Here is a 52,910-nt window from a genome sequence, read left to right as displayed (position 1 = left end):
TTGGCCACGAACCGCTGCTGCCCGTCGAAGGAACGGTCGAGCTGCTCGACCATCGCGTCGAACGCCTCGGCCAGGTCCTTGACCTCGTCGTTGGGCCCCTGAAGCGCGATGCGCTCGTGCAGGCTCCTGTCGGCCGCGGTGGCGATGCGCCGCGCGGTGTCGGTGACCCGGTGCAGCGGCGCCAGGACCCGCCCGGCCACCAGCCAGCCGAACCCGGCCGCGGCCCCGCCCACCACTGCCAGCGCGACACCGCCCTGGGTGAACAGCGAGGTCATCGCGGCTTCGCGCATGCGCGCCTGCTCGTCGCGCATCATCTTCTCGGCCGTGTCGCCGTTGAGCGCGCCGGCATTCGCCGGGACGCCGGTGGTGGCCAGGATCTTGACCCCGCCCGTCAGCCGCTGGGTGAACAGCGCATAGGTGACGCCGAGCAGCACCAGCCCGGCCACCAGGAACAAACTCCCGTAGATCAGCGTCAGCCTGGCTTGCAGCGTGATTCTCATGGGATCCGGTACCCCACTCCCGTCACGGTCTCCACGATCGGCGGCTCCCCCAGCTTGCGCCGAAGCTTCAGTACGGCCAGCCGTACGGCGCCGGTGAAGGGGTCGGCGTACTCGTCCCAGGCCTTCTCCAGCAGCTGCTCGGCCGAGACGGCGGCGCCGTCGGCGCGCAGCAGTTCGGTCAGCACCGCGAACTCCTTCTTCGACAGCGGCACGAACCGGTTGTCGCGGAGCACCTCGCGCCGGGCGGGATCGAGCGTGATGCCCGCCCGCCGCAGCACCGGAGGCACGGCCGGGCGCGCCCTGCGGCCCAGCGCCTGGATCCTGGCGGCCAGCTCGGCGAAGGCGAACGGCTTGGTCAGGTAGTCGTCGGCGCCCATCGACAGCCCGGTGACCCGGTCGCCGATCTCGGCCGCCGCGGTCAGCATCAGCACCCGCACCTGCGAACCGGCGGCCACCAGCTCCCTGCACACCTCGTCGCCGTGCACCAGCGGCAGATCCCGGTCCAGCACGACCACGTCGTAGTCGTGGACACTCAGCCGCTCCAGCGCGGCCGCTCCGTCATGGGCGACGTCGACCGCGTGCGCCTCGTCGCGCAGCCACTCGGCGATCGCGCCGGCCAGGATCGGCTCGTCCTCGGCCACCAGCACCCGCATCCGTCAGCTCCGTTCCTCCTGATCGCTGCGCACATGGTGGCCGATCGCCCTGTTTCCTCCCCGTAAGGGCAGGCGGAAACGGCGCGGAAACGCGCTCTGGCGTTCGATCGGGCCCCATGACACGCAGAATTCTCGCGGCCCTGCCGCTGATCGTCGCTCTCGCCCTGACCGGCTGCGCCGCCGGCAACGCCGCGCCGAAGACCAGCCCCAGCGCCGAGGACAAGGGCGTCAAGTACGCCCAGTGCATGCGCGAGCACGGCGTCCAGATGGACGACCCGCAGCCCGGCAAGGGCATCCAGCTCAAGCTCGACGGCAAGACCCCGAAGGAGACCGTCGACAAGGCTATGGAGGCCTGCCGGCAGTACAGCCCGATGAACGACCAGTCGCCCGCCGACGCGGCCAAGTCGGAGGAGAAGCAGCGCAAGTTCGCCGCGTGCATGCGTCAGAACGGCGTGGAGGCCTTCCCCGACCCGCAGCCGGGCCAGAAGGGCGTCATGATCTCCGGCCAGGTCGCCGAGGACCCCGACTTCAAGACCGCTCAGGAAAAGTGCCAGAGCGTACTGACCGGGGGCAACTGATGGGCCGTGGCAAGATCGCGGCCGTCGCCCTCGTGACCCTGGCCGCCGCCGGGGCCACCGCCGCCACGCTCGGACTGCGTGGCGGCAACGCCTCCGGCGAGCAGAAGGCAGGCCACCTGCCGCCCAAGACCGCCACGGTGTCGCGCCGGACGCTGACCGACGCCAAGAGCGTCGACGGCAGGCTCGGCTACGGCGCCACCACGACCGCCACCAGCCGCCTGCCCGGCACGCTCACCAAGCTGCCCGAGACCGGCGACCGGGTCGGCCGCGGCAAGCCGCTGTACGAGGTGGACGGCAAGCCCGTCACCCTGCTGTACGGCAAGGTGCCCGCCTACCGGACGCTGCGGGTCGGCAGCCAGGGTCCGGACGTCGAGCAGCTGGAACGCAACCTGAAGGCGCTCGGCTACGACGGCTTCACCGTCGACGACGACTACACCCAGGCCACTGCCGACGCCGTCGAGCAGTGGCAGGACGACCTGGACCTGGACCAGACGGGCACGGTCGAGCTGGGCCGGGTGGTGTTCGCGCCCGGCCCGGTCCGCGTCGACAGCCTGCACACGGGCCAGGGCGACCCGACCGCGCCCGGCCAGAAGGTGCTCACCTTCACCGGCACCACCAAGGCCGTCACCGTGGAGCTGGACACCATCGACCAGCGCCTGGCCCGCAAGGGCGGCAAGGTCTCGGTCACGCTGCCCGACGACAGCGCGGTCGCCGGCCGTATCCACGACGTCACCACCCTCATCCATCCGGGCACCAACCCGGGCGACGACCCGACGACCAAGGTCGAGGTGGAGGTGGCGCTCACCGGCAGGAAGGCTCAGAAGGCGGCCGGCGCCTACGTGCTGGCCTCGGTGCAGGTCGCCTTCACCGCCGAACGCCGCAGGGGCGTGCTCACCGTGCCGGTCGCCGCGCTGGTCAGCCTGCCCGGCGGCGGGTTCGGCGTGGAAGTGGTCAGCGCCGGCACCTCGCGGTACGTGCCCGTGAAGACCGGGCTGTTCGCCTCCGGCCAGGTCGAGGTGTCCGGCGCCGGGATCAGCGAGGGCACCCAGGTGGGGGTGCCGGCATGATCTCGCTCAAGCACGTCACCAAGGTCTACCCAGGCGTCACCGCGCTGGACGGCGTCTCGCTCACCATCGACAGGGGCGAACTGGTGGCCATCGTCGGCCCCTCCGGGTCGGGCAAGTCGACCATGCTGAACGTGCTCGGCACGCTCGACCGGCCCACCTCGGGCAGCGTCCACATCGACGGCCACGACGTGGCCAGGCTGTCGGACTCGCGGCTGTCGGCGCTGCGTGCCACCCGGATCGGCTTCGTCTTCCAGCACTTCCACCTGGCCGCCGGCGTCAAGGCCCTCGACAACGTCGCCGACGGCCTCCTCTACACCGGGCTGCGCCCCAGAGAACGGCGGTGCCGCGCCGCCGACGCGCTCGAACGCGTCGGCCTGGGCCACCGCATCGACCACCGGCCGCACCAGCTGTCCGGCGGCGAACGCCAGCGGGTAGCGATCGCCCGCGCCGTCGCCGGTGACCCCCCGCTGCTGCTGGCCGACGAGCCCACCGGCGCGCTGGACTCGGCCTCGGGCGCCGGCGTGATGGACCTGCTGCGCAAGCTGCACGCCGCGGGCACCACGGTCGTGATCATCACGCACGACCGGGAGATCGCCGCGGCGCTGCCCCGCCAGGTGCGCATGCGCGACGGCCAGGTGACCGACCATGGCTGACGTGCTGCGCCCGGCCAGGCTCGGGCCCGGCGACGTGGTCAAGGTGGGCGCGACCGGGATGCGCACCCGGCCGATGCGGGCGTTCCTGTCGGCGCTGGGCATCGCGATCGGCATCGCCGCCATGGTGGCGGTCGTCGGCATCTCCTCCTCCTCGGGGGCGGAGCTGGACAGGACGCTCGCCTCGCTGGGCACCAACCTGCTGACCGTCGCGCCCGGCACGACGCTGACCGGCGAGCAGGCCCAGCTGCCGACGGAGGCCGAACCCATGATCGGGCGGATCTCCGGCGTGCGGACCGTGTCGGCGATCGGGCGCCTGCCGAAGGCCAAGGTCTACCGCAACGCCAAGATCCCGGTCATCGAGACCAACGGCATCTCCGCCTACGCCGCGCGGGTCAACCTGCCGGCCGCCACCGGGGCCCGCCTGCACGACGGCTCCTGGCTCAACGACGCCACCGGCAGCTACCCGGCGGTCGTGCTCGGGGCGGCCGCCGCCCAACGCCTGGGCATCGGTCACGCGGGACCCGACACGCAGGTGCTGGTGGGCGGCGTCTGGTTCACCGTGGTCGGCGTCCTCGAGGCCGCGCCGCTGGCGCCCGAGCTGGACAGCGCCGCCCTGATCGGCTGGCCGGCGGCGGCCTCCGTGCTCGGCTTCGACGGGCACGCGACCATGGTCTACACGCGCTCGGACGACACCCGCGTGACGGCGGTGCGCGAGGTGCTCGGCTCGACCGCCAACCCGCAGGCGCCCAACGAGGTGCAGGTCTCCAGGCCCTCCGACGCGCTGGCCGCCAAGCAGGCCGCCGGGGCCGCCTTCACCGGGCTGCTGCTCGGACTCGGCGTGGTGGCGCTGCTGGTGGGAGGGGTGGGGGTGGCCAACACGATGGTCATCTCGGTGCTCGAGCGGCGCGCGGAGATCGGACTGCGCCGCTCCCTCGGGGCCACCCGCGGCCAGATCCGCACCCAGTTCCTGGCGGAGTCGCTGCTGCTGTCGGCCCTCGGCGGCGCGGGCGGCGTGCTGCTGGGCGCCGCGGTCACCGCCGGGTATGCCTCCTACCAGGGCTGGCCCATCGTGCTGCCGGTGTGGGCCGTGGGCGGCGGGCTCGGCGCCACCCTCGCGATTGGCGCGCTGGCCGGGCTCTACCCGGCCATCCGCGCGTCTCGCCTCTCCCCCACCGAGGCTCTGCGGGGGTGACTTCTGTTGTACGGCGGGCCGCCGCCAACGGCCGCCCGCCGCACTCCGGTTGCGGGCCCGCGCGCGGCGCTTCCGGCGAGTCGGGGCCGCTTGCTCGCCGATACGGCGCTTCGTCATCCGGGCACCCCGGTCTTGGCTTGCTCGCCGTACAAGCGCCGGACGACCGCCGTACACCTTCTCGCCGACCCCGGCGCGGGAGAGTCCCCGCCGCACCGGCAGCGTGCCCGCCGTAGGAGGAGGGTGCTCGCCGTACGGGATCTTGAGGTGGGGGCGGGACTGGGGTCAAGCCGACGGTGGCCGCCCTGCGGTTCCGGTAGGGAGGCTCGGTTCTGGGCGACGGGGGGTGCCTGCTGGTCGAGGGATGGTGCTGAGCGTCACGGCGATGACGGCGGCGGCTGCCGCGAGTGCGGCGCCGAAGCCGGAGGCGAGGTAGAGGCTGCCCAGGACGGCCACCCCGAGCGTGCCGCCGAGCTGCTGCACCGCGTTGAGCAGCCCGGCGGCCGAGCCTGTCTCCTGCGGCTCGACCTGGCTCAGCGCGCCGGTGAAGAACCCGGGCGTGAACAGCCCGGCGCCGACCCCGATGACGCCCAGCCCGGCGGGCAGCCACCACGCCCCGGCCGCGATGCCCGCCAGCACGACGGCCAGCCCGCCGTACATCACCCGATGCCCGAAGCGCGGCACGAGCCGCGAGCCCGCCACCCACGAGGCCACCCCGAGCCCCACGGACCAGGGCAGCAGGCCGAGCCCGGCGGCGAGCACGTCGTAGCCGAGGTCGAACTGCAGGTGCAGGGTGACCACCAGCGCCAGCCCGGTCGTCACGGAGAAGAACAGCGTCGAGGTGACCAGCGCTGTAGGAAGGCCGCGCCGGGCCAGCAGCTCCGGCTCGACCACCGGGTGCCTGCGCTGCCGCAGCGCGAAGCCGCCGAGTAGGACGGCCCCCGCGATCAACAGGACCCAGCTCGACAGCGTGATCAGCGGGTAGACGACCAGGCCGATGCCGCCCATGGCCAGCGCCGTGCCCGGCAGGTCGATCCGTGGCCGCTGCGGCGCCTTGTCCTCCACCAGCAGTCTCGACAGCGCCAGCACGGCCACGCACAGTGGGACGTTGACCAGGAACGCCGCCCGCCACGACGAGCCGTGGGTGAGCACCCCGCCAAGTACCGGCCCGCACACCGCGGCCAAGCCCATCACCGGACCGATGCAGCCCAGCGCCCTGGACATCTCGGGCCCGCGGAACATGGCCTTGATCAGCCCGATCGTCTGCGGGATCGTCAGCGCGGCCGCCGCGCCCTGCACCGCGCGCAGCCCGATCAGCAGTCCCACCGACGGAGAGAACGCGCAGGCCAGCGCCGCCAGCAGGAACACCGTCACCCCGGCGCGGAACACCCGCCTGCGGCCGAAGATGTCGCCCAGGCGGCCACCAGTGATCAGCAGCAGGGCGAACGGCAGGGTGTAGGCGGTGCCGAACCACTGGATGTCGGAGGTGGCCCCGCCCAGCGAGGCGTGGATCGAGGGGCCGGCCACCTGGACGATCGTGGTGTTCAGCACGTCCAGGGCCTCGGCGGTCAACAGGGCGGCCAGCGCCGCCCACTTCTTGGAAACCATCACCTCCTCAGGGTGGAAGACGGGCAGGCACCTATTCCAACGATCACCTACTGCCTCGCGATATCTGCCATCGAGTACCGGTAGCATGGCGAAAATGACCGTGCTGGACGATGTGGATCGCGGTTTGCTCCACGCGCTCCACCTGGACGCCCGCGCGCCGTTCAGCCGCATCGCCCAGGTGCTCGGCGTCTCCACCCAGACCGCGGTGCGCCGCTACCGGCGGCTGACCGCCGAGGCGGGGCTGCGCGTGACGGGCCTGGCCGAGCCGTACAGCGCCGGACGCCAGCAGTGGATCGTCCGGCTGACCGCCACCGCGGCCGCCGCGCAGGACATCGCCCGCGCGCTGGCCCGCCGTCCCGACACCTCGTGGGTGCGGCTCACCTCGGGCGGCACCGAGATCGCCGCCATCATCCAGACCGCGCCGGGCGGCCCCGACTCCCACGGCCTGCTGCTGCGCGACATCCCCCGCACGACCAGCGTCACCAAGGTCTCCGCGCACTACCTGCTGCACACCTACCTCGGCGGGCCCACCGCCTGGCGCGGCCACCTCGACGCCCTCACCGAGGCCCAGCAGCGGGCTCTCGCGCTCGAGGTCGATCAGGGAGAGGTGGCCTGGAGCGAGCGGGACCGACGGATGGCGGACGCGCTGCGCCAGGACGGGCGCGCGAGCCTGACCGCGCTGGCCGCGGCGACCGGTTGGTCGGCCGCGACCGTGGGCAGACGCCTGGAGGAACTGCGCGGGAAGGGCGCGCTCTTCTTCGACGTCGGGATCGACGACCGGCTGCTCGGTGTCACGGCGTCGGCACTGCTATGGATGTCGGTGATGCCCGCGCACCTGGACGAGGTGGCCACCACCCTGGCGGCCCACCGCGAGCTGGCCATCGTGGCGGCGACGACGGGGCCGACGAACCTACTGGCCACGGCGCTGTCGCCGAGCCCGCAGGCACTGCACCGGTACCTGACCACCCGGCTGGCGCTGCCCTCGATCACCGGCATCGAGACGGCGCCCATCCTCCGCACCCTCAAGGGCAGTTCTTGACCGATCTGTACAGAACCGGCTAGCGTCTGCCGCATGGCAAGGCCCAGGGAGTTCGACGAGCAGGCCGCGATCGAGGCGGCGATGACGCTGTTCTGGGAGAAGGGCTACGAGGCGACCAGCACCGAGGACCTGTGCCGGCGCACGGGCCTGGGCCGCGGCAGCCTCTACAACGCCTTCGGCAGCAAGCGCCGCCTGTACGAGGAGGCGGTACGGCGCTACGCCGCCACCTGGGCCGAGCGCCAGCTGGACATGCTGTCCGAACCCGGATCATCGGTCCGCCTGCGCATCCGCGACCTCATGCTCGGCGTCATCGAGGCCGACCTGGCCGATCCGGACCGGCGCGGCTGCCTGGCGCTCAACGCCGCCACCGAGCAGGCCGGCCGTACCGGGGAGGTGAAGGCGCTGGTCCGGCGGCAGTTCGACGATCTGGAGCAGGCGCTGTGCCATCTGGTGACGGTCGGGCAGAGCACCGGCGAGCTGGCCGCGGGCCGGCCTCCGCTGCAGGTGGCGCGGACGTTGCAGAGCACCTACTACGGCCTGCGCGTGCTGGCCAAGGTCACCGACGACCGGCAGGCCCTGCTCGACGTGGTCGACGGCGCGCTCGCCTCCCTGTAAAGGGCTGCCCTTGTTTTGTACTGGTTGATAAACAACTAGGAGTTCGATGCTCCCCTCGCTCATGCTGTGCGTCTTCGGCATCACCACCGGCGAGTTCGTCATCGCCGGGATCCTGCCTGACATATCCCAGGATCTCGGGGTATCCGTGCCGGCGGCCGGGCTGCTCGTCACCGCCTACGCGATCGGGATGATCGTCGGCGGCCCCACGCTGACCGCGGTCACCGCCCGCTTCCCGCGCAAACCGCTGATCGTGGTCCTGCTGGCGGTCGCCGTGGCGGGCAACCTGGCCTCGGCGCTGGCCCCCGGGTACGCGGTGCTGTTCGCCGCGCGGGTGGTGACCGCACTGGTGACCTCGACGTTCTTCGCCAACGCCATCGTGATCGCCGCCTCGTCCGCGCCGCCGGACAAGCAGGCCTCGACCGTCTCCAAGCTCGTCTTCGGCATGAACCTGGCGATGATCCTGGGCGCGCCGATCGGCACGTTCATCGGCACCGGGTTCGGCTGGCGGGCCACGTTCTGGGCGATCGTGGCGTGCGGGGCGGCCGGGCTGCTGCTTGTGCTGCGCTTCGTGCCCGACGTCGCGCACGCCTCGACCTCGGCGGTGGCCGAGTTGCGCGTGTTCCGCCGCAGGGACGTCCAGCTCGCGATCGCCGTCACCGCCGTGGGCAACGCCGGCCTGCTGATGGTCTTCACCTACCTGGCGCCGCTGCTGACGAGCGTCACCGGTTTCGCCGCCGGCGCGGTCGCGGTGCTGCTGCTGGTGTACGGCGTGGGCGCCACGGCAGGCAACCTGGTGGGTGGCCGGCTGTCGGACCGGGCGCCGGTGGCCGCGCAGGTCGGGCTGCTCGCCGTACTCGCCGCGGCGCTGGTTCTGACCTGGCTGGTGAGCGGCAGCACGGTGGCCACCGCGGTCATGGTGTTCGTGCTCGGTGCGCTGGGATTCGCCGTCGTGCCCGGCATGCAGGCCCGCGTGCTGGGCGCCGCCGCCGACGCGCCGACGCTGGCGATGGCGGTCAACGCCTCGGCCTACCAGTTGGCCGCCGCCTTCGCCGGCTGGCTCGGCGGGCAGGTCATCGAAGGCGGGCGCGGCCTGTACCTGGTGGCGGCCGCGGTGACCATCGCGGGCGCGGCCCTGAGCTACGCGGGGCGGCGCCCGGAGATGGCCGCCAGATAGGCCAGGATGGCGTCGCGGTTGCGGCTCAGGCAGTCGATGCGCTGCGTGAGCCGCTCCGCCTCGCCGTTCAGCATCGCGGTGACCTCGGGTGTCACGCAGTCGGGGTGGACGAGCATGCCGTCGAGGAACGGCAGGATCCTCCTGATGATCTCGGTGGTGAGGCCGGAGTCGAGCAGGCCGCGGATCTGCCGCACGCGGTGGACCATGTCCTCGCCGTAGGAGCGGTAGCCGTTGACGGACCGCTCGGGGCGCAGCAGATCCTGCTCCTCGTAGTAGCGCAGCATCCGGGGCGGCACCCCGGTGCGCCGCGACAGCTCGCCGATCCTCATCCGTTTGCCCTCACACTGATGTGAAGGTTTCAGCATAGCGCTCATGAAGCTGTTCGCCCTGTTCACCGCCGCCTTCATCGCCGTGATGACCGAACTGCTGCCCGCCGGGCTGCTCCCCCAGTTGAGCGCCTCCCTGCGAGTGTCGCAGGCCCAGGTCGGGTTCCTGGTGACGGCCTACGCGCTGGCGTCCTTCGCGGCGGCGATCCCGGTGACCGCGCTGGTGCGCGGGTTGCGGCGGCGGCCGCTGCTGATGGCGGTGCTGGCGGGGTTCGCTTTGTTCAACGCGGTGACCGCGATCTCGGACTCCTACCCGCTCACCTTCGCCGCCCGGCTGCTGGCCGGCGCGATGGGCGGCACGATGTGGGCCATGCTCGTCGGCTACGCGGCCAGGATGGTGCCGGCCGAGCGCCGCGGCCGAGCCATCGCGATCGTCTCGGCGGGCATCACGGTCGCGCTGTGCTTCGGCATCCCCGCCGGTACCGCGCTGGCGGGCGTCCTGGGCTGGCGTACGGCTTTCGCCGCGCTGTCGGCCGTGGCCGTGCTGCTGGTGGGCTGGGTCCGCTGGGCGGTGCCCGACCTGCCGGGCGAGCCGGCGGCGTCGCGGGCTCCACTGCGTGAGGTGGCGGCGCTGCCGGGGATCCGCACGGTGCTGACCGCGACCGCGTTCCTGCTGCTCGGCCACCAGGCGGTGTACACCTATGTCGCGCCGTTCTCCCGGGGCGACACCGGGCTGGTCCTGCTCGTCTTCGGGGTCGCCACGGTGGCGGGGGTGGTGCTCACGGGCGCCTTCGTGGACCGGTACCTGCGGGCGCTACTGCTGGGCGCGCTCGCACTGATCGCTGTGGCGATGCTGGCGCTGGGGCTGGCCGGGGCCGCGCCGCTGGTGGCCGTGGCGATGTGGGGAACGGCCTTCGGCGGCGCGCCCACGCTGCTGCAGGCCTCGCTGGTGGAGGCCTCGGGCCCGGAGAACGCGGACGTGGCCACCTCGATGCAGACCACCGTCTACAACGCGGGCATCGCGGGCGGGTCGTTCCTGGGCGGGCTCGTGCTGGACGGCGCGGGAGCCGGGGCGTTGCCGTGGACGGCGCTGCCGCTCGTGCTGGTGGCGGTCGGTCTGGCCACCCGAGTATCTAAACGACCGATCGTTCATATAGCCTGAGAGGCATGACCACAGACGGGCGGAAGGTCCGCGGGCAGCGCAGCCGGGAGGCGATCCTCGATCAGGCGGTGTCGCTGGCCTCGGTGGACGGGCTCGAAGGGCTCACGCTGGGGCGGCTGGCGGCCGCCACCGGAGTCAGCAAGTCCGGATTTTTCGCGCACTGGACGGACAAGCAGCATCTGCAGCTGGACGCGATCGACTGGGCGTCGCGGCAGTGGCGCGAGCGCGTCGTCGTGCCCGCGCGTGCCGCCGCCCCCGGCGTGCGGCGGCTGTTCGCCCTGCACGAGGCCCGCCTGCGTTTCTACACCGACCGGGTGCTGCCCGGCGGCTGCTTCTTCTTCGCCGCCCAGGTGGAGTTCGACGACCGGCCCGGCCCGGTCAAGGAGCACCTGTCCCAGGCCGTGACCTTCTGGCTGGACTACCTGCGTGCCCAGGTCGAGCGGGCCGTCAGGCTCGGGGAGCTGGACCACTCGGTTGACCCGGCCCAGTTGGCCTTCGAGATCGACGCCCTGGGCGAGGCGGCCGTCACCTGCTCCCGGCTGGTCAACCAGGAACTCGCCTTCGTCCACTCCCGCCGTGCCGTACTGCAGCGCCTGCGCGCGCTGTCGACGAACCCGAATCTCCTCCCGGAGGACTGAACACGTGACCCAGATCCGGCCCGTCCAGGTGCACTTCGACGACCTGGACGCGATGGGCCTGCTGCACAACTCGCGCTACGCGCTGCTGGTCGAGCGGGCCATCTCGGCCTTCTGGACCGAGCAGGGCTGGCACTTCGACCCGGCGGTCTCCGTCTTCCCCGACGTCTACCTGGCCGTGCGCGAGTTCAAGATCACCTATCACGCTCCGATCGTCGGCGCGGGCGAGGTGCTGGTGGAGTTCTGGCTGGATCGCATGGGCACCACCAGCGGTGTGTACGGCTTCCGCGTCATGTCCGCCGACCGGACCACCACCCACGCCGACGGCCACCGGGTCAACGTCAACCTCGATCCCGCCACGCTGCGCCCCGCGCCCTTCAGCGACGGGATCCGCGAGGCGGCCGTGCCGCTGATGCGGCCCGTGACTACGCCTGGCTAGCCAGGCCCACCAGGTTGCCCTCGGGGTCGGTGAAGTGGGCGACCACCAGTTCGGTGCCGGGCGAGCGCACCGGCCCATCACCCGGGTGCCGCCCAGGCTCTCCGCCTTGCGCAGCGCGGCCTCGATGTCGGGGCCGCCCGCGTAGAACAACTCGATGATGGTCTGGGCGGTCGAGGCCGTCGGCGGCGAGATCCGGGTGGCAGCCGGGGAGCCCGCCCGGTCCGACGTCACGGTCCTGACGGATCCCCTCGCGCTCAACGCCGCCATCGGCGAAGGCGGCGACGACCTGCCCGCGGTCCTCGCACGCCTCGCCTGACTACGCGCCCAGTACTGCCAGGTAGTGCGTGTTGTGCATGATGCCGAGCACGTTGCCGAACGGGTCGACCACGGAGGCGGTGACGAAGCCCTCGCCGCGCGTGGTGATCGGCTCGTACTCCTTGGCGCCCATGGCCAGCAGCCGCTGGAAGGTGGCCTCGATGTCGTCGACCGCCCAGTGCGCGCTCACGCCGCCGGGCGCGGCGCCCGGCGGCTGGGGTGAGAAGCGCCGGTCGAGCAGGCCCAGCTCGGTCTGGTAGTCGCCGATGCGGAACTCGACGTAGGCCGCTCGCCCATCGGGTCCGGGCCGGCTGAAGTAGGCCTCGACGCCGAGCAGCTCGGTGTACCACTCCTTGGCGGCCTCGACGTCCTCGGCAGTGAACACGACGGTGGCGATGCCTCGCAGCATTTCTGCTCCCTTCGGGGGTTATGTCACCCAAGTTACGGGGCCTTGTGGAACCTCCGGTTCCTCAAGGACTGGCAGACTGGGAAAATGTTGGAAACCTCGGTCCGCCTGCTGCGGCTGCTGTCGTTGATGCAGAGCCGCCCCGACTGGTCGGGCGCCGAACTGGCCGACCGGCTCGGCGTCACCACCAGGACCGTGCGCAACGACGTCGAACGGCTGCGCATCCTCGGCTACCAGGTCCACTCCACGACGGGCACGGCCGGCGGCTACCGGCTCGCCCCCGGCGCCGCGATGCCGCCGCTGCTGCTGGACGACGAGGAGGCGGTGGCGGTGGCCATCAGCCTGCACGCCGCCGCCAGCGGCACGGTCACGGGGATCGAGGAGACCTCGCTGCGCGCCCTGGCCAAGCTGCGCCGGCTGCTGCCGTCCCGGCTGCGCCACCGCACGGACGCCCTGCTCACGGCCACTCTTACGGTGCCCGGCCGGGCGCCGACCGTGGAACCGGACACCCTCATCGGCATCGCCGCCGCCATCCGCGACCGCGAGGGCCTGCGCTTCGACTACCAGGGCCATGACGGTACGGCGGGCGCACGACGGGCCGAGCCGCACCGCCTAGTCCACACCGGGCGGCGCTGGTACCTGCTGGCCTGGGACAACGACAGGGACGACTGGCGCACCTTCCGCGCCGACAGGATCCGCCTCCGCACACCCAACGGTCCCCGCTTCACGCCGAGGGAGCCGCCGGAGGGCGACGCGGTGACGCACGTGGTGCGCGGCACGGCGTCGACCGCGTACCGGTATCCGGCCAAGGTGCGGCTGCACTGCCCCGTCCAGGCGGTCGCCGAGCGGCTGCCCCCAGCGGCCGGGCTGCTGCGGGAGCTGGACGAGCAGTCGTGCCTGCTGGAGACGGGCAGCGAGAACCTGCACGACCTGGCCTCGTTCCTGGGCAGCCTGGGCGTGGCCTTCACCGTCCTCGACCCGCCGGAGCTGCGCGAGCACCTGCACACGCTGGCCGCCCGCTACGCCCAGGCCTGACCCGCGAGCGCGGTCAGCAGCTCCAGCATCGCGCCGGCGGCCGGAGTCCTGCGCGGTGCCACCGCCGCCATGACCCGGCGCCGGGGCAGCTCCGGCGTCGTTGGCCGGAGCGTGATGTCCGGCCGCACCGACGACATCGCCAGGGTCGACATGATCGTGATGCCCAGCCCGCCGGCCACCAGGGCCTGCTTGCCGTTCCAGTCGTCGCAGGTGAAGCCGATGCGCGGCGGCCCGCCCAGCGCCTCGGCCAGCGGACGCAGCGGGCCCAGGCAGTCGGGGTGGGCGCCCTCGATCCAGACCTCGTCCCGCAGCTCGCTCAGCGGCACTCTGGTACGGCGGGCCAGCGGATGCCGCGACGGCAGCGCCACCCGGTGCTCCTCCTCCAGCAACGGCACCAGCTCCAGCCCGGCGCCGACGTCGTCCCAGTCGGTCACCAGCGCCAGATCCAGCCCGCCCGCCCTGATCGCCTCCGGCCCGGCCAGCACCAGGCTGACCTCGATCCCCGGATGCGCCTCGCGGAAGCGGCGGATCGCCTCGGGGACGAAGGCCGTGTTCGCGCTCGGGAAGCCCGCGATGCGCACATGGCCACCGCTCAGGCCCGCGAAGGCGCTCATCCTCGCTTCCAGCCCACGGATGCGGTCGAGAATCTGCCTGGCCTCGTCGATGGCGACCTCGCCCGCGGCCGTCGGCGTGATGCCCCGCGGCACCCGGCGGAACAGGGCGACGCCCAGCTTCCGCTCGAGCGTGCCGATCTGGCGGGACACGGCCGGCTGGGTCATGGTCAGCGCCTGCGCCGCCGCGGAGAACGAACCCCGCTCCCCCACCTCCACCAGCACCTTCAGAGTCCACGCATCAAGCATGCATACAGCTTATGCCAGCCCTGTCTGACCTGCAGTTGTGGTTATGCCTCGTGATGGCCGAGCGTGGATGCGTGACCTTCATCGCATCCCACCTTCCTCCGGTGCCCGCCCGCGTACTCGACGCCGGCTGCGGCACCGGTTCTCTGGCGGCCTGCCTGCTGTCGGACGGCTACGACGTCACGGCGATCGACATCGATCCCTCGCTCGCGAGCCCGCTGGTGCGGGTGGCGGACATCTGCTCGTACGAGGACTCGCCCTTCGACGCGGTGATCTTCTCGTTGTCGCTGCATCACGTGCACAGCCTGGAGCTCGCGGTGTCGCGGGCTCGGGAGCTGCTGTCGCCCGGCGGGGTCCTGCTCGTCGACGAGTTCGCCCACGAACGTGCCGATGGCGCGATCGCGGATCGCTTCTACGGGGAGCCGGGTTCGCTTGGCAGATGGCGGGAACAGCACGGCGAGTACCACACGGGGGCGTCGATGCTCGAGGCCATCTCCGGCCGCTTCACCGTGGCGTCTTTTGTCCGGGTTCCTTACCTGTATCGCTACCTAGAGGACGAGTCTGTGCGCGATTTCGAGTCGGAACTCGGCTTCCACCTCGTCGCCCACCATTAGCCGGGGTGCCACGGTCACGGAGCGCCGTGGCGGCGGGGGCGCGGCCCCGACTCGCCGGAAGCGCCGGTCTGGGGCCCTCAGCCGAAGTGCGGCGGGCGGCCGGTGGCGGTGGCCGGCCGTACAGGCTGATGGGTGAGGTACTTTTCTCGGATGTCCAAGGCATTGATCATTGGGGGAACCGGCCTGATCGGCCGGGCGACCGCTGCGCGGCTGCTGGCGGCGGGGTGGGAGGTGGACGTCACCGGGCGCGATCCCGCGCGGATGCCGGGCGAGCTCGCGGGGGTGCGCTTCGTGCGGGCCGAGCGGGACGACGCGCGACAGCTCGGGGCGGCCCTGGGCGAGGGGGCGGACCTGGTCGTCGACTGCGTCTGCTACACCGCGGCCCACGCCCGGCTGTTGCTGCCGCTCGCCGCCGATGCCACCTCCACGGTGCTGATCTCCAGCAAGGCCGTGTACGTCGACGACCTGGGCAACCACGCCAACTCCGACGTGCCGCCACGCTTTGACGGGCCGATCCGGGAGACGCAGCCGACGCTGGCGCCGCTCGACATCGACTACGACTCGCGGGAGGGGTACGGGACGAACAAGGTCGCCGCCGAACTGGTCGCCCTCGACAGCGGGCTGCCGATCACGATCCTGCGCCCCTCGCGCGTCCACGGGGTGGGGGCGGCGCGGCCGCGCGAATGGGTCCTCGTCAAGCGGGTCCTCGACGGCCGCCGCGCGGTCCTGCTGGCCGGCGGCGGATCCGGGGTCGTCCATCCCACGGCGGCGGCCAACATCGCCGCGCTCATCGAAACGGTCGCCCACGTCCCCGGTTCGCGGGTCCTCAACAGTGCCGACCCTGACGCGCCCACCGCCCTCGCCATCACCCGCACCATCGCCCGTCACCTCGGGCATTCCTGGGAAGAGGTCCTGATCCCGGACGACACGCTCGGCAGGACGCCGTGGGACTCGCCCCACCCCGTGGTCCTGGACACGTCGGCAGCCCTGGCGCTCGGGTACCGCCCCGCGGGGTCCTATGCGGAAACCGTGGCGGCCGGCCTCGACTGGCTCGTCTCCCTCGCCCGCGGTGGCGCGGATCCGGCGGCCGGAGATCCATACTTCGACGGCTTCTTCGACTACGCCGCGGAAGACGCCTATCTCGCGGGCGCTTCGCGATGAGTTTCGGCCCGTCGGCCGGTCTACCTCCATGACCGCACACCTCCCGGAGGGTTCCCATGACCGATCACCCGCCCGTCGAGGTCACCAACCTCGACCGCTACGACCACGACACGTTGCCGTGGGACCGCGCCCACTTCTTGCTCGCCACTTCGTCGGGGGAGGACATCACCTGGTTCCTCGGCACCGTACGGCCTGACGGCCGGCCGCACGCCGCAGGGGTCGGCGCCATCTGGTACGACGGCGCCCTGCATTTCACCAGCGGCCCCGGCGCCCGCAAGACCCGCAATCTGCAGGCCGATCCGAACTGCACGATCTCCGTCAGGCTCGACGGTCTCGACCTGAACCTCGAGGGCACCGCGCACCGGGTCACCGACGCCGCCACCGTGCGGGGCGTGGCCGCCCTCTACGCCGAGAACGGCTGGCCCGCGACCGGCGAGGGCGACACGATCACGGCACCGTACAGCGCACCCACCGCTGGCCCGGCGCCATGGCACGTCTATCGCTTCTCGATGCGCGTCGCGTTCGGCATCGCCACGGCCGAACCGTACGGAGCGACCCGCTGGCGATTCGCCTGAACAGGCTCGGTCGCCCTCCAGGCGTTGGTCGTGCAGTGCACCTCGCCACCGCCGGCGTGTGCCCAGGAGTAGTCCTCCACCCAGCGCACCCGCACCTGGTGGGCGGCCAGTGCCCGCTCGGTCACCTGCCGGAACAGGTCCCGCCCGGCCACCACCGGCCCGTGCGGGTCGGGCACGGCGAACTCCCGCTCGGTCAGCGAGAGCCCGTTGGGAATGTCGGGACTGTAGGCGCGAAGCAGCGGCAGCTGATCGTTCTTGGCGAACACCACACGTCTTTCCACGATCCGGCGGTGCCCGCGGTGAACCCCAGCGAGACTGAACCCCCGGCCGCCCGTGCGGCCCGGCGCAGCGACCCGGCGAAGCGCGACCACTCGGCCGGGAAGCCGGGCGTCAGGGGAGGCAGGCTCCCGTCCGTGGGCCAGCCGGGCCCCTTTCCCGGCCGGCCCGCGAACACGCGGGTGGCAGGCTGCAGGTCGTTCTGCAGCAAAAGGGGCGCCTCCCTCAGCTGGATCTGGTCCTGCCCGCTCCGGCCGTGGTCGGTCACCGTCAGCCTCACCGTGACCAGGCCGTTCCAGAGGGCGGGGTCGCGGACGACGTCGCGTCCTTCCAGAGCGAGCTCCACGCCGGCGCGCAGCTCGGCCACCGTCAGCCGCCCCTCCCCCTCGGGCAGAACCGGCCGGAACCCGTCCCCGTGCCGGGCGAACACCCGCACCTTGGCCGCCGCGGCCGCATCGACGCTCAGCCGCCCGCCGGCGGCGTCGCTGAGCCCGGGCATCGGGCGCACCCGCATCGGGGCGAGATCCGAGGTATCGGCTTGTCCGTTCACCCGGGAATCGGCGGCGTCGTTGCAGGCGGCCAGCCGACGATCGACCCGGACCCCGGGCTCATCCAACTCGGCGGGACCGACCGTGCACCGATGCTCGCTGTCGTCGAGGTTGGGCAGGAAGATCGCACCCCGGTTCTGGGTCCACACCTCTTCCCCCACCTCGTCGCCAGGCCCGCTGAGCTCGACCCGGCCGTCCCTGTCGACATCGGCCCGCAGATCCGGGGTGGGTGCGACCCCCGTCCAGCCCGACACCCCGCCGACCAAGGCCAAGCCGGTCGCGACCGCTGCCAACCGCAGCCTACGACCGCTGGCCGAGCAGCTGCTCTCGGGCCCCAGGAGTCTGGTTCGGCGCATCGTGGACGCCGCCCAGGTCCGAGATCGCGATGATCACGTAGAGCGGCTGTGCGCGCTGATCGACGGGCTCGCCTTCAAAGCCGCCTACGTCCCGACGGCCGATGACCCGAGCGGGCACCTACGCCTCGTCGGTAAACAACTCGACCACATCCTGTCCGACCGCTGACCGGCGGGAGTCGTACCTCCCGCTAGAGCCAGCCGGCGTCGCGAGATATGCGGATGGCGTCGATGCGGTTGCGCCCGCCCACCTTGCTGATCGCGTTCGACTAGATCACGGGTGAGATGGTGATGAATGCTCCCTTGAGGTGGGGTTACGCGGACTGATCCTCCACTCGAGGGCTCGGAGCAAACAGATGCAAATGTCACGAGACGGGTGATGAGTTTCGACCCAGGGGTCTTCGGCCTCTCTAACGTCGGCTGACGGTGAGCAGGTGGCCGCTGACGCCCAGGAGCGACGGCACGGACTCCAGCGAGCGCTGCGCCTCGAGCATGAGCTCCCTGCGTTCGGGGTCGTCAAGCCAGTCGTTCACATCTCCGTACAGCCAGAACGCGCCCTCCACGCCGTACTGCTCGACCGGGGCGAACCCGGCGTCCGCGAACTCTCCCGGCACCTCGCCCGGATCGTGGAAGTAGGCGGTGAACCCCCGCCTGGGAGACATCATGATCCCGTCCCTCAGGGCCGCGTGCCCCGCCTCGCGCTGCCGCTCGTCCTGGTAGAGCCCCAGGTAGACCATGTCGTGCACGGCCGCGTAGCGGTTGATGGTCGCCGTGGCGACCAGTCCGCCCTGCCGTACGGCACGCCGCGCCTCCGCCAGCGCGCGCACCCGATCGGCCCGCTCGGCGAGGTGGTAGAGCGGGCCGAGCAGCAGGACCGCGTCCGCGCTCTCGTCCGGGACCGACAACTGCCGCGCATCGCCCAGCCGCGCCGTCACCCCTGCCAGGCGCGCCGCCCGCTCCACGTGCAGCGGAACCGGATCAAGCAACTCGACCTCATACCCGTCGGCGGCCAGCCACTCGGCGTGCACCCCGGTGCCCCCGCCCACGTCCAGCACCCTCGCGGGCGGCGGCGGCAACATCCTGCGCAACACGTCCTGCGTCCGCCAGAACTCCCACCTACCGCGGCCCTCCCGGATCCGGGCGTCCTCCATGTCCAGCTCGTAGTAGGCAAGCAGCTCGCGTGTCACATCCATACTCGATCATGCAAACCCACCACCACCGCACACAACTGCTTTTGAAGGGTCGTCATCCTGGTTTAAGTTCCTGGAGGATGGTCTGACCCGCTGCGCGGTGGTCGGCGGCTGCAGGTGGATCCGTCTCGTCGAGTACGGCCGCGATCCCCTCGTGGGCCAGCGCCTCCGCGTACCGGTACCCCAGCTTCGGGGCCAGCTCCAGCGCCTGCCGGTGCAGCCGCAGGGCTTCCTCGGGCAGGCCCGCCAGGCGGCAGGTCTCGCCGTAGCCGTTGAGGAAATGGATCTTCCAGTGTTCCTCGAACAGCTCGTCCAGCAGCGCGAACGCCTCCCGATGGCTGGCCAGCGCCTCCTCGTACCGGCCCATCTGCCGCAGCGCGACGCCCAGGCAGTTGAGGCACCACGCCTCGTTGTGCTTGTGCCCGTCCTCGCGGGCCAGCGCCAGCGCCTGATGCAGGTGCTCGGCGGCCTCTTCGGGTTCCTCGCGGGCGATGGCCACGCCGAGGGTGATCCGGGCCGTCAGCGTGGGCGGCCACGTGGGGTCGGTGTGCGGGATGGCCAGCGCCTTGCGGGCCAGCCGCGCCGCCTCCTCGCGGTGTCCCAGCTGCAGCATCCCCCAGGCCTCGCAGGCGGTCGCATGGGCCGTGCCCATCGGGCAGCCGGCGTCCTCGTACAGCTTCCCCGCCAGCCGGAAGAGGTCGAGCGGCTCCTCGACATGGCCCTCGTCCCACCTCAGGTAGGCGCGGCGCATGGTCAGCTCGGCCGCGGACAGGGCGTCCCCGGCCTGGGACACCAGCGGTGCCGCCGCCTCGTACGCGGCGCCGGCCTCCGCCATCCGGCCCGCGTTGTACCGGGCGAAGCCCAGGTCGCTGTGCGCCTCGGCCAGCTGCAGCGGATCGCCCAGGCGCTGCGCGGCGACCAACGACCGCTCGAAGAGGACGTTGAGATGCGTCGTTCCGCAACGCCGCGCGAAGAACGCCCGCATGAAGCGCGGCAGCTCGCACACGTGCGCGTCGGCTCCGGCGGCGACCGCCGCCTCGAAGGCGGCCATCAGGTTCGGGTACTCCGTAACGAACCAGGCGAAGGCCGCGCTCTTGTCGGTGAACTGTGGCAGATCGGCCGGGGGCCGGCCCGCGGAGGCGGCCCGGCTGGGGCCCAGGAACGGCATCGCGGCGTCGGCGGCGGCCGCCGCGTGCACGTAGTAGTCGAGCACCCGGCCCAGCGCCTGCTCCCGCTCCGCCGGTGAGTCCTGCTCCGCGGCGGCCCGGCGCGCGTGCTGGTGCACCAGGTCGTGCAGCCGGTAGCGGCCGGCCGTCGGCTGCTGGACGAGGTGCGCGTCGAGCAGGTCCTCGAGCATCGCCCGGGCGCTGCGCAGCGGTACGTCCGCCAGCGCCGCGGCCACGTACTCGTCGAAGGACGACCCGAGCAGCAGGCCCAGTAACCGGAACAGGCGGCGCTGCGCCCAGTCCAGTTGCCGTACGGACATGGCGAACGCGGTGTCGAACTCGTTCGCGCCCTCCGCCATGCGCTCGACGAGGATGCCCACGGTCCAGCCCGGCCGGTGCCGCAGCCGGGCCGCGGCCAGCCGCAGGGCCAGCGGCAGATGACCGCACAGCCGCAGCACCTCGGCCGCGGACTCCGGGTCGCGGGCCAGCCGACCGTCGGGGCCGCTGGGGTCGCCGCTGGCGCGCGCCAGCAGCTCCGCGCTCTCCTGCGGGGTCAGCACGCCCAGCGACACCGGGGGCACCTCGTCCAGGCCCAGCATCCGATTGCGGCTGGTGATCAGGGCTACGGAGGGGCCGGCGCCGGGCAGCAGCGGGCGTACCTGGTCGGCGTCGGCGGCGTTGTCGAGGACCACGACGGCCCGCCGGCGGGCCAGTTCCGACCGCCAGCAGGCGGCCAGCTGCTCGACCCCCTCCTGCGGGACCTTCTCGGAGGGGACGTCGAGTGCGGCGAGCAACATCCGCAGCGCGGGGTCGGGATCGAGCGGCTCCCGCCCCTCGGTGAACCCGTGCAGGTCCACGTAGAGCTGGGCGTCCGGGTAGTCGGCGGCGAGCCGGTGCGCGGCGTGCACCGCCAGACAGGTCTTGCCGACGCCCGCCATGCCGTCGACGGCGACCACCCGGCTGCTGTCCACCGCGGCGAGTACGGCGGCGAGCTGGGCCTCGCGTCCGGTGAAATCGGGCACGTCGCGCGGCAGATCGTTGCGGGGCGGGGGCTGGCCTTGGCGGCTGGTCTTCGGAGGCGCCGGCAGCGGGTTCGAGGCTCGTTCCCACAAGGGCCGCAGCGGACGGGGGTCGCGCTTGACGAGGCGGCAGAGAGCGATCACCGCGGGCCAGGGCGGCACCGTCTGGCCGCCGAGGTAGCGCGACAGCGACGACGAGCTGAGACCCGCGTCCCGCGCGAGCGCCCGAACGCCGCGCCCGGACACCTCCTGGAGCAGGCGCAGCCGGGCGGCCAGCTCGTCCTGTGGGTCGGCCTTCCGCACAACCACCGTTCCCCGCCTCCCTGTCCCGCCCCGGCGGAAACTTCCCGAACCGCTTCGCCACTGTTCAAGGCTGTTCCAGCTGTCCCACGGTGTCCCACCGCCGTCGTCATCGTAAGGCCACTCGGCTGTTATGGAGTCACGCCCCGATGGACCGGGGCGCCGAACCGGAAGAGGAGAGAACCCCAGATGAAGTCTCGTATGCAGAACCCCGCCGTCATCCTGTCCGACGCGATGGAGCCCATCCAGGCGATCTTCAAGGCCGTGCACTCCGGTGGGGTGGACGGGCAGACGCTGGAGCTGGTGCATCTGCGGGTCAGCCAGATCAACGGCTGCAGTGCCTGCGTCGACGGTGGCGCCAAGACGGCCCGTAAGGCCGGAGTGAGCGACGAGCGGCTGGCCACGGTCGCCGCCTGGCGGGAGACCCCGTACTTCACCGAGGAGGAGCGGGCGGCGCTCGCGCTGGCCGAGGCCGCGACGCGGCTGGCAGACCGCGCCGACGCGGTGAGCGATGAGGTCTGGGACACGGCCGCCACCTACTTCGACGAGAAGCAGCTGGCGGCGATCGTCCTGATGATCGGCGTCACCAACATGTTCAACCGGCTCAACGCCACGACCCGGCAGATCGCCGGTGCCTGGGGATAAGGCTCGCTTCGCCGCACCCCGACAGCCATCGAAGGAGCCTCCCGTGTCAACCGCAGCCGAAACCGAGCCCGCCGCGGTGAACAGCTCGTACCGCGACGTCCTGCTGCGCAACCGGCGGATGGCCGGCCTGCTGCTGGGCGATCTGCTGGCGAACGCCGGCACGGGCATGCTGATCGTCGCGATGCCCGTGCAGACGCTCGCCGTACACGGAACCGTGGATGCGGCGGTCGCGATCGGGATGGTGGAGGCGGCGCCGTTCCTGCTCTCCACGGTGCTCGCCCTGGCCATCAGCCTGGGGCGGTTATCCGCGACGCCACGGCGGCTGCTGCTCGCGGACTGTGTGCTGCGCGCCGTAACGTTCACCGGCCTGGGCGCGCTGGCCGTGGCAGGCCGGCTCACGCTGCCCTTGCTGGTCGGCGGGCTGCTGCTGGGCAGCACCTTCCGGATGGCGGGCTCCAGCAGCCGCCGGCTCCTGGCCACCTCGATGGTGGGTGACACGGACCGGTTCGCCGTCAACGGGCTGCTGGGGCTGGGCGGCAACTTCGCGCTGCTCGTCCTCGGGCCGGTGGCCGGCGGGCTCCTGGTGGCGGGGGCCGGTGCCGGGTGGGCGCTGCTCGCCGACGCGTGCGGGGCGCTGATCCTGCTGGCGTCGCTGCTGCGGTACGTGCCGCAGGCGGCGGCAGTCCGCGCGGAGAGCGGACTCGAGCCTCCCGAGCCGGAGCGCGAGTCGGGGTGGCGGATCCTGCGGCGGCGGCCGGTGGCCCGGCGCCTGCTCGTGGTCGTCTTCTTCTTCAACTTCCTCTACATGCCGATCGAGGTGGCCCTGCCGCTGTACGTGCGGGAGGCGCTGCACACCGGTGCGTCCGGTCTGGGGCTGCTCTGGACCGCGCTGGGCGTCGGGGCGCTCGCGGGCGCCGGATTGGTCGACCGGCTCCGCAACCTCCCCCAGCGCCCGCTGCTGATCGCGATCATCGCGCTGTGGGCGCTGTGCCCGATGGCGCTGGCCAGCATCGGGAATCAGACCGCGGCCATGGTCGTGTTCAGTCTCGGCGGCCTGATCTGGGCCCCGTTCACCCCGGTCGCGTACAGCTTCCTGCAGTCAGGCCTCCGCCCCGGCGAGCAGCAGCCGGTGGTCACGCTCTGGACGACGGGCTCGACGGTCGCCGCCCCGCTCGGCCTGCTCGCCGCCGGCCCGCTGATCGCCCTGACGGGCATCCACACCAGCCTGGTCCTCTCGGGCCTCCTGACCATGCTGCTGGTCCCGCTGGCCGCCTGGGGCGTCCTGACGCGAGCGGACCCCTGACGATGTACGCCTCGGTGTATCGGGCGCCCACGAAAGCCGAACAGGCCGTGCCCGATGCATTGGCCGACGGCGCCCCGAAGCCCCCCTCACCCCGTCCTGTGGGTATCAGGGGGCGCTTGGTTGTCCATCGAATCGGCCGGACGGACCCACAGGGAGCTGGAGTGCCGTGGGTTTTGGGGGGTATTCGGCTGGCACCAGGCGGGCATGGTGTCGACCGGGACGAAGGCGGTGGAGAAGCCGCCAGCCGCTCTTGTCCTCTGGCCGGCCTCGTCCCTGACGGGATCGTCGATCGGTTGTGCCCGCTCGGCCCGGCGTCTGCGCATGTGTACCGGCCACGCCGAGCTGAGCGAACTTGTTGTCAGTCGTCGATGGCCTGGTAGAGCGTGGACCAGAAGTCGTGGATAAGCCGCGGCGAATCCGCGGTGGACATCCCGACCTGGGTCAGCAGGATTCCGGTGAGCTGGTTGTCCGGGTCGGCGTAGGTCGTGGTGCCGGTACCGCCGTCCCAGCCGAACTGCCCGATAGGCGCATAGTCGCCGCGGTAGGTGCGCACCGCCATCCCGAAGCCCCAGCCGCCCTGCTGCCCCTGGCCGACCGTGATATGGGCGATGTTCCTGTACATGGCGTCCCGGGCAGCTTGTTGCTCGGGCGTGAGGCGATTGGTGGTCATCAGCTCGACGGCGGGCCGGGACAGGATCCGTTCGCTGCCGTGCATACCGTGATTCAGCAGCATCTGGAAGTAGGCGTGGTAGTCGTCGACGGTGGAGACCAGCCCACCGCCGCCGCCCTGGAAGGCCGGAGGCCGGCTGACCCTTCCGCCTGCCGCCTCGTCCCACACCAGGAACTCTCCGGTCTGCGGGTCGGGCCCGTACAGGGGCGGCAGCCGGTCGATCTTGTCGGCGGGCACGTGGAAGGCGGTGTCCTTCATCCCCAGCGGATCGAGGATGCGTTCGCGCAGGAACGTCTCCAACGGCTGGCCCGTGACCCTGGCGACAAGCACGCCGACTACTTCGTTGCTGAGGTCGTACTGCCACCGCACTCCGGGCTGGTACGACAGCGGCAGCTCGCCGAGGCGGCGCATCCACTCGTCCGGGTCGGGCGCCGGCCCGGATGCCACGCTGTAGTCGGTCCGCTCGAACGTCGCGGCCCTGATCGGGGAGTCCATCAACGTGAAATCCACTCCGAGCCCGAACGTGGAGGTCAGCAGGTCCCGTACGGTGATCGGCCGCTGTGCCGGCACGGTGTCATCCAGCGGGCCGTCGGGCCGCTTCAGCACCCGACGGTCGGCGAGTTCGGGCAGCCACGGATCTACCGGGTCATCCAGCCGCAGCCGGCACTCATCCAGCAGGATCATCGCCGCCGCCATCGTGACCGGCTTGGACGTGGACGCCATCCGGAAAATCGTGTCCCGGCGCATCGGCGCGCCACCGTCATGACGCATCGTCCCAAGCGCTTCGACGTGCGTCTGGCCTCCCCGGCTGACCAGGGCGACGAGCCCGGGAATCTTTTTGGACTCGACATGCCGTGCCAGCACGTCGCGCAGTCTGCGCAGCCCTGCTTCAGAGAAGCCGCTGTTGCTTTTATCCATCATGAATCTTCCTGTCTACAGTGTTCGATCCCCTGGAACCCTCCGGTCGGAGGAGTGGACCGAGCCGCGGAAATGATGTTCTTCGTCATGCTTTGTCTGCATTTCGCGGCCTTGAGGCCGCAAGCGCCGCACCGTTCATGGCCGTTGCCGACCGCTCTGATATCGAGCCGTTGCCGTCCTGACTGATACGACACCGGATGAGGCCGGGGCCATGGAGCCGTCGGTGGCAACCTCGCAGAACCTCGACCGTGCGGCCTGGCTGGCGGCGATGAAGTCGGATGGTTCCCGCGGGGATGTCCAGGACGGCCGAGACCGGGGCGGGGGTGTCGATCGTCTGCACCGCGCTCTCCCGTCCTCGATGTTTCTGATGATGGAAACGCTACGTAGCATTCAAAGCGATGGCAACTCGATCGTTGCCTAGAGCGAGCATTAATGCAGGTAAAGACAGCAATATCGTTGCAATGGTTCAGAATTCAATGCAATGACGCTAGTTTTGATCGTTGCAATGGAGAGAAAATGAACGCTATGATGGAGGCCTCAAGGAGCAGCGAGGAGGTCGCGATGCCGGGAGGCAGGCTCACCCAGCAGGACCGCCAGCAGATCGAGCTGGGGCTGGCCGACGGCCTGGCCTACGCAGAGATCGCCAGACGCCTCGACCGGCCGACCTCGACGATCACGCGTGAGGTGATGCGCAACGGCGGCCCCACCGCCTACCGTGCTGGTCTGGCCCACCACGCCACCCAACGCCGCACCCACCGGCGCAGGAAGGCCGTGCCCTCGGAGGCGCCCCCGCAGGCCCACGGACGCGACGCCCAGGCCGTACGCGAATACGAGGAGATGTTCGCCACCGTCCTCATGCAATCAGGCCTGCCCAAGATGACCTCCCGGGTGCTGGCCTGCCTCTACACCACCGACACCGGCAGCCTCACCGCCGCCGAACTCGCCGGGCGCCTCCAGATCAGCCCGGCGTCCGTCTCCAAAGCGATCACGCTCCTGGAGAGCCTGCGCCACGTCCGCCGGGAACGCGACGAACGCCGCCGCGAACGCTACGTCGTCGACGACGACGTCTGGTACCAATCGATGATGGCCAGCGCCCGCACGACCGCCCAGGTCGTCGAGCTCGCACGGCAGGGCGTCGGCATCCTAGGCCCCGACACCCCGGCCGCCGCCCGCCTGGAAAACACCGCCCGCTTCATCGGCGTCGTCTCCGAGAGCATCGCCCGCGCCGCGGACCAGGCCCGCGACATCCTCCACACGAAACCCGAAACGACCTCGGACAGCACTACCTGAGCCACGCTCAAATCGCGGCCAGAAAGCCTCGCCGCCTCGGCCTCGGCCGACTTCGGGTAACGCCCCAACCGCTGGTACGCCTTCAACCCACACCAACAGCGCCAGCAGACCGCCGCAGCCGAAGTCCGTCCAGCCCTGCCGCGGCTTCGACGATCTCCCACATGGAACGCGGCAAGCAGTCCATGGAGCGCGCGCACGCGGCCGGACCCGTCTCAGGCCACGTTCACATGATCAACAATTTGGCGGCCGGGCGCACGGTTCTTCGGCGTCGGTACTGGTGGAGTCGCCTATTCAACTGTCGCGAGTTGTCGTCCCCCTAGGCCCTAATAGTGACATTCCTTGCTCCCTGGCGGCGTAGCGGTTCAGCTGTGGAACCCACGGAAGACGCCGTCCGCCCTCCGTCCCGGCCCTTGCTTTACCTATCGATATTCGATAGATTCCCATCGTAACTCGATGGAAGGATAGGCCATGGGAAAGCTGACAGTGCGTGCGCTGCGCGCCGTGCTCGTGGTGGTGCTCGCCGGCACCGTGTTCGTCCAGGCATTGATGGTGTGGACGTTGGTCAGCGGGAGCGACCCGGAGGACGGGTCGCTCCCGCTGACCCCGCTGCGCGTGATCACGATCCTGGGCATGGTGTCGGTCGAGGTCGCCCTGGTCTGCGTATGGCGGCTGGTGACGATGGTGCGACGCGGAACCGTGTTCTCCCACGCCGCCTTCCGGTACGTGGACATCATGATCGGCGCGATCGTGGCGGCTGCCCTCGTGTGGTTCGCGGTCACGATCCTCAACGCGCCGGGCCAGCGGGACGACCCGGGCGTCACCGTCATCATGGGCGGGATTGGCCTGGCCATCCTGGGGGTCGCGCTCATCGTGCTCGTGCTGCGGACGCTGCTCGCCCAGGCCGTCGCGCGCGACGTCGAAGCGGCGCAGATGCAGGCCGAGTTGGACGAAGTGATCTGATGCCGATCGCCGTCGACATCGACGTGATGCTGGCCAGGCGGAAGATGTCCGTGGGCGAACTCGCGGACCGCGTAGGGATCACGCCCGCCAACCTGGCCGTACTCAAGAACGGCCGCGCCAAGGCGGTGCGCTTCGCGACGCTCGCCGCCCTCTGCGAGGTGCTCAAGTGCCAGCCGGGCGACCTGCTGCGCTGGGAGGCCGAGGACCCCGCGGGCGGATGACGTGCCCCAGGGCGGGCGTGAAAACGGCCCCCGAGTAGGCGCGGTACGGCGAACCGGGCTTACTGTCACATTTGTTGAACAGTGCTCCGTGATGGAGGCCGACGCCCCGCCGAACCCGACGATGTCGGAAGGGGGACAACCGATGTTGGAGGCCCATCGATGGCGGGACAGGTGTTGACCGCTGAACAGAGGGCGATGGCCTTGCTCAAGGCCGCGCAGGCGCGGACGGCGCGCAGCGAGCTGCTGGCCAAGGTCCGAGCCGGGACAGTCACCGTGGCGGAGGTGTTCGCCATGGCGCCAGACGATGATCTCGTCAAGAGGACGAGGGTCTCTCTGGTGCTGCGGGCGGTGCCCGGTTATGGCCCGGCCAGGGTCGCCGCAGTGATGGCGACGTGCGGGGTCGAGGTGAAGCGACGTGCCGGTGACCTGGGGGAAGCGCAGCGCGAGCGGCTGCTCGCCGCGCTCGCGCGCTGGTGAAGAACGTGTCCCTCGGGGAATGGCGCTGGCCTGCTGGGGTGAATCGCTCTAGGCCGAAGATCACGGCTGGCTTACGGTGTGGCCATGGGCGAGGACAAGCCGGAGCTCGGGTTCGGGGCGGCCGGGCGTCCGTTGTGGACGGTGCGGGATCGCAACGCTGAGGCCATCCGGGCGGTGCTGCGCACGGCGCGCCGGCTGGAGTTCGGCGAGCGGCGGGACGGGTTCGTCGTGGAGGGCGACGGCGCGCCGTTCGTGATCGCCTGCACCGGCGGTGCCGGGGCCTCCGCCGCGGAGCTGGCGCGGTATGGGGGGCAGACCAAGTAAGCCGGAAAGGTCTAATAGGGCTGGTCGGGTGGTGGAGGCGGAAGTTGAGGTTTCGGCTGTGGATAGCCGTACCTGGCGTGGGGCCGGATTGATTCTCGCGGCGGTGTCACTGCGCTGACCTGGTCAGACATCGTTTCGGGAACCGGACAGAGTTGTAGTTCTGTCCTGTGTGCCCACCGCCGTTGCCCCTTTCCGGCTTACTTGGTCTGCCCCCGGTATGAGGCCGCGCTGCTCACGGCCGGGTACCGGGTCGAGCTCGACCCCGTCGACGACCAGGTGCTGCAGGCATGGCCGCCCTCGTGACGGTGTGGGTCACCGGCTGGTGGTGAGGGCGGCGAAGTCGTCGTGGGCCGCTTGGACGGCTTCGGGGTAGGTCTGGCGTTTGTCGTGCTCGGCCAGGGCCCGGTAGATGCTGGCCACGCTGGGGCTGCGGCCTTTGCGTTTGCCGGTGGCGATGATCAGGTCGGGCTGGATCTGCTCGACGGACTCGCCGTTCGCGCGGCGGCGCAGCACGGTGTGCAGCATGTCGTCGGTGATGACCGGCGGGCGGCCGCCGTGCTTGCCTTTGCGCGCGGCGGCGTCCAGGCCCTCCAGGGTGGCTTCGCGGACGTTCTCGCGTTCGGTTTCGGCCATGGCGGCGAAGAAGGCGAACAGGATGCGGCCGGGTCCGGTGGGGTCGTAGATGCCGGGCAGGGGTCCGGCGAGCATCTCCAGGACCAGGCCGTGCGCGGTGATGTGGTCGGCCAGGGCGGTGAGTTCGGCGGCGTCGCGGCCCAGGCGCTTCATCTCGTACACGGTGAGGATGACGCGGCAGTGCGGGGCGTGGGCTTTGATCTGGCGGGCCAGGGTGAGGGCGGCCTCGAACTGCGGGCGCACCCGCAGGCGGGTGCTGATCTTCTCAGAGAAGATCTTGTCGCGGCTGATGCCGTGCGCGGCCAGGGCGTCGAGCTGGGATTGCAGTTCCTGAGTGAGGGTGGAGCAGCGGGCGTAGCCGATGCGGATGTCGGCGCTGGGGGCATCGGGGCGGGTGGCGGCCGGGACGGGGGTGCCGGGCCGCCACGGCTGGCTGGGCCCGCGGTCGGCCGGGGTGGGCACGCGCAGCAGCTTGGCCAGCCGGCCGACCTTGGTGAAGCGGCCGGTGTGGTACGTCCCGGCGACCGCACCGCCGCGTGAGCGGCACGGCGAGCCGGGTTCGGCCGTGCAGCGCGGGCAGGGGTGACGCTCGACTTCATCGGCGTCGCTGCGGGAGTCCGGGGAGTCGGTCATGCGTCCGATGCTCTCACAAACATTTCTCACAACCACGCCGTCCGGCGTCTACGTGAGAACGGGTTCTGAGAGCCGATCGGCGGTCCGACGGGCCTCCGCCACCGCTTTTTGATCTTGATCTGGGAATGGAACGGAGTCGGTCTGCGTGACGGGCGGTGACCTGATCGTGGACGGTGGCGACGCGGTGGTGTGGAAGCATCCGCACCGGCAGGCCGCGCTATCCGGTGGGCGGGTTCCCGGCTACCTGGCGGGCGGTGACCAGGCCTGATTCGTAGGCCGCGATGACCGCCTGGGCGCGGTCGCGCACGGAGAGCTTGTCGAAGATGCTGGTGATGTAGTTCTTGACGGTAGAGAGGCTGAGGCCGAGGGCACGGGAGATCTCGGTGTTGTCGAGGCCCGTGGCCATCAGCCGCCATACCTCGACCTCGCGGGGTGTGAGTTCGTCCAGGCCCGTGGGTGTCGGCCGGGTGCCGTGAGGCGCCCGTACGTAGGTGGAGATCAGCCGGGTGAGCAGGCGTGGCGCGACGGCGGCGTCGCCGGCGTGGACGGTGCGGATCGCCGCGCTCAGGTCCTCAGGTGAGCTGTCCTTGGGCAGAAACCCGTAGGCTCCGGCGCGCAGGGCGCCCACGAGGTACTCGTCCATGTCGAAGGTGCTGAGGGCCAGGACCCGGCTACCGGGCACGGTGGAGGCGAGTTCCCTGGTCGCGCCGACTCCGTCGAGGACGGGCATCCTGATGTCCATCACCACGACGTCGGGGTGTAGTTGGCGGGCAAGGGTGACGGCCTGCGCGCCGTTCTCGGCCTCTCCCACGACCTCGAAGGACGGGTCGGGGGAAAGGATCAGCGACAGGCCGCGCCGTACCAGCAACTGATCGTCCACGATCAGCACCCTGATCGGCGGCGCGGTCATCGGTGCGCCCCTTCGTGCTGGACGGCCTCGTCCGTGGTCAGCGGCAGGTCGGCCACCACGGCGAACCCCCCGTCGGCCTGCGGGCCCGCGGTGAGGGTGCCGCCGTGCAGGGCGACGCGTTCGCGCATGCCGATCAGGCCGTATCCGCCGGCGCGCGCCCCCTCCTCTGGCGGGCCGTTCCCGCCGTCGTCGCGTACTTCGACGATGACTCGATCCTGACGGTAGATCAGCTCCACAGACGCGTGGGCGGCCCCCGCGTGCTTGCGGGTGTTGGTGAGGGCCTCCTGAGCGATCCTGAACACCGTGAGGCCGACGGTCGGCGGCAACGGGCGCCGCTGCCCGTGGACGCTGAACTCGGTCGGCACTCCGGCGAAGCGGGATTCGGCCACCAGGCGGCCGAGGTCGTCGATACCAGGCTGGGGCTGGGACGGCGCGACCTCGGGTTCGTCGCCGTCCCGCAGTACGTCCAGGAGCTGGCGCATCTCGCGCAACGCGAGCCGCCCGGAGGACTCCAGGGTGACCAGGGCTTCCTTGACCACCTCCGGTTCTGCGAGGTTGGCCCGCGCTCCGCCGGCCATCAGCTGCATGGTGGTGATGTGGTGGGCCACGATGTCGTGCAACTCCCGTGCGATGCGGCGGCGTTCCTCGGCCACCGCACGGTCGGCGAGGAGCCTGCGGTTGGCGTCCACCTCCCGCTGCCAGCGGTTCATCGCCATGGCGGCGCCGACGACGATCAGGGTGGTGAGCGGCGGGGTGATCGCGTCCTGCCAGGGCGGAATGCGGCCGTTGCTCTGGCTCAGCAGCGTCACCGCTACCGTGACGACGGCCGCGAGCGCCGTCACGCGGCCGGGGCAGGCCCTGGCCGCCGAGTACAGGGCGACCACCAGCACGGCGCCGAAGTGCCGGGGCAGCGGCACGGTCAGGGTGGCCGTCGCGTCGAGTGCCAGGACAGCGGCGAGCGCCGCCACCGGGTGGCGGCGCCGGGCCAGCAGCGGCAGTGCTGTCAGCGCGACGAAGAGGAACCCGGTCACGCTCACGGTGTGCAGGCCGTCGGAGGCGTTGAAGAACACGTAGCTGAGCAGGTTCATCACGCAGGCGCCGCCGGTCACGAGGGCGTCGTTACGGCTCCACGGCAGCTCCCGGGCATCGCCGGACCCGACGTATCGGCTCCTGGACATGTCTGACTTCCCCCTGTATCAGGCCTCTTGGCCCCCGAACCAGGGTTGCACAGCAGTCGCGATGCTCTCACCGCGCGGACCTGGGCTAGGACCAGGGTCCTGGTCGCGGCCTTGGGGAAGGCCTCAGGGCCCCGGTCAGGATCATCCGCTGCCAGGAGGTTTGCCGCTCTTCTGACTGATGGTCTGGATCCCGGCCGGGAACCCCCGGCACCAGGTGCATCTGCCAGGAGGCAAAAATGAGTGTTGGCCAGCGTCGATTCCACGCGGTCGTGGCGACAGCGGCCGTGGCCGTGTCGGCCGGTGTGCTGGCGGTGAGCCCGGCGCACGCGTCTTCCCCCGGTTACGACCGGGCGGCCCTGCAAGCGGACCTGGACGCGATCCGCGACGCCGGCACGCTGGGCGTGCAGGCTCGGGTGCGCTCGCCCCGCGCCGATCTGGCCGCATCCAGTGGTACGGCAGTGCTGGGCCGTCAGGTGCCGGTCCCGAGCGGCGGGCATTTCCGGATGGGCAGCAACACCAAGACCTTTGTCGCCGCCGTGATCCTGCAGCTCGAGGCGGAAGGGCGGCTCTCCGTCAACGACAGCGTCGAGCGGTGGCTTCCCGGGCTGGTGCGCGGCAACGGCAACGACGGGCGCGCTATCACCGTCAAGCACCTGCTCCAGCACACCAGCGGCCTGCACGACTCCGTGGGCGACATCGAGAAGAAGATGCACACGGAGCGGGGTTACCGCACCTACCGGTTCCTGCGCATGAGCCCGCGGCGGCTGGTGGCGCTCAGCGTCGGCCATCGACCGCTGTTCGCCCCCGGCTCCCGCTGGAGCTATTCCAACATCAACTACACCTTGGCCGGGATGATCATCGAGAAGGCCGCCAGGAACTCCTGGCGCGAGGAGGTGACGCGCCGGATCATCAAGCCGCTGAAGCTACGGAACACGACCCTGCCCGGCGACTCCCCGCTCCTGCCCAAGCCGCACGTGCAGTCCTACACCGAGGACGCCAAAACCGCGCGCCCGTTCCGCTCCACCTTGCTCAGCCTCGGCTGGGCCGGCGCGGCGGGCGAGGCCGTCACCACCACAGAAGACCTGGTCAGGTTCTGGCGTGCACTGCTGGGCGGGCAGGTGCTGTCGCAGCAACAGCTGAAGAAGATGATGACCACGGTCCCTGTCGGCGTGCCCGGCAGGGAGTTCGGGCTGGGTATGGCCAAGCAGCGACTGAGCTGCGGAGTCACGGCCTGGACGCACCCTGGCGGCACCCCCGGGTTCATCACCGACAACGCCGTCACCCAGGACGGCCGTACCAGCGTGATCGTCTCCCGGACCACCTACCCCGGCACGCGAGAGCAGGGCCAGGCCACGGCCCGCCTGATCGACAACGCACTCTGCGCCGCTTCCGTCCGCCGGAGCACATCGTGATCCGCGCCTTGACTGGATACTCCACCAGGCACCCATGGAAGGTCATCGCCCTCTGGGCGGTGCTGGGCGTCGCGTTGAGCGCCCTGATCCCGACCCTGTTCGACCGGGTCACCCAGAACCAGACCGGGGACTTCCTGCCCCGTAGCTACGACTCGGCCGCCGCCCTGAACATCGCCGAGGAGCGGTTCGGGGTGAATCCCGACGCGACCACGGTGACGGTGCTGGTCGCCCGCTCCGACGGCAAGGCCCTCAGCGCCGCTGACCAGGAGCGGATCGAGGCCGAGGCGGCGAAGCTGGCCAAGCGCCGGGTGATCATGCCGAGGGAGGACGACGGTCCGCAGCAGTACCTGGTCCCCGACCGCTCCCAGACCCCCACGATCGCCCCGACGATGACGGCGCCCGACCGGAGTTTCGAGCTGCTCTCCGTCGAGCTGATCGGCAATCGTGCGGATAGGGGCGTCCAGGGCGTCTACCGGACCTTCAGGGACGCCGCCCGGACGCAGTTCTCAGAGGCGGGGATGCGTACAGGTTTCACCGGGCCTCTCGCCGACGCCGTCGACACCGTCGATTCCCGCAAGATCGCCACGACGGTCGGGGGCGGGCTCATCATGGGGCTCATCATCCTGCTCAACGTGCTGGTGTTTCGCAGCGTGCTGGCGGCCCTGCTGCCGTTGCTCGCGGTCGCCCTGATCGGCCTCGTGGCCGCGGGTGCCGTCGCGGGCGCCGCGATGATCACCGGGCTCAAGCTCGACGCGAGCACCCCCGGACTGATCAACGTGGTCTTGTTCGGCATTGGCATCGATTACCTGTTGTTCCTGCTGTTCCGCTTCCGCGAGGCACTGCGGGCCAGGCCCGAGCAGTCAGCCCGCGAGGTGGCCGGGCAGGTCTCCGGCCGGGTGGGCACCGCGATCACCTCGGCGGCGCTGACCATCGTGGCCGCCTTCGCCACGCTGGGACTGGCGACCTTCGGGCAGTTTCGCTCGATGGGCCCCGCGATCGCCGTCGCGATCCTGGTGATGCTGCTTGGCAGCCTCACCCTGCTGCCGGCGCTGCTGGCGGCCACCGGCCGCAGGATGTTCTGGCCCTCCAGCACGGCCTTGCACCGCGAGACGCGCGAGGGCCGTGCCGCCCGCTTGGGTGAGCTGGTCACGCGACGCCCGCTGATGATGCTGACCGCCTCTGTCGCCCTGCTCGCCGCACTGGCCGCCGGGCTGATCGGCATCCGCATGGACTACGGCCAGGGCAGCCCCGGCACCCAGACCCCCGCCGCAGCCACCGCGGCCGAGATCTCCCGTACGCTGCCGGCCGGCGTGTCGGACCCGACGAGCGTCTTTGTTACCTCCAAGGACGACGGCGCCCTCACCGCAGACCGGCTGGAGGGTCTATCGCGAGCGCTCACCCAGGTTAAGGGTGTGGGCCAGGTCGCGAAGACCGTCCTGAACAAGGACCACCGCGCCGCCAGGATCGACCTCTATCCGACCGCGGACCCGCAGAGCCAGCAGGCCCGCGACCTGGCCTCCGGACCGATCAGGGCCGCGGTCGCCCAGCACACGCCCGCCGGGACGACGGCACACGTGGGCGGGACCCCGGCGATCATCGCCGACATCTCGACGGCCGTCGAGCACGACCTCACGATCGTGTTCCCGGTCGCGGCCGCGCTGATCGCGCTGATCCTCCTGCTGCTCCTGCGCAGCCTGCTCGCGCCGGTGATCCTGATGCTCTCCGTCGGGCTCGGCTTCGCCGCCACCCTCGGCGCCGCCACCCTGTTGTTCCAGCACATACTCGGCAAGCCGGGCGTCAGCTTCACCCTCCCGCTCGTGTTGTTCCTGTTCGTCGTCGCCCTGGGCACCGACTACAACATCCTGATCATCGACCGGATCCGGGAGGAGATGCGGCGACCAGGTCCGGCCCGCGCCGCCGTGGCCCGCGCCGTACGGCACACGACACCGGCCATCACGACGGCCGGCGTGGTGCTAGCCGCTTCCTTCGCCAGCCTCGCCACATCCTCGGGCAACGAACAGATCGCCTTCGCGATGACGCTGGGCATCATGGTTTCCGCGCTTGTGGTGTCGCTGGTGCTGGTCCCCGCACTCGCCGCACTGCTCGGTCGGGCCGTCTGGTGGCCGGTCCGCCCTCGACCTACCACGAACCCGCAGGACCATGCGCCCGAACCCGCCCCGGCACCCGACCGGGCCCCAGCCTCTTGGGGCTCGCCATAGCCGCCGCCCCTGACGGCATGGAAGGGGTACGGCCGGAGTACGCCAGAAACACACCGCTTGGTGCAGGTATCTCGCCTGGTGTCAGCAGCCGTGTCGTCGTGCTCGGAGGTGATGCGGGCAGAGGTCTCCCGCCGAGACTGTTCCGACCCGCGGGAAAGCGCTTACGGTACAAACGGTTCCGATGCAGGTTCACCCCCGACTACCGCTGACCGGGGGTGCGCAGCGGCCGGAAGTTGCCCTCGCGCACAGCCTCGGGCAGGGAGAAGTTGTAGCGGCCCAGGAAGTTGAGCCACTCGAAGCCGAGCGGGGACAGGCGGGCGATATCCGCGGTGGCTATCTTCTTGCCCTCGGCGCGGATCTGTTCCAGCGCGCGGGCCGTATAGACGGTGTTCCACAGAATGCAGACGTTGGTTAGCAGGCCCAACGCCCCTAGTTGATCTTCCTGCCTTCCTTGTACCTCTGGCGTAGCTCGCCTTTTTGCCCGTGGAAGATCTTGCGGGCCAGGGTGTGGCGGGCTTCTTGCCGGTTCAGCTGGGTGTTGACCCGCCGGCGCAGCAGTTCGTCGTTGAAGTAGGAGGCCAGGTAGACCGAGCGATCCAGCTTGCCCAGCTCCATCAGAGCGCGGCCGATCGGGGTGGGGGTGCCGCCGCCGGTCAGGTAGCGAAACAGCTCGGCCGGGCGGACCGCACCGGTCTGCAGGGAGCCGGCCGCGCGCAGCAGGTCGTCCCAGTGGTCGTTGATGAGGCCGATGTTCACCCGGGTTTTGATCATGGTGTTGAGGCGGCCGTAGAAAGCGGCAGGGTCAGCCCGGTCAGTGAGGCGGGTTCGTCCAGCGCTTCCAGCCCGGTCAGGACGAGGTGGTCCTTGCCTTCGGGGGATTTTTCGATGCGCAGCCACTCGTTGCGCACCGATTCCTCGCCCGACAGGCCCGCGGCCAGCTGCTTGTAGGCGAAGTCCAGGGTGCGCGCCCACCGCTGCGAGTCGGCGCCCGGCTCGGCCGACAGGCCCAGGTCGCGGCAGACCATGGCGCGGGCTTTGTCCCAGGCCACTCCGGCCAGCAGCCCGGCGGTGGGGTCGCCCCATTTGGGCAGGCCGGGCACGAACACCTCATGGCGGCGCAGGCACTCGCGTAGCCGCTCGACAGTGGCCACCGTGTAGGCCAGCGTGTTGACCTCGCCGGCCTTCTCCCCTCGCCCTCAGACTCCGCCATCGGGCAAGACTTGCCTGCTCAAGCCCCACTGTCAACAAATGTGACAGTAACCCCGGTGCGCCGTACCGCTCCTCCTCCCAGGCCAAAACGCCTCGCATCACCGGCCCATGACACGGCACGTGGACCGCATGGCGTTGGTTCCGCCAGCGAGAGGCTCCTCGGTCACAACAACCATGGTGAGTCATGCTCCATGGTTCACGAACGGGGGGTGATACGGGGTCATGTAGTTACTGGGAGTTCGCCTATTCAACTGGTGGATGTTGTGGATGGAAGCGAGCCCGACGGTCACCGTCCATGCTCTCCGGCGGCGTAGCGGCTCCATGCTCCGCCGCCTTCCCGAAGGAGCCGGGCGGTGGTTTTGTCGTGGTAGCCGAGGGCGTCGGCGACGACAGCGGCGCATCGCCAGCCAGGCCAGCCCACTGCCGGGCTGCTCCATCGCCGCGAGCAGGTCGAACAGGGGCCTCGGCTCCGAGCAGATGCGGCCGACGCCATCGTCCAGGACAGCACTGAGCCGGTCGCTGAGAGTGCAGCGTTCGCAGAGTCGCCCACCCGGAGCTTGCCCTCGAACCCGCAGCGTGAGCAGTCGAATGTCTGGGAGAAGCCGGCGCAGGTGGTGCAGATCGAGGCGCCGTCGCTGCTCCGACGTCCGGGAAGAGCGCGGTCCTGACCGCATCCCGGACAGGTGCCCCGGACGCGGATCGCGAGGTCGGCGCAGGTTCGGCAGACGTATCCATCCGGCCAGCGCCCGGCCTTGTGGCGGCAGCACTGGACCATGAACCACCGTTCGTATCGTTCGTCGGTGGCGTCCCGTTGCTCCTGCATCGGTCTCGTTGTCGGATCTACTGGCGAGCGACAACGCGGGGTCACGTTGCCATCGGCTCAGCTGAACTGCCGGCCGGTGCTTCCGCAGGGCGGTGGCGGCACCGGCCGGTCAGGGAGGAGCGTCAGGTGGCGAGGGTGGCCACCGGCTCCAGGTCGTAGGTGCGGGCGTAGCCGTTCTCGGTGCCCACGAGCAGGTCCACAACGTCGAAGTAGCGGTCCCAGAAGGGGGTTTCGCGCAGCGCGTCGATCAGCAGCCGGTAGGCGTCGTGGTCGTCCGCCTCCCAGACCCAGATGTCGGTGACCCGCGCCGAGTAGAACTCCGTGTCGTAGAAGCGGGAGCGGACGCCGCGGGTGCGGGCCTCGATCACCGGGACGACTTGCGTGGTGAAGGCTTGGACGCGTTCGGCCACGGTCATCGCCAGCCACTCGGGCGTGGTCTTTACCAGCATGAACGCGGTGACCGGCGGCTCGGTTCGGTCAGTGGGCATCGACTGCCTCCGGTGTGGCGAGGACGGCGGGCTTGAGGGTCTGCGCGCACCACTGCGCGAATCCGGTGGCCGGGCCCGCCTGCGGCGAGCGGTCGACGCCCGAGTCCAGTCCCTGGTCCTTGGCGCGCTTCATGTCGACGACGCCCTCGACGAACGCCTCGTTGAGGCCGTAGCCGAGCAGGGTGGACCGCAGCTCGTCGAGCGGCTGGCGCTGGTAGCGGATCGGACAGCCCAGTTCCTCAGTCATGATGCGGGCCAGGTCGTTGGGCGACAGATCCTGCGGGCCGAGCACCGGAACACTGCCGACGCCGGTCCAGGAGCGGTCCAGCAGCAGCCCGGCCGCCGTCGCGGCGATGTCGGCGACGGCCACCAGCGGGGCCGGACGGTCCGCGGCGACGGTGTCGGTGAAGACGCCGTTCTCGCGGATCGAGTCGGCCTCCTCCAGCAGATTCTCGAAGAAGGACGGGTTGGCCAGGGCGCGGTAGGCGACGCCGGAGTCGGCGATCAGGTCGTCCATGGCGAGGGAGGCGGTGACCAGCCCGGCCTGGGCGGCCTGTGGGGTGCCGCGGCCGAGCGCCGAGACGCCGACGACATGGCCGACGCCGTGGGCGGCGAACGCCCGCGCGGCCGGGCGGGTGAAGCCGCTGAACGCCTCGTCGGGCGTGGCCGAGGCGTCCGGCGGTACCAGCCAGAAAACGGCGTCGGCCCCGGTGAAGGCGCGCTCGACGGTCGCGGCGTCGCCGTGCGAGCCGGTGACCACCTCGACCCGTCCGCGCACGGCCTCGGGGAGCCGGGCAGGACCGCGGACCACGACGCGCAACTCCTCTCCGCGTGCGGGCGCGGCCTCGACCAGCAGCGACAGCAGCCGCCGGCCGATGTTCCCAGTGGGGGCGGTAATGACGATCATGAAAACCTCATGGTTGTGTCGGATCGGTACAGCCCCTTCATCGTGCAGACCCGAACCGCATTGCCACAATGGGAATGTCAGCATCCAATCATTGCCCGAAACGGAATAATGCCGGTGAGCAGCCCAGCCCCGAACCTCGACGCCAACCTCGCCGTCGCCCTCGACGCCCTGCTGACCGAGCAGAGCGTCACCCGTGCCGCCGCGCGGCTGCAGACCTCCCCCGCGGCGATGAGCCGCACCCTGGCCCGGCTGCGCCGGGTGCTCCAGGATCCGCTACTGGTGCGGGCAGGACAGGCGATGGTGCCCACACCCTGCGCCGAGGCGCTGCGGGACGAGGCCGCCGCGGTGGTGCGCCGGCTGGAGGCATTGCTCACCCCGAGCGGCGGGATCGACCCCGCCGCACTGCGGCGCACCTTCACCGTCCAGGCCTCGGACCTGGTCGGCGCGGCGCTGGCGCCGGGCCTGCTCGGGCTGGCCCGGCGCCAGGCGCCGGGCGTCTCGCTGCGGGTGCTGGCCGAGGAGTGGGAGGCGGGCCCCGCGCTGCGCGAGGGCCGGATCGATCTGGAGATCGGGGCCATCGACCACGTCGACCCGGAGACCCGGGTCGAAGAGCTGGTCACGCTGCGGATGGCGGCCGGCGTCAGGGCCGGGCATCCGCTCGCCGAAGAAACCCTGACACCCGCCAGGCTGGCCGCGGCCGAGCACGTGGCGGTCAGCCGCCGGGGACGCTTCACCGGCCCGCTGGACGCGGCCTTGGCCGATCAAGGGCTCAGCCGGCGGGTCAGCGCCGTCCTGCCCGGACATCTGGCGGCGATGGCGCTGGCCGCAGTCGGCGACGTGGTCTGCCTGGTGCCGACCGCGCTGCCGGGCGAGCCCCCTTCACCACTCAGCGACGCGGCGCACGCGCTGGGACTACGCCTGCTGGAAATCCCGCTACCGCTGCCACCACTGACGATCGGCATGGCCTGGCACCCGCGCCACACCGCCGACGGGGCCCACCAGTGGCTGCGTGGCGCCGTGCGCCGGGTACTCCGTCCGGCCCGGGAGGAATAGCCCACGGCGCGGGTCCGCGCATACCCGGGCGTCCAGACACAGGCCCGAACCCGACCGCGGCCAGAAGCTGGCCGGGGCGGCGGTCGTCTTGGTCAGCCCGGGAAGTGTCAGGCTGAGCTCCAAGAGCCCAGCAGACAGGCGTCAAGAAGCTCGGGCAGGGGCTCTATCTTGACGCGCTTTCCGATTGCCCACGCTGTGGCGTTGCGGTACACCCCATCGGGACGGTCCGGCCAAATAGCGCCGAAGATCTCCGGTCGCTCACCTATGAAATTGACAGGCCGACCAGCGCACCGGCAGCCCTTCGCGCTGGTGCTGACGCTGAAGTGCTTTCAGAAGGCGGCGCGTTTCCCGTCTCCGGACGAGATCCCTGACGTGGTGATCGCCCACGTTCGGCGCTGCCTGGAGTTGGCCGAGGACATTTGGCAGACCACGGGTCTTCCAGTAGCGCAAAGGCGCAGCGCAAGCTGGTGCGCCAGCGTCAGGGAGTGAAGTACGACGCGGGCCGGGCCCGGGCGATCACCGCGGTGGCGATCCGGAAGGCAGCCCAGGCGGCAAGGCCACGTGGGGCCCACCCGCCCACGCCGCGCTGCGGCGCCTCATCGCAACGGCCCATCGCTGATCGATCGCCTCTCCACGCGCTCGGATGCCTTCGCGCCGGACCCCACCATGCTCGGCATGCTGGGGTCTCCTTGCCTGACGCGCCTTAACGACCTTCATGCGGCTGACCAGCAGGTTCGCTTGACAATTGCCGGTCGAGGTCGTCGCCGTCATCGAGCGCTTCGCGGCCAAGATCGAAGGCTGACCGGGTCTGGCCCAGAGGGGCCATCAGCGAGGTGACGCGCCTGTCGGAGGTCATGGTTGCAGGTAGGGCTGGAAGACGCCCTCGGGGTCCCATCGCGCTCGCACCGCCTGCAGGCGCTCCCACGTGTCGGGCGAGAAAGACCGCCGACTTCGGGACGGAGTGGCCAGCAGATCGGCCTCCGCGATGTAGTGCCCGACCCCCGGCGGCGCGACCTTGCCCATCGCCTCGCGCAACCAGCGGATGTTGACCTGATCGTGCGCCGGGTCCTACCAGATCGCGTAACCGACGACGTAGCTCCTGCCCAGCACCGAGAAGGCCATATCGGGCATCTCGGCTCCGCCGGGCGGCGCGGGAGGGATGTTCGCCAGTACGAGTGACTTGCCGGATGGAGCCTTGGCGACGTCGGCCGCGAGCAGCGGCAGCAGCGCGCCGAGGTGCTCCATCGACCAGAGGGTGTCGGCCGCGACGCGGTGGCGCTCCGGCCAGAGCGCGCCGGCGCCCTTGAACAGGGCGTCGAATGTGGCCGGCTGCTCCGCCAAGCAGGCCAGGGCGCGCCCGGCAAGGGGGCACGCTCGGAACGCCTCAAGAGATCGGGCCGCCTCGTCCGCGGAGTCCGCGAAACAGGTGGCCGTGACGACGATCGCCCTTGTCCCGGGCTCCTGCGGCGCCGTGCCGAGCATGACGCTCAGCTCGACCGTCGGGGGGAGCGACGCCGCGACCTCGACGGCCCAGGACGTCACGTCCGCCACGTCCGGGAGCGGGAAGACGTAGGCGCTGGTGGTGATCGCCGCCGGGAGACGACGCAGACACAGCCGGAACCGGGTGACGACCGCGAAGAACCCGGGCCCGGCTCCGCGCGCCGCCCAGAAGAGGTCGGCGTTCTCGTCCTCGCTGCACCGGACCACCTCGCCGGCCGCCGTCACGGCTTCGATCTCCGCGACGCTCAGGCAGGCCGGCCCCCACACGCCGGGGTTCCAGCCGAGCCCGCCGCTCAGCAGGTAGCCGCCGAGCGCGACGGAGCCGCAGTGCCCCACAGGGAAGGCCAGCCCGTGCTCGGCGAGCGCGGCGGCGAGATCGCGGCCTCTGACGGCGGGCTGCGCGCTCGCCGTGGCCGAGGCGGTGTCGACGGCGCACGCGTCGAGCCGGGAGAGGTCGATGAGCATGCCTCCGTCGCGCACCGAGGCGCCCACCCAGTTGTGGCCACCCGCCCGCATGGCGACCCGCATGCCGGCCGAGCGGGCGAACCTGACGGCCGTCTGGACGTCCCGCTCGGAGGCGGCCTGGACGATCACGTCGGGGAACCGCTCCGGCTTGAGCCCGTTCCACACCGTGGCCGCCCTGAGGGCCTCGTAGCCGGCCTCGCCTCGCCTGACGAGCAGCCCCTCGAGGTCTCGGCCCAGCTCCATGTCGGACACCCTCCAGGTGGACGCGCCTGCCACGGCCCCTAACGGGTGATCACGGCGAAGACGGCGATGGACAGCGCGTAGCACAGCACGATCACGAGAGCTCCGGCTGCGCCGGCGAGGAACGAGCGAGGTACATCAGGGCGCAGCCATGCCGCGAAGGCCCTGTTGACGAGCGGCATCAGGACCCAGGTGAGGATGGCGACACTCAGCACGTTGCCGATGAACAGGGCAAGGTAGAGGGGCAGGCGCGCGCCGGTCAGCACCCGGCTCACCGTCAGGTTCAGCGCCATCACGGTCGGATAGAGGGCCAGCAGCACGCACATGGCCTGCTTCCAGTTGGGCGGAGCCCCCTGCCCAGCAGCTCCGCCGCCGAACCGGAACCAGCCGCCGAACGCCGACTTGACGGTGCGTACGTCGAAGTCGATGACGCAGTCGCGACCTTCGTCCAGGAGCCTTCTGCGGGTGTCGGACGCGAGCCAGTTCTCAAGGTGTTCGCGGGTGTCGAACCGGGTCATGACCACCCAGTTCGGCTGTACGCCCGGCACGGGCGCGAACGCCTCGAATCCGAGGAAGCCGGGAAACCTCTCCTCTGCCTTGTGGAGCCTGTCCTGCCAGCGCGTGTAGTCGCCCTCGCGGCCCGGCCGCACGTTGTGGGAGATCACCGCCGTGACCGCTTCGCTGTCGGGCGTCCTTCCTGCGAGGACCTCCAGCGCCGGCGGCTCCTCCAGCAGCGGCCGGACCTCGTCGAGCAGGACCCTGCGCGAATCCGAATTCAGCCACCCGGTCAGCCGGGCGATACCCGAGAAACGAAAAACAGAGACCCAGGAGGGTTGCTCGCCGGGAATCGGCGGATAAGCCTCCGCCCCCTCGAAACCAGCAAATGAGCACATGCTCTCATTTATTTTCTGCTGCCAGCGGCGATAATCCTCCTCGCGGCCTTCGCGAACCTTTGACGAAATGACCACGGTCATGCCGCGATCCGAGGCACCACGGTTCGAACCAGGCTTCACCTGGGAAAGTATAGTCCACGGCCGTCCGGCGAAGCATGGCGACAATGACTCGGACACGACAGTCGATCATGAAGAAATTTCAGCCGTAATTTACCTGCAGGAGGTTATGAGATGGGACCCAAGGAATTCATGGCCGAAGCCGTACGACTCGCCACGGAGTCCGTTGTGAACGGCTGGGGCGGCCCGTTCGGCGCGGTCATCACCAAGGACGGGGAGATTCTCGCCCGCGGGCAGAACCGCGTCCTGCTCACCGGCGACCCGACCGCGCACGGCGAGATCGAGGCCATCCGCAAGGCCATCCAGATCCTGAACCCGGAGGCACCCTCCCTTGCGGAGGACCGCCTGAACGCCTCGACGCTCGAACTCGTGCCGCGTCCGGAAGGATCGCCCGACCTCCTGCCCGAGCGGGCCCGGATGCTCATGGGATACTCCCTCTACTCGAGCGGGGCTCCGTGCCCGATGTGCATGAGCGCCATCTACTGGTCGCGGATCGACTCGGTCCACTTCAGCTCCGACCTCGAGGCGACGAGGAAGATCGGTTTTGACGACGTCTTCCAGTATGAGGACTTCCAGCGGCCCCTCGACCAGCGCAAGATCCGGGTCGAGCACATCTATCCCGAGCTCGGCGCCCAGGCCTACGCCCTCTGGGCGGACAAGCCGAACCATCACCCGTACTGATCCGCCGGACGCCTAGGGCCTGTATCAAAGTGCGTTAGAGCCACTCGTTGATCGCGGCGACGAGGACCGTGGCTTTGTAGCACACGGCGAGCTTGTCGTACCGCGTGGCCACAGCGCGATGGCGTTTGAGCCGGCTGATGCCGCACTCGACCGCGTGGCGCTGCCGGTAGAGAACAGGATCGAAGGCGGGTGGACGGCCGCCCTTGGATCCCTTGGCGCGCCGGTTGGCGTCTTGATCGGCCTTGCTCGGAATGGTGGCCTTGATGCCGCGCCGCCGCAGGTAGGCGCGGTTGGCCTGGGAGGTGTAGGCCTTGTCGGCCAGCACCCGATCGGGGCGGGTCCTGGGCCGTCCACCAGCCGGGCGGGGAACCCGGATGGCGTCGATGACCCTGGTGAACTGCGGGCTGTCGCCGCGTTGACCGGCGGTGAGCACGATCGACAGCAGCTTTTGGCCCTGCTCACAGGCCAGGTGTACCTTGGTGGTCAACCCGCCACGAGAACGCCCCAGCCCATGGTCGGCTGGTTCCTCGCCCGCCACGCCGCCGGGCGGTTCGGCCTGCAGATCCCCCTTTTCGGGCACCCGCGACGTGCTGATGCGCGCGAGCGATGGTGGAATCGACACTGACGTCCCAGGTGATGCGTCCGGCCGCATCCGCCGCCGCCTGCAGGGCAGTCACGATCTGCTGCCAGGTACCGTCCCGCTGAAAGCGCCGAAACAGCGCGTACACCGCCGCCCAGGAGCCATAGCAGTCGGGCAGGTCGCGCCAGGGTGCGCCGACCCGCACGCGCCAGCGGATCCCATCGATCAACTGCCGTTTACTGAAAGACGACGGCCGTCCCGACCGCTTCGGCGCTGGTAACAGCGGCTCCAGCACCGCCCACTGCGCATCGGTCAGGTCGAACCGCCTCGTCACCGCTAAGGTGGCCACGAGGTCTCCGGTGTTCAGGTTTGTCTTGGTCGACTAACCACCTACCGGAGACCTCGTTTGTTGTCGATCTACGACACCCACCGTCCCGCAGCGGCCTTTGATACACGTCCTAGCCCTTCACCCGCTGGTCACCGCGCAAACTCGTCGCCTACCTGCGGAAAGTCCACGGCCGAGTGATCCTCATCGGCCGTGAAAGCTTACGTGGCCTGCTCGCCCGCCGTGGTGTTACCTTCCAACGCACCAAGACGTGGAAGGAATACCCCGACCTGGACTGCGAAGCGAAGCTGGACCGGATCGAGGAGGTCGTTGACTGCTTCCCGGACCGGGTCTTCGCCTTCGACGAGGTCCTAGCCGCCGAACGCAAGGAACGCGCCCGCATCCGCAGCGAGAAAGGCATCCGCTGGGGTGGACGGCACCTGCGCGTGGCGGCCTGACCTGGCAGGAAGGTGAAGTCACCGAGATTGCAGGGCGAACGGGGCTTCTCGCATGAGGCGGCAACGGGTGGCGTCGGCAGGGACTCAGGGTTCGATGACGAGGCGTTCGATGAGGCCGTCGCGGAGTGCGAACTGGTAACGCAGATCGATGGACCCGCCGGGGAAGTTGCCCTCGAGGTGGTGGGTGGCGATGTAGCGGGTTGCGTCGGTCTGCTGGGCTCCGGTGAGATGGATGGTGTAGGTGAATTCGGTGGCCGATCGGTCCAGCCACCGCTCAATCGCGGCGCTGCCCTGGTAGGTGTTGCCGTCGTCGATCACTGTGGCGTCGTCGGTGAACGTCGTGACCGCGGTGGCGGTGTCGTGGGCGCGGTGCGCTGTGAGGTAGCGGGTGATCACCTCAGGCAGGTCGTCCGGGGTGATGGTCCGGGGCTGGTTGTCGTGCATGACGCTCCTGATGGTGGTGGCGGGTTCAGACGGTGGGGGTGGTGCCGCCGTCGATGACGTATTCGGCGCCGACGATGGCCGAGGCGCGGTCGGAAACGAGGAAGGCGACGAGCTCGGCGACCTCCTCGGGCCGGTTGGGACGGCCGAGCGGGATGCCTCCCAGGGAGTCCATGAGCCGGCCCAGCGCCGCTTCCTGGCTGATGCCGGCGTCGTGGGCGATCCGGGCGACGAGGTTGTCGGCGGCCGAGGTCTGGACGAAGCCGGGCGAGACGGTGTTGACGCGGACGCCGTGCGGGGCGACCTCGTTGGCCAGGCCTTTGCTGTAGGTGGTCAGGGCGGCCTTGGCGGCTGCGTAGGCCAGGGTTCCGTTCCACAGCGGCATGCGGCGCTGGATAGAGGTGACATGCACGATCACGCCCTTGCCTATGGCGATCATGTGCGGCAGGAGTGCGCGGTCCAGGCGGACGGCGGCCAGCAGGTTCGTGTTCAGCTCCCTGGCCCAGTCGTCCTCGCCGAGCGCGGCGAACCCTCCGGCCGGTGCCTCGGACCCGCCGAGGGTGTTGACCAGGATGTCGACGCCTCCCACGCGGGCGTCCACCTCGGCGGCCACGTGAGAGGCGCCTTGGGCGCTGGACAGGTCGGCGGTGATGAACGCCTTCTCCTCGACGTCGTCGGAGCGGCTGCGGGCCGTGACCAGCACGGTCGCGCCGGCTTGGGCGAGACGTCGGGCGATGGCGGCTCCGGTGCCCTTGGTGCCGCCGGTGACCAGAGCGCGTCGGCCTTCGAGGGATTCGCTGATGGATGTGGTCACGGTGTGCTCCGTTCCCGGGTGCGGGCGCAGAATGCACCGCTCCCGTCATTACTGCTAAAGTAGAAGCCACTAACTTCGACTTTAGCAGTAGCTGAAAGGGTGGTCGCCGTGGCAAGCCGGATCAGGCTGGAGGACCGGGAGTGCCCACTGTCCACGACGGTGGAACACGTAGGCGAGTGGTGGACGCTGCTGATCCTCCACGACGCTTTCGACGGCTACACACGCTTCGACCAGTTTCAGGAGAGTCTGGGCATCTCCTCCAGCATGCTCACCACCCGGCTGAAAACCCTCGTCGCGGACGGACTGCTGGAGCGCCGGCCCTACCAGACCAACCCCGTACGCCACGAGTACGTCCTCACCGAACTCGGGCACTCCCTCCGACCGGTGATCGTCGCCCTGGCCGCGTGGGGCAACTCCCGCCTCACACCGGCCGAACGCAGCATGATCCTCGTCGACGCGCACAGCGGCGAGGAAGTCGAGCCCATCGTCGTTGACGCCAAGACCGGCCGCCGACTCGACGACAGCGACACCTACATCTTCACCGCAGGTCCCGCAGCCAGCGACGCCATGCGCCACCGATACGCGACACGACCGACCACCCCCGAGGAGGCGTAAGGCTGCCCAAACGAGCACCGAACAGCCTTGAGCAGTGCCGGAACGCACCCGCGTTGCTTGACCTGGTAGCCGGCGTTGGTCGCGGTCGCGCCGGCCGGGTATTGGGCGTAGAGCTTGTAGCTGCCGTCGGCGGGGATGGTCAGGTTCCAGGTGAAGCTGGACGAACCGGTCCCGGCGGGGGCCACGGCGTAGTCGTAGCCGACGAACCCGGAGGTGGCGCTGGCCTGCACGCGCGGGCCGACCACGTTCGAGGCGAAGCTGCCGCCCGAGGTGGTGGTCCAGCTACCGGTCGCACTGACCTGGCCGGTGTCGGAGTTGTCGTCCAGGACGACGTCCAGGCCGAGCGGGACGCCGTTGTCGGAGTGGGTCTTGAGCTTGCCGTCCGGGTAGTAGCTCCAGTCCAGCGCCCGCTGTGAGGAGTTGCCCGCGCTGGTCACGGTGCGGTTGGTCTGCTCGCCCAGCTCGTTGTAGTCGTAGGTGGTTTTGATCTTCCACGCATCGGTGGTGGTCTTGGACCAGCCGTTCTCCCAGTACGACATCGAGGAGACGTTGCGGATCGACTGGCCGTGGGAGGGCGGGGAGGAGATCTCCTGCAGCCGGAGACCGGGTCGTAGGTGTACAGCACCGAGTCGGGGGTGTTGTAGACCGGGTCGGACCGGTCGTAGGGGAAGATCTTCTCGCTCGGCCGGTTCAGCTTGTCGTACTTGGTCTCGGCGACGAAGTCGACCAGGTCACCGCCGCGCTCCACCCCGCGCGGGGTGATCACCTTGGTCTGGTTGCCGACCTGGTCGTAGACGAACTTGGTGGTGACGTACTTGATCACACCGTCGGTCTCGGCATGCGGCACCCGCGTTTCGACGACGTCGCCGCGCTTGTCGTAGACGGTGATCGCCTTGTTGTTCTCCTGGTCGGTCTGCCCGACCACCAGCCCGTCCAGGTCGTAATCCGTCGAGGTCTGATAGCCGGCCGCGTCCTTGACGGTTTTCACCCGATGGTTCAGGTCATAGCCGTAGGTCGCCGTGTAGTCGTTCGCGTCCGGGGTGGCGTTCTTGCGCGGATCGACGACCTTGACCGTGTTTCCGACGTTGTCGTAGCTGTAGGTGATCGCCGTGCGCTACGAAGCCACGGTCCTCGTCGCCGCGATCAACGAGTGGCTCTAACGCAATTTGATACAGGCCCAAGTCGGGGTGGACGGCGGGCGGCGAGACTGTGCCGCCCTGGGGCCACCTGTCATGCCATGGTGCCGGACCCTCGGATCCGAGGCGTGGCCAGATACTTCGATCTTCACCCGGACAATCCCCAGCCTCGCCTGATCAGCCAGATCGCCGAGATCATGTCGCGGGCGAGCTTGTGCCGGGACTCTCTGCACGGTGAGCTGACGGTTCATCTGGTGCCGGTAGGTGTCGTCCACCGGGTCGACCACCCGCAGCAGGTGCAGCGTCTTGGGGATCCGCCCGTACTCCACGAACGCCTGGCCCAGCGGGGTCGGGCGGCCCTCGCGGCCGAACGTCCGCAGCAGGTCGTAGGCGCGCACCTGACCGGTCACCAGGGAGCCGACCACCCGCAGCATGTCCGGCCAGTGCGTGACCACCTTGCCCAGGTTGACCTTGTTGCGGGCCAGTTCCATTGCCGCGCGGGCCTGGCCAGTCGGGACTTGGGGTGTCGAGTGTCAGGCCGGGCGGCGGGCGAGTTCGGCGGTTACCGCGCGTTCGCGGAGCTGCGCGGCTTCTTCTCGTACGGCCTGCAGCTCGGCACGTAGGTCCGCCAGTCGGGCGCGTTCCAGGCGCAGCTCGGCGTCCAGGCTGTCGCGTTCCCCTAGGGCGGCCGTCGCCTTGGCGGCGTCCTTCACCGCCACCGACCGCGCCACCTCTACCTCGGCGGCTGTGCGTTCCGCCTTGGTCGCGGCGCGCTCGGCTCGGGTGGCGCGGTCGTTGGCCCGGTCGCGTTCGGCCTCGGCCGCCTCGGCGCGTGCCTCCGCCACAGCCAGTGCCTGCTCCGTCTCCCCCTTTACCCGGGCCACGATCGCGGCCGCTTCCTCGCGCGCCTCGGCGATGCGGGATGCGGCTTCCAGCTCGACTTGGGTGGCTCGGGTCTCCGCTGCCCGGGTTTCCGACTGGGCGCGCTCGATGCGTCCGGCCAGCTCCTGGACCGCCTGGTCGCGGGCCAGCTCGACCTCGTCGGCGCGCTGGTGGGCGGCGGCGGCACGCTCGTCGGCTTCCTCGACCCGGCGTTCGGCGTCAGCGGTTCTCTGCTCGGCTTCTTCGGCCCGGCGTTCTGCCTCGGTGACACGCTGGTCCGCTTGCTCGATGCGATGTTCGGCGTCCGCGATGCGCCGGTCGGCTCGACGCTTGGTGTCGGCGGTGCGCTGCTCTGCTTGTTCGGCGCGGCGCTCCGCTTCGGCAGCGCGCTGGTCGGCCTGATCGGCGCGGTGCTCCGCTTCGAGGGTGCGTTGTTCCGCCTGGTCGGCTCTGGTGGCGGCCTCTTCCGCGCGCTGCTCGGCGAGCTGGGTGCGTTCCTCGGCCAGGGCGGCGCGGCGTTTCGCCTCGTCTACGGCCTGGACGGACTGGCGTTCGGTGGCCGCCGCCTCGCGCAGGGCGGCGAGGGCCTGCTCGCGGGCCTTCTCGGCGTCGGCCAGAGCCGTGTCGCGCTCGGTCTGGGCCTCCTCTACCTGGGCGCGCATCTCACGGGCCTCGACGCGCGCGTACTCGGCCGCCTCCCTGGCCAGCCGTACCTGCTCAAAGGCCTGCTCCCGCTCGGTGCGTGCGATGGCGACGCGGGTGTGCGCCTCGGCCTGAATCGCGCTGAGCTTGGCCTCGACGCCGGCGGGGCTCAGCTCGGTGGCAAGCGCCTGGGCCAGCGGCTCGATGGCGGCGGCGAGTCCCTGCTCCATCCGCTCGTACAACTGCTCGGCCCTGGCCAGTGAGCCCTCCAGTCCGGGCGTCGCGCGGCGCAGCTCCCGCTCCCGCTTGGCCGCGGCCTGACAGTCACCGTCGGGACAGTACTCCTTGGGCCGCCCTCTCCCCTGCCGCTGCTCGATCGGCTTCCCGCACTGCTTGCACGGCGTCACCACGCCCGTCTCCCCAGCCACGAGAGCACCCTAGCATTTTTATTTTCCAGAAATTAGAAATCAAAAATTCGGATCCGTTGCGTCACAGTAACTTGCGAGAAGGCAGAATTCCCGCAAGTAATGCCGCCCAGCAGAATCCCTTGAGCCTCTGCATCTTTTGACCTGCGGGTTCGTCACTTGGTGTCAGTAGGTTCGTCACGAGGTGTCAGTAGCGCACTGTGACCAGACTCCTGACGCAGCACCCGGGATCCTCCCTAGCGACCCCAGTCGGCCTGAGTAGCGATAAGCTCACTTATCGCTACTCAGGATGTGGATCATGGAGAACAATATGAGTGCCCTCGACCGCTCCCCCGCAGCCGCGGTCCTTACCGGCGGGCAGCCCAGGCAGCTGGCGGACGAGCACGCCCTAGGGCCCGGGGCCACCGATCTGGTGGAGGCCGGGCTGGCCGTCAACACCCGCCTCGCCTACGCGCGCGACTTCGCCGCCTATGCCGGCTGGTGCGAGGACAGCGGCCGAACCAGCTTGCCGGCGACCGCTGCGACGCTGGCCAACTATGTCGCTCATCTGGCTGCCCAGGACTACGCGCCCTCGACCATCGACCGTGCCCTGGCCTGTGTGCTGGCCGCCCACGAGCACGCCCAGTTGGCCAAGCCCGCTACCAAGGCGGCCCGGCTGGCCCTGCGTGCCTACCGCCGCGAACGCGCCCAGCAGGGCCGCCGCCCGCGCAGGTCCCCGCCCATCACGGTGGACCGGCTCCGCGCCATGATCACCGCCCTGCCTGCCGACACCTCGACAGGGCTGCGCGATCGCGCCATCTTGGTGCTGGGCTTCGCGCTCATGGGCCGCCGCTCCGAGATCACCGAGGTGGAGATCGGCGACTTGGCCGTCACCGACGACGGCCTGGAGGTGTTCATCCCGCTGAGCAAGACCGACCAGGACGCCCACGGCGACACGGTCGCCATCCCCTACGGCTCCCACCCTGACACCTGCCCGGTCCGCGTGGTCCGTTCCTGGCTGGCCGTCCTGGCCAAGCACGACATCACCACCGGCGCGCTGTTTCGCCCGATTGATCGTCACGGTGGCGTCGGCGACCGCAACCGTCCTGCAGCCGGTCGCGGCACCCGCGGACGACTGAGCCCGCAAGCGGTGAACCTGATCGTCAAGCGCGCCGCCGCAGCCGCCGGACTGGACCACGCCGGCGCCTACACCGCACACGGACTGCGGGCCGGGGGTGCCACCTCGGCCGCCAAGGCGGGTGCCCCCATGTCGGCGATCACTCGGCACGGCCGCTGGGCGGAGGGTTCTCCGGTGGTGGCCGCCTACATCCGCCAAGCTGACAAATGGACCGACAACCCCCTGCATGGCATAGGGCTTTGAGGCGGCTTCGCATGCCACGTTCACACCATGGGGATCTGAGCCTACTCCGCCCATGCCTTCAGCCCCGGCTGAGACCCTTCCCAGGTACCACTGACGATGGCACCATCCCGGGTCAGTGTGGCTTTGATCGCTCGATGGCGTGAATTACTCGGCGGTATTTGGCGTCGGTCGGTCTGCTTGCACTCGGCAGGTGTCAGGGTCAGCGTTTGATGAGCAGAGCGGTGAGCTTCTCGTAGTCCGCGTCGCCGTTCAGTTCGGTCAGCAGGTCGTCGGGGCACAGCTCGTAGAGATCTCCCCACCATCGGCGTGCCTTGGCGTCCCAGATCCGGCAGCCGCCCGGCACTCCTCTGGCCACGTACCGTCTCCTACTCAATGATCGCCTTCGGACCGTTGAGCTCCGGGGGTGTAGCCGCAGCGTTGTGGGCTGGAGTCGGCGCTGTTGTCGCGGCCCCACAGGTAGGTGTCGCGTTCGGTGGCTCGGGCGAGGTGGACCAGCCGGAGTTGCTGCCTTCGGGGGAGGTTGGACGGCAGGGCGGTGAAGGTTTCTGGGAGTACGGCGACCATGCCGGTGACCTGTTCGCCGTCGGACATCCGCAGGAGTGCGGTGCACTGCCACCAGCGGATCTTGCCGCCTCGACCGTCCTGGTTGCCGGGCCAGTAGTAGTTCGCCGGATCCGGAACCAGGTAGTGGACGCCGTCGGGGTCCAGGTGGGCCCGGAGCCATGGTCCGCCTTTGCCGAGGCCAAGTCGGAGCCGTCCGGCCTCTTCGTACAAGGCGCAGACCGCGTCGGTGTCGAGGGCTTTGAGAACCTGTGCTTCCGCAGGCAGCGGCTGGCGCCCGGCCGGGGCTCTGACCGGCCAGCGCCCCAGCAGAACCCCGGCCCGCTGCCGCACAGTCATCGGCGACAGGCCCTTGCGATAGGCCGGTAGTGGCGGCGGTGGCGTCCAGGCTCGCCCTTCCTGTTCGATGTGACGCAGTATCCATGCGCGCCCTTCCGTGCCGGTGGTGTTCCAGGTCCAGCTCATCGGCCGTTTGGCCATCGCCTGCACACGGCTGCTGCCGCGCGTACCCCTGCGGGCCGGTTGCCAGCTCGTCGAAGGCGAACGCACGGGCAGCAGCGGGATCCGGCAGGTCGACGATGTGCACGCTGCCGGTGGGTGTATCGCCGTCGCCGGCCAGGGTCGGGCCGCGGGCGATCATCTCTGCTGCGTACCGGTCCATGTAGGACCAATGCTCTTCCAGCAGTTCGTCGCGCAGCGCCACGGAGCCGGGCCGATCGCGGTGGTAGCAGAAGAACTCCATGCCCGCAGGGTTTACCACCCGCCCGGACCAGCCCCCACGCCTGGATAGCTGCGTCCAGCTCCAAGACTCACCGGCTTCAGCAACGAGGCGGGGCCAGTACTCATTCGTGACCAAGTCATCAACAGGCGGAACGGGGTGCGGGGGCCGTACCCGCTGCGCAACGCGGACCTGCTGGATCGTGCCGTCCAGGTTGAATACCTGCGGCCCCGGTCCTAGTGCCGCATCAGGCAATGTTTGCCTCGTTGTGATGTGACGCGCCGTCCGGCGGATGCTCTGGACGGCGCGTGTGCGCCAAGCTGTGCGGATG

Annotated in this window: 59 protein-coding genes and 4 pseudogenes (1 of these 63 running past the window's edge); 31 read left to right on the top strand and 32 right to left on the bottom strand. The window is 70.3% G+C overall.

What is annotated here, in order from left to right:
* Together ACIBHX_RS13320 and ACIBHX_RS13315 are read right to left on the bottom strand one after the other, a co-directional pair.
* Positions 1-500, bottom strand: partial view of a sensor histidine kinase gene (locus ACIBHX_RS13320; RefSeq protein ID WP_397067174.1) — the start only. The gene continues 646 nt to the left of window position 1, outside the view; only the first 500 of its 1,146 coding nucleotides appear in the window; the start codon lies at positions 498-500; its stop codon lies beyond the left edge, outside the window.
* A complete protein-coding gene (locus tag ACIBHX_RS13315) occupies positions 497-1,153 on the bottom strand; it encodes a response regulator transcription factor (RefSeq protein WP_397067172.1) in 657 nt (218 codons plus the stop codon). Before ACIBHX_RS13315 ends, ACIBHX_RS13320 begins: the two co-directional genes overlap by 4 nt.
* Positions 1,154-1,269: 116 nt before the next feature.
* Between ACIBHX_RS13315 and ACIBHX_RS13310 the strand changes: the two genes are divergently transcribed.
* Genes ACIBHX_RS13310 through ACIBHX_RS13295 form a run of 4 tightly spaced genes read left to right on the top strand, consistent with a single transcriptional unit; the run spans position 1,270 to position 4,643 of the window.
* On the top strand, positions 1,270-1,731 hold the full coding sequence (locus tag ACIBHX_RS13310) for a hypothetical protein (protein WP_397067170.1): 462 nt from the start codon (positions 1,270-1,272) through the stop codon (positions 1,729-1,731).
* Complete coding sequence (locus ACIBHX_RS13305; RefSeq protein WP_397067168.1) at positions 1,731-2,798, top strand: efflux RND transporter periplasmic adaptor subunit; 1,068 nt, start codon at positions 1,731-1,733, stop codon at positions 2,796-2,798. Before ACIBHX_RS13310 ends, ACIBHX_RS13305 begins: the two co-directional genes overlap by 1 nt.
* The gene (locus tag ACIBHX_RS13300; protein ID WP_397067167.1) at positions 2,795-3,451 is read left to right on the top strand and encodes an ABC transporter ATP-binding protein; all 657 of its coding nucleotides are present in this window, start codon (positions 2,795-2,797) and stop codon (positions 3,449-3,451) included. The genes ACIBHX_RS13305 and ACIBHX_RS13300 overlap by 4 nt, the downstream gene beginning before the upstream one ends.
* Positions 3,444-4,643 (top strand): ABC transporter permease, encoded by a 1,200-nt coding sequence (locus ACIBHX_RS13295; protein WP_397067165.1) that lies wholly within the window; start codon positions 3,444-3,446, stop codon positions 4,641-4,643. Before ACIBHX_RS13300 ends, ACIBHX_RS13295 begins: the two co-directional genes overlap by 8 nt.
* Before the next feature lie 282 nt (positions 4,644-4,925).
* Here ACIBHX_RS13295 and ACIBHX_RS13290 read toward each other — a convergent pair whose 3' ends face one another.
* On the bottom strand, positions 4,926-6,248 hold the full coding sequence (locus tag ACIBHX_RS13290) for an MFS transporter (protein WP_397067814.1): 1,323 nt from the start codon (positions 6,246-6,248) through the stop codon (positions 4,926-4,928).
* A gap of 94 nt (positions 6,249-6,342) precedes the next feature.
* Between ACIBHX_RS13290 and ACIBHX_RS13285 the strand changes: the two genes are divergently transcribed.
* The 3 genes from ACIBHX_RS13285 to ACIBHX_RS13275 are packed head-to-tail and all read left to right on the top strand — an operon-like array spanning position 6,343 to position 9,076.
* On the top strand, positions 6,343-7,287 hold the full coding sequence (locus ACIBHX_RS13285; protein WP_397067163.1) for an Lrp/AsnC family transcriptional regulator: 945 nt from the start codon (positions 6,343-6,345) through the stop codon (positions 7,285-7,287).
* A gap of 33 nt (positions 7,288-7,320) precedes the next feature.
* A complete protein-coding gene (locus ACIBHX_RS13280; protein WP_397067162.1) occupies positions 7,321-7,902 on the top strand; it encodes a TetR/AcrR family transcriptional regulator in 582 nt (193 codons plus the stop codon).
* A gap of 46 nt (positions 7,903-7,948) precedes the next feature.
* On the top strand, positions 7,949-9,076 hold the full coding sequence (locus ACIBHX_RS13275) for an MFS transporter (RefSeq protein WP_397067160.1): 1,128 nt from the start codon (positions 7,949-7,951) through the stop codon (positions 9,074-9,076).
* Here the strand turns inward: ACIBHX_RS13275 and ACIBHX_RS13270 are convergent.
* Positions 9,040-9,405 (bottom strand): MerR family transcriptional regulator, encoded by a 366-nt coding sequence (locus ACIBHX_RS13270; protein WP_397067158.1) that lies wholly within the window; start codon positions 9,403-9,405, stop codon positions 9,040-9,042. The two genes, ACIBHX_RS13275 and ACIBHX_RS13270, sit on opposite strands and share 37 nt — an antisense overlap.
* Positions 9,406-9,448: 43 nt before the next feature.
* Between ACIBHX_RS13270 and ACIBHX_RS13265 the strand changes: the two genes are divergently transcribed.
* From ACIBHX_RS13265 to ACIBHX_RS13250, 4 genes are all read left to right on the top strand, one after another.
* On the top strand, positions 9,449-10,564 hold the full coding sequence (locus tag ACIBHX_RS13265; RefSeq protein WP_397067156.1) for an MFS transporter: 1,116 nt from the start codon (positions 9,449-9,451) through the stop codon (positions 10,562-10,564).
* A 5-nt stretch (positions 10,565-10,569) separates the two neighbouring features.
* Complete coding sequence (locus ACIBHX_RS13260; protein WP_397067154.1) at positions 10,570-11,202, top strand: TetR/AcrR family transcriptional regulator; 633 nt, start codon at positions 10,570-10,572, stop codon at positions 11,200-11,202.
* Between the two features lie 4 nt (positions 11,203-11,206).
* A complete protein-coding gene (locus tag ACIBHX_RS13255; RefSeq protein WP_397067153.1) occupies positions 11,207-11,638 on the top strand; it encodes an acyl-CoA thioesterase in 432 nt (143 codons plus the stop codon).
* Between the two features lie 154 nt (positions 11,639-11,792).
* On the top strand, positions 11,793-11,954 hold the full coding sequence (locus ACIBHX_RS13250; RefSeq protein WP_397067152.1) for a hypothetical protein: 162 nt from the start codon (positions 11,793-11,795) through the stop codon (positions 11,952-11,954).
* Here the strand turns inward: ACIBHX_RS13250 and ACIBHX_RS13245 are convergent, their stop codons facing one another.
* Complete coding sequence (locus tag ACIBHX_RS13245; protein WP_397067150.1) at positions 11,955-12,362, bottom strand: VOC family protein; 408 nt, start codon at positions 12,360-12,362, stop codon at positions 11,955-11,957.
* Between the two features lie 84 nt (positions 12,363-12,446).
* Here ACIBHX_RS13245 and ACIBHX_RS13240 point away from each other — a divergent pair, with 84 nt between their 5' ends.
* A complete protein-coding gene (locus ACIBHX_RS13240; protein WP_397067149.1) occupies positions 12,447-13,394 on the top strand; it encodes a helix-turn-helix transcriptional regulator in 948 nt (315 codons plus the stop codon).
* On the opposite strand, the gene ACIBHX_RS13235 is transcribed toward ACIBHX_RS13240, so the two are convergent.
* Complete coding sequence (locus ACIBHX_RS13235) at positions 13,379-14,254, bottom strand: LysR family transcriptional regulator (protein ID WP_397067147.1); 876 nt, start codon at positions 14,252-14,254, stop codon at positions 13,379-13,381. The two genes, ACIBHX_RS13240 and ACIBHX_RS13235, sit on opposite strands and share 16 nt — an antisense overlap.
* Positions 14,255-14,325: 71 nt before the next feature.
* Here ACIBHX_RS13235 and ACIBHX_RS13230 point away from each other — a divergent pair, with 71 nt between their 5' ends.
* The 3 genes from ACIBHX_RS13230 (at position 14,326) to ACIBHX_RS13220 (ending at position 16,601) form a co-directional block, all read left to right on the top strand.
* A complete protein-coding gene (locus ACIBHX_RS13230) occupies positions 14,326-14,865 on the top strand; it encodes a class I SAM-dependent methyltransferase (protein WP_397067145.1) in 540 nt (179 codons plus the stop codon).
* Positions 14,866-15,015: 150 nt separating this feature from the next.
* Positions 15,016-16,026 (top strand): NAD-dependent epimerase/dehydratase family protein, encoded by a 1,011-nt coding sequence (locus ACIBHX_RS13225; RefSeq protein ID WP_397067143.1) that lies wholly within the window; start codon positions 15,016-15,018, stop codon positions 16,024-16,026.
* Between the two features lie 56 nt (positions 16,027-16,082).
* Positions 16,083-16,601, top strand: coding sequence for a pyridoxamine 5'-phosphate oxidase family protein (locus ACIBHX_RS13220; RefSeq protein WP_397067141.1), 519 nt, complete (start codon positions 16,083-16,085; stop codon positions 16,599-16,601).
* On the opposite strand, the gene ACIBHX_RS13215 is transcribed toward ACIBHX_RS13220, so the two are convergent.
* Together ACIBHX_RS13215 and ACIBHX_RS13210 are read right to left on the bottom strand one after the other, a co-directional pair.
* A complete protein-coding gene (locus ACIBHX_RS13215; RefSeq protein WP_397067140.1) occupies positions 16,523-16,867 on the bottom strand; it encodes a protein-arginine deiminase family protein in 345 nt (114 codons plus the stop codon). The genes ACIBHX_RS13220 and ACIBHX_RS13215 overlap by 79 nt on opposite strands.
* Positions 16,795-17,679, bottom strand: coding sequence for a hypothetical protein (locus ACIBHX_RS13210; protein WP_397067138.1), 885 nt, complete (start codon positions 17,677-17,679; stop codon positions 16,795-16,797). Before ACIBHX_RS13210 ends, ACIBHX_RS13215 begins: the two co-directional genes overlap by 73 nt.
* Here ACIBHX_RS13210 and ACIBHX_RS13205 point away from each other — a divergent pair.
* On the top strand, positions 17,651-17,947 hold the full coding sequence (locus ACIBHX_RS13205; RefSeq protein ID WP_397067136.1) for a hypothetical protein: 297 nt from the start codon (positions 17,651-17,653) through the stop codon (positions 17,945-17,947). The two genes, ACIBHX_RS13210 and ACIBHX_RS13205, sit on opposite strands and share 29 nt — an antisense overlap.
* A 241-nt stretch (positions 17,948-18,188) precedes the next feature.
* Here the strand turns inward: ACIBHX_RS13205 and ACIBHX_RS13200 are convergent, their stop codons facing one another.
* Both ACIBHX_RS13200 and ACIBHX_RS13195 read right to left on the bottom strand, forming a co-directional pair.
* Positions 18,189-18,971, bottom strand: a complete 783-nt coding sequence (locus ACIBHX_RS13200; RefSeq protein ID WP_397067134.1) for a class I SAM-dependent methyltransferase — start codon at positions 18,969-18,971, stop codon at positions 18,189-18,191.
* 52 nt (positions 18,972-19,023) lie between these two features.
* On the bottom strand, positions 19,024-21,462 hold the full coding sequence (locus ACIBHX_RS13195) for a tetratricopeptide repeat protein (RefSeq protein WP_397067132.1): 2,439 nt from the start codon (positions 21,460-21,462) through the stop codon (positions 19,024-19,026).
* Between the two features lie 180 nt (positions 21,463-21,642).
* Here ACIBHX_RS13195 and ACIBHX_RS13190 point away from each other — a divergent pair, with 180 nt between their 5' ends.
* On the top strand, positions 21,643-22,098 hold the full coding sequence (locus ACIBHX_RS13190) for a carboxymuconolactone decarboxylase family protein (protein ID WP_397067130.1): 456 nt from the start codon (positions 21,643-21,645) through the stop codon (positions 22,096-22,098).
* Between the two features lie 43 nt (positions 22,099-22,141).
* A complete protein-coding gene (locus tag ACIBHX_RS13185) occupies positions 22,142-23,401 on the top strand; it encodes an MFS transporter (protein ID WP_397067129.1) in 1,260 nt (419 codons plus the stop codon).
* A 358-nt stretch (positions 23,402-23,759) separates the two neighbouring features.
* On the opposite strand, the gene ACIBHX_RS13180 is transcribed toward ACIBHX_RS13185, so the two are convergent.
* Positions 23,760-24,989 carry a serine hydrolase domain-containing protein gene (locus ACIBHX_RS13180; RefSeq protein WP_397067813.1) on the bottom strand — a complete coding sequence of 410 codons (1,230 nt, stop codon included), beginning with the start codon at positions 24,987-24,989 and terminating at the stop codon, positions 23,760-23,762.
* A gap of 223 nt (positions 24,990-25,212) precedes the next feature.
* Between ACIBHX_RS13180 and ACIBHX_RS13175 the strand changes: the two genes are divergently transcribed.
* The 6 genes from ACIBHX_RS13175 to ACIBHX_RS13150 all read left to right on the top strand — a co-directional run bounded on the left by ACIBHX_RS13175 (position 25,213) and on the right by ACIBHX_RS13150 (position 28,261).
* Positions 25,213-25,410 (top strand): hypothetical protein, encoded by a 198-nt coding sequence (locus tag ACIBHX_RS13175; protein ID WP_397067127.1) that lies wholly within the window; start codon positions 25,213-25,215, stop codon positions 25,408-25,410.
* 140 nt (positions 25,411-25,550) lie between these two features.
* Positions 25,551-26,279: a helix-turn-helix domain-containing protein gene (locus tag ACIBHX_RS13170; protein ID WP_397067812.1), complete on the top strand. Its 729-nt coding sequence runs from the start codon at positions 25,551-25,553 to the stop codon at positions 26,277-26,279.
* A 468-nt stretch (positions 26,280-26,747) separates the two neighbouring features.
* Positions 26,748-27,239, top strand: coding sequence for a DUF2975 domain-containing protein (locus tag ACIBHX_RS13165; protein ID WP_397067126.1), 492 nt, complete (start codon positions 26,748-26,750; stop codon positions 27,237-27,239).
* Positions 27,239-27,460, top strand: a complete 222-nt coding sequence (locus ACIBHX_RS13160) for a helix-turn-helix domain-containing protein (protein ID WP_397067124.1) — start codon at positions 27,239-27,241, stop codon at positions 27,458-27,460. The genes ACIBHX_RS13165 and ACIBHX_RS13160 overlap by 1 nt, the downstream gene beginning before the upstream one ends.
* A gap of 174 nt (positions 27,461-27,634) precedes the next feature.
* A complete protein-coding gene (gene mihF, locus ACIBHX_RS13155) occupies positions 27,635-27,937 on the top strand; it encodes an integration host factor, actinobacterial type (RefSeq protein WP_397067122.1) in 303 nt (100 codons plus the stop codon).
* Positions 27,938-28,021: 84 nt separating this feature from the next.
* The gene (locus tag ACIBHX_RS13150) at positions 28,022-28,261 is read left to right on the top strand and encodes a hypothetical protein (RefSeq protein ID WP_397067121.1); all 240 of its coding nucleotides are present in this window, start codon (positions 28,022-28,024) and stop codon (positions 28,259-28,261) included.
* 312 nt (positions 28,262-28,573) lie between these two features.
* On the opposite strand, the gene ACIBHX_RS13145 is transcribed toward ACIBHX_RS13150, so the two are convergent.
* The 3 genes from ACIBHX_RS13145 to ACIBHX_RS13135 form a co-directional block, all read right to left on the bottom strand.
* Positions 28,574-29,527, bottom strand: coding sequence for a recombinase family protein (locus tag ACIBHX_RS13145; RefSeq protein WP_397067119.1), 954 nt, complete (start codon positions 29,525-29,527; stop codon positions 28,574-28,576).
* 217 nt (positions 29,528-29,744) lie between these two features.
* Positions 29,745-30,437 (bottom strand): response regulator, encoded by a 693-nt coding sequence (locus ACIBHX_RS13140; RefSeq protein WP_397067117.1) that lies wholly within the window; start codon positions 30,435-30,437, stop codon positions 29,745-29,747.
* Entirely contained in the window at positions 30,434-31,615 is a 1,182-nt protein-coding gene (locus ACIBHX_RS13135) for a sensor histidine kinase (protein WP_397067115.1), read from the bottom strand. The genes ACIBHX_RS13140 and ACIBHX_RS13135 overlap by 4 nt, the downstream gene beginning before the upstream one ends.
* Before the next feature lie 236 nt (positions 31,616-31,851).
* Here ACIBHX_RS13135 and ACIBHX_RS13130 point away from each other — a divergent pair, with 236 nt between their 5' ends.
* Together ACIBHX_RS13130 and ACIBHX_RS13125 are read left to right on the top strand one after the other, a co-directional pair.
* Complete coding sequence (locus ACIBHX_RS13130) at positions 31,852-33,027, top strand: serine hydrolase domain-containing protein (protein WP_397067114.1); 1,176 nt, start codon at positions 31,852-31,854, stop codon at positions 33,025-33,027.
* Positions 33,024-35,246 carry an MMPL family transporter gene (locus tag ACIBHX_RS13125; protein ID WP_397067112.1) on the top strand — a complete coding sequence of 741 codons (2,223 nt, stop codon included), beginning with the start codon at positions 33,024-33,026 and terminating at the stop codon, positions 35,244-35,246. Before ACIBHX_RS13130 ends, ACIBHX_RS13125 begins: the two co-directional genes overlap by 4 nt.
* 199 nt (positions 35,247-35,445) lie before the next feature.
* On the opposite strand, the pseudogene ACIBHX_RS13120 reads toward ACIBHX_RS13125, so the two are convergent.
* The 4 genes and pseudogenes from ACIBHX_RS13120 to ACIBHX_RS13105 form a co-directional block, all read right to left on the bottom strand.
* A pseudogene (locus ACIBHX_RS13120) lies at positions 35,446-36,017 on the bottom strand (Tn3 family transposase).
* Positions 36,014-36,397: a hypothetical protein gene (locus ACIBHX_RS13115; protein WP_397067111.1), complete on the bottom strand. Its 384-nt coding sequence runs from the start codon at positions 36,395-36,397 to the stop codon at positions 36,014-36,016. Before ACIBHX_RS13115 ends, ACIBHX_RS13120 begins: the two are co-directional and overlap by 4 nt.
* A gap of 1,003 nt (positions 36,398-37,400) precedes the next feature.
* Positions 37,401-37,766 (bottom strand): darcynin family protein, encoded by a 366-nt coding sequence (locus tag ACIBHX_RS13110; protein ID WP_271217657.1) that lies wholly within the window; start codon positions 37,764-37,766, stop codon positions 37,401-37,403.
* The gene (locus tag ACIBHX_RS13105) at positions 37,756-38,673 is read right to left on the bottom strand and encodes an NAD(P)H-binding protein (RefSeq protein ID WP_397067109.1); all 918 of its coding nucleotides are present in this window, start codon (positions 38,671-38,673) and stop codon (positions 37,756-37,758) included. The genes ACIBHX_RS13110 and ACIBHX_RS13105 overlap by 11 nt, the downstream gene beginning before the upstream one ends.
* Positions 38,674-38,787: 114 nt before the next feature.
* Between ACIBHX_RS13105 and ACIBHX_RS13100 the strand changes: the two genes are divergently transcribed.
* The gene (locus ACIBHX_RS13100; protein ID WP_397067107.1) at positions 38,788-39,726 is read left to right on the top strand and encodes a LysR family transcriptional regulator; all 939 of its coding nucleotides are present in this window, start codon (positions 38,788-38,790) and stop codon (positions 39,724-39,726) included.
* A gap of 703 nt (positions 39,727-40,429) precedes the next feature.
* Here the strand turns inward: ACIBHX_RS13100 and ACIBHX_RS13095 are convergent.
* Genes ACIBHX_RS13095 through ACIBHX_RS13080 form a run of 4 tightly spaced genes read right to left on the bottom strand, consistent with a single transcriptional unit; the run spans position 40,430 to position 42,905 of the window.
* Entirely contained in the window at positions 40,430-40,582 is a 153-nt protein-coding gene (locus ACIBHX_RS13095; protein WP_397067105.1) for a hypothetical protein, read from the bottom strand.
* Positions 40,579-40,761 (bottom strand): BBE domain-containing protein, encoded by a 183-nt coding sequence (locus tag ACIBHX_RS13090; RefSeq protein ID WP_397067104.1) that lies wholly within the window; start codon positions 40,759-40,761, stop codon positions 40,579-40,581. Before ACIBHX_RS13090 ends, ACIBHX_RS13095 begins: the two co-directional genes overlap by 4 nt.
* A 33-nt stretch (positions 40,762-40,794) precedes the next feature.
* Entirely contained in the window at positions 40,795-41,934 is a 1,140-nt protein-coding gene (locus ACIBHX_RS13085; protein ID WP_397067102.1) for an FAD-binding oxidoreductase, read from the bottom strand.
* A gap of 38 nt (positions 41,935-41,972) precedes the next feature.
* Positions 41,973-42,905, bottom strand: coding sequence for an antibiotic biosynthesis monooxygenase (locus ACIBHX_RS13080; protein WP_397067100.1), 933 nt, complete (start codon positions 42,903-42,905; stop codon positions 41,973-41,975).
* 150 nt (positions 42,906-43,055) lie between these two features.
* Here ACIBHX_RS13080 and ACIBHX_RS13075 point away from each other — a divergent pair, with 150 nt between their 5' ends.
* The gene (locus ACIBHX_RS13075; RefSeq protein ID WP_397067099.1) at positions 43,056-43,622 is read left to right on the top strand and encodes a nucleoside deaminase; all 567 of its coding nucleotides are present in this window, start codon (positions 43,056-43,058) and stop codon (positions 43,620-43,622) included.
* Between the two features lie 34 nt (positions 43,623-43,656).
* Here ACIBHX_RS13075 and ACIBHX_RS13070 read toward each other — a convergent pair.
* Positions 43,657-44,569 (bottom strand): IS5 family transposase gene (locus tag ACIBHX_RS13070; RefSeq protein WP_397067811.1). Its coding sequence is split into 2 segments (ribosomal slippage): positions 43,657-44,160 and positions 44,162-44,569, totalling 912 coding nucleotides; the frame shifts between segments, so codons are not numbered across the junction.
* A gap of 95 nt (positions 44,570-44,664) precedes the next feature.
* On the opposite strand from ACIBHX_RS13070, the pseudogene ACIBHX_RS13065 reads away from it, so the two are divergent.
* Positions 44,665-44,895 (top strand): annotated as a pseudogene (locus tag ACIBHX_RS13065) (IS630 family transposase); the annotation flags it as partial.
* Positions 44,896-45,069: 174 nt separating this feature from the next.
* Here the strand turns inward: ACIBHX_RS13065 and ACIBHX_RS13060 are convergent.
* Both ACIBHX_RS13060 and ACIBHX_RS13055 read right to left on the bottom strand, forming a co-directional pair.
* Entirely contained in the window at positions 45,070-45,429 is a 360-nt protein-coding gene (locus tag ACIBHX_RS13060; protein WP_397067098.1) for a nuclear transport factor 2 family protein, read from the bottom strand.
* 25 nt (positions 45,430-45,454) lie between these two features.
* Positions 45,455-46,240, bottom strand: coding sequence for an SDR family oxidoreductase (locus ACIBHX_RS13055; protein ID WP_397067096.1), 786 nt, complete (start codon positions 46,238-46,240; stop codon positions 45,455-45,457).
* 108 nt (positions 46,241-46,348) lie between these two features.
* Between ACIBHX_RS13055 and ACIBHX_RS13050 the strand changes: the two genes are divergently transcribed.
* Entirely contained in the window at positions 46,349-46,855 is a 507-nt protein-coding gene (locus tag ACIBHX_RS13050) for a winged helix-turn-helix transcriptional regulator (protein ID WP_397067094.1), read from the top strand.
* Here the strand turns inward: ACIBHX_RS13050 and ACIBHX_RS13045 are convergent.
* From ACIBHX_RS13045 to ACIBHX_RS13030, 4 genes and pseudogenes are all read right to left on the bottom strand, one after another.
* Complete coding sequence (locus tag ACIBHX_RS13045; protein ID WP_397067092.1) at positions 46,771-47,394, bottom strand: hypothetical protein; 624 nt, start codon at positions 47,392-47,394, stop codon at positions 46,771-46,773. The two genes, ACIBHX_RS13050 and ACIBHX_RS13045, sit on opposite strands and share 85 nt — an antisense overlap.
* Positions 47,289-47,855 (bottom strand): hypothetical protein, encoded by a 567-nt coding sequence (locus ACIBHX_RS13040; RefSeq protein WP_397067810.1) that lies wholly within the window; start codon positions 47,853-47,855, stop codon positions 47,289-47,291. The genes ACIBHX_RS13045 and ACIBHX_RS13040 overlap by 106 nt, the downstream gene beginning before the upstream one ends.
* Positions 47,856-48,157: 302 nt before the next feature.
* Positions 48,158-48,509 (bottom strand): annotated as a pseudogene (locus tag ACIBHX_RS13035) (Tn3 family transposase); the annotation flags it as partial.
* A 15-nt stretch (positions 48,510-48,524) separates the two neighbouring features.
* A complete protein-coding gene (locus ACIBHX_RS13030) occupies positions 48,525-49,943 on the bottom strand; it encodes a hypothetical protein (protein ID WP_397067090.1) in 1,419 nt (472 codons plus the stop codon).
* A 307-nt stretch (positions 49,944-50,250) separates the two neighbouring features.
* Here ACIBHX_RS13030 and ACIBHX_RS13025 point away from each other — a divergent pair, with 307 nt between their 5' ends.
* Positions 50,251-51,300 (top strand): tyrosine-type recombinase/integrase, encoded by a 1,050-nt coding sequence (locus ACIBHX_RS13025; protein WP_397067089.1) that lies wholly within the window; start codon positions 50,251-50,253, stop codon positions 51,298-51,300.
* 199 nt (positions 51,301-51,499) lie between these two features.
* Here ACIBHX_RS13025 and ACIBHX_RS13020 read toward each other — a convergent pair whose 3' ends face one another.
* From ACIBHX_RS13020 to ACIBHX_RS13010, 3 genes and pseudogenes are all read right to left on the bottom strand, one after another.
* Positions 51,500-51,655 carry a hypothetical protein gene (locus ACIBHX_RS13020; RefSeq protein WP_397067826.1) on the bottom strand — a complete coding sequence of 52 codons (156 nt, stop codon included), beginning with the start codon at positions 51,653-51,655 and terminating at the stop codon, positions 51,500-51,502.
* Between the two features lie 14 nt (positions 51,656-51,669).
* Positions 51,670-52,341, bottom strand: coding sequence for a hypothetical protein (locus ACIBHX_RS13015; protein WP_397067825.1), 672 nt, complete (start codon positions 52,339-52,341; stop codon positions 51,670-51,672).
* 112 nt (positions 52,342-52,453) lie between these two features.
* Positions 52,454-52,603 (bottom strand): annotated as a pseudogene (locus tag ACIBHX_RS13010) (YciI family protein); the annotation flags it as partial.
* Positions 52,604-52,910 lie beyond the last annotated feature (307 nt).

Origin of the sequence: Nonomuraea sp. NPDC050536, from assembly GCF_044457685.1 — a bacterium.
Lineage (GTDB): Bacteria > Actinomycetota > Actinomycetes > Streptosporangiales > Streptosporangiaceae > Nonomuraea.
Note: the sequence above shows the minus strand (reverse complement) of the source record. Positions and strands in the feature narration are given on the sequence as shown.

Excerpts from the sequence above, each read along its gene's own strand:
- ACIBHX_RS13315 (WP_397067172.1), bottom strand. The coding sequence starts at position 1,153 with ATGCGGGTGCTGGTGGCCGAGGACGAGCCGATCCTGGCCGGCGCGATC.
- ACIBHX_RS13310 (WP_397067170.1), top strand. The coding sequence starts at position 1,270 with ATGACACGCAGAATTCTCGCGGCCCTGCCGCTGATCGTCGCTCTCGCC.
- ACIBHX_RS13305 (WP_397067168.1), top strand. The coding sequence starts at position 1,731 with ATGGGCCGTGGCAAGATCGCGGCCGTCGCCCTCGTGACCCTGGCCGCC.
- ACIBHX_RS13300 (WP_397067167.1), top strand. The coding sequence starts at position 2,795 with ATGATCTCGCTCAAGCACGTCACCAAGGTCTACCCAGGCGTCACCGCG.
- ACIBHX_RS13295 (WP_397067165.1), top strand. The coding sequence starts at position 3,444 with ATGGCTGACGTGCTGCGCCCGGCCAGGCTCGGGCCCGGCGACGTGGTC.
- ACIBHX_RS13290 (WP_397067814.1), bottom strand. The coding sequence starts at position 6,248 with ATGGTTTCCAAGAAGTGGGCGGCGCTGGCCGCCCTGTTGACCGCCGAG.
- ACIBHX_RS13285 (WP_397067163.1), top strand. The coding sequence starts at position 6,343 with ATGACCGTGCTGGACGATGTGGATCGCGGTTTGCTCCACGCGCTCCAC.
- ACIBHX_RS13280 (WP_397067162.1), top strand. The coding sequence starts at position 7,321 with ATGGCAAGGCCCAGGGAGTTCGACGAGCAGGCCGCGATCGAGGCGGCG.
- ACIBHX_RS13275 (WP_397067160.1), top strand. The coding sequence starts at position 7,949 with ATGCTCCCCTCGCTCATGCTGTGCGTCTTCGGCATCACCACCGGCGAG.
- ACIBHX_RS13270 (WP_397067158.1), bottom strand. The coding sequence starts at position 9,405 with ATGAGGATCGGCGAGCTGTCGCGGCGCACCGGGGTGCCGCCCCGGATG.
- ACIBHX_RS13265 (WP_397067156.1), top strand. The coding sequence starts at position 9,449 with ATGAAGCTGTTCGCCCTGTTCACCGCCGCCTTCATCGCCGTGATGACC.
- ACIBHX_RS13260 (WP_397067154.1), top strand. The coding sequence starts at position 10,570 with ATGACCACAGACGGGCGGAAGGTCCGCGGGCAGCGCAGCCGGGAGGCG.
- ACIBHX_RS13250 (WP_397067152.1), top strand. The coding sequence starts at position 11,793 with ATGATGGTCTGGGCGGTCGAGGCCGTCGGCGGCGAGATCCGGGTGGCA.
- ACIBHX_RS13245 (WP_397067150.1), bottom strand. The coding sequence starts at position 12,362 with ATGCTGCGAGGCATCGCCACCGTCGTGTTCACTGCCGAGGACGTCGAG.
- ACIBHX_RS13240 (WP_397067149.1), top strand. The coding sequence starts at position 12,447 with ATGTTGGAAACCTCGGTCCGCCTGCTGCGGCTGCTGTCGTTGATGCAG.
- ACIBHX_RS13235 (WP_397067147.1), bottom strand. The coding sequence starts at position 14,254 with ATGCTTGATGCGTGGACTCTGAAGGTGCTGGTGGAGGTGGGGGAGCGG.
- ACIBHX_RS13225 (WP_397067143.1), top strand. The coding sequence starts at position 15,016 with ATGTCCAAGGCATTGATCATTGGGGGAACCGGCCTGATCGGCCGGGCG.
- ACIBHX_RS13220 (WP_397067141.1), top strand. The coding sequence starts at position 16,083 with ATGACCGATCACCCGCCCGTCGAGGTCACCAACCTCGACCGCTACGAC.
- ACIBHX_RS13200 (WP_397067134.1), bottom strand. The coding sequence starts at position 18,971 with ATGGATGTGACACGCGAGCTGCTTGCCTACTACGAGCTGGACATGGAG.
- ACIBHX_RS13190 (WP_397067130.1), top strand. The coding sequence starts at position 21,643 with ATGAAGTCTCGTATGCAGAACCCCGCCGTCATCCTGTCCGACGCGATG.
- ACIBHX_RS13180 (WP_397067813.1), bottom strand. The coding sequence starts at position 24,989 with ATGGATAAAAGCAACAGCGGCTTCTCTGAAGCAGGGCTGCGCAGACTG.
- ACIBHX_RS13170 (WP_397067812.1), top strand. The coding sequence starts at position 25,551 with ATGCCGGGAGGCAGGCTCACCCAGCAGGACCGCCAGCAGATCGAGCTG.
- ACIBHX_RS13165 (WP_397067126.1), top strand. The coding sequence starts at position 26,748 with ATGGGAAAGCTGACAGTGCGTGCGCTGCGCGCCGTGCTCGTGGTGGTG.
- ACIBHX_RS13160 (WP_397067124.1), top strand. The coding sequence starts at position 27,239 with ATGCCGATCGCCGTCGACATCGACGTGATGCTGGCCAGGCGGAAGATG.
- ACIBHX_RS13150 (WP_397067121.1), top strand. The coding sequence starts at position 28,022 with ATGGGCGAGGACAAGCCGGAGCTCGGGTTCGGGGCGGCCGGGCGTCCG.
- ACIBHX_RS13145 (WP_397067119.1), bottom strand. The coding sequence starts at position 29,527 with ATGACCGACTCCCCGGACTCCCGCAGCGACGCCGATGAAGTCGAGCGT.
- ACIBHX_RS13140 (WP_397067117.1), bottom strand. The coding sequence starts at position 30,437 with ATGACCGCGCCGCCGATCAGGGTGCTGATCGTGGACGATCAGTTGCTG.
- ACIBHX_RS13135 (WP_397067115.1), bottom strand. The coding sequence starts at position 31,615 with ATGTCCAGGAGCCGATACGTCGGGTCCGGCGATGCCCGGGAGCTGCCG.
- ACIBHX_RS13130 (WP_397067114.1), top strand. The coding sequence starts at position 31,852 with ATGAGTGTTGGCCAGCGTCGATTCCACGCGGTCGTGGCGACAGCGGCC.
- ACIBHX_RS13110 (WP_271217657.1), bottom strand. The coding sequence starts at position 37,766 with ATGCCCACTGACCGAACCGAGCCGCCGGTCACCGCGTTCATGCTGGTA.
- ACIBHX_RS13105 (WP_397067109.1), bottom strand. The coding sequence starts at position 38,673 with ATGATCGTCATTACCGCCCCCACTGGGAACATCGGCCGGCGGCTGCTG.
- ACIBHX_RS13095 (WP_397067105.1), bottom strand. The coding sequence starts at position 40,582 with ATGACCTCCGACAGGCGCGTCACCTCGCTGATGGCCCCTCTGGGCCAG.
- ACIBHX_RS13085 (WP_397067102.1), bottom strand. The coding sequence starts at position 41,934 with ATGGAGCTGGGCCGAGACCTCGAGGGGCTGCTCGTCAGGCGAGGCGAG.
- ACIBHX_RS13080 (WP_397067100.1), bottom strand. The coding sequence starts at position 42,905 with ATGACCGTGGTCATTTCGTCAAAGGTTCGCGAAGGCCGCGAGGAGGAT.
- ACIBHX_RS13075 (WP_397067099.1), top strand. The coding sequence starts at position 43,056 with ATGGGACCCAAGGAATTCATGGCCGAAGCCGTACGACTCGCCACGGAG.
- ACIBHX_RS13060 (WP_397067098.1), bottom strand. The coding sequence starts at position 45,429 with ATGCACGACAACCAGCCCCGGACCATCACCCCGGACGACCTGCCTGAG.
- ACIBHX_RS13045 (WP_397067092.1), bottom strand. The coding sequence starts at position 47,394 with ATGTCGTACTGGGAGAACGGCTGGTCCAAGACCACCACCGATGCGTGG.
- ACIBHX_RS13025 (WP_397067089.1), top strand. The coding sequence starts at position 50,251 with ATGAGTGCCCTCGACCGCTCCCCCGCAGCCGCGGTCCTTACCGGCGGG.
- ACIBHX_RS13015 (WP_397067825.1), bottom strand. The coding sequence starts at position 52,341 with ATGGCCAAACGGCCGATGAGCTGGACCTGGAACACCACCGGCACGGAA.